The 55,900-nt window shown below is 66.0% G+C and carries 56 protein-coding genes (2 of these 56 only partly in view); 27 read left to right on the top strand and 29 right to left on the bottom strand.

Translation table 11 applies throughout. The features are described 5' to 3' along the window. The 7 genes from V3328_RS03130 to V3328_RS03160 all read right to left on the bottom strand — a co-directional run. Positions 1-695: the 5' portion of a UDP-glucuronic acid decarboxylase family protein gene (locus tag V3328_RS03130; RefSeq protein ID WP_340328177.1), read on the bottom strand. 340 nt of this gene lie to the left of the window's left edge; the window shows 695 of its 1,035 coding nt (coding positions 1-695); it begins with the start codon at positions 693-695; the stop codon falls past the left edge of the window. Then, on the bottom strand, positions 689-1,816 hold the full coding sequence (locus tag V3328_RS03135) for a CgeB family protein (RefSeq protein ID WP_340328178.1): 1,128 nt from the start codon (positions 1,814-1,816) through the stop codon (positions 689-691). The genes V3328_RS03130 and V3328_RS03135 overlap by 7 nt, the downstream gene beginning before the upstream one ends. Further along, positions 1,813-2,907 (bottom strand): CgeB family protein, encoded by a 1,095-nt coding sequence (locus V3328_RS03140; RefSeq protein ID WP_340328179.1) that lies wholly within the window; start codon positions 2,905-2,907, stop codon positions 1,813-1,815. The genes V3328_RS03135 and V3328_RS03140 overlap by 4 nt, the downstream gene beginning before the upstream one ends. Continuing rightward, on the bottom strand, positions 2,904-4,037 hold the full coding sequence (locus V3328_RS03145; RefSeq protein ID WP_340328180.1) for a CgeB family protein: 1,134 nt from the start codon (positions 4,035-4,037) through the stop codon (positions 2,904-2,906). Before V3328_RS03145 ends, V3328_RS03140 begins: the two co-directional genes overlap by 4 nt. After that, the gene (locus V3328_RS03150; RefSeq protein ID WP_378759248.1) at positions 4,037-5,128 is read right to left on the bottom strand and encodes a glycosyltransferase family 4 protein; all 1,092 of its coding nucleotides are present in this window, start codon (positions 5,126-5,128) and stop codon (positions 4,037-4,039) included. The genes V3328_RS03145 and V3328_RS03150 overlap by 1 nt, the downstream gene beginning before the upstream one ends. An 86-nt stretch (positions 5,129-5,214) precedes the next feature. Continuing rightward, entirely contained in the window at positions 5,215-7,233 is a 2,019-nt protein-coding gene (locus V3328_RS03155) for an NAD-dependent epimerase/dehydratase family protein (RefSeq protein WP_340328182.1), read from the bottom strand. Then, positions 7,230-8,336: an NAD-dependent epimerase/dehydratase family protein gene (locus V3328_RS03160; RefSeq protein WP_340328183.1), complete on the bottom strand. Its 1,107-nt coding sequence runs from the start codon at positions 8,334-8,336 to the stop codon at positions 7,230-7,232. Before V3328_RS03160 ends, V3328_RS03155 begins: the two co-directional genes overlap by 4 nt. 248 nt (positions 8,337-8,584) lie before the next feature. Here V3328_RS03160 and V3328_RS03165 point away from each other — a divergent pair, with 248 nt between their 5' ends. The 3 genes from V3328_RS03165 to V3328_RS03175 all read left to right on the top strand — a co-directional run bounded on the left by V3328_RS03165 (position 8,585) and on the right by V3328_RS03175 (position 12,048). Continuing rightward, entirely contained in the window at positions 8,585-9,961 is a 1,377-nt protein-coding gene (locus V3328_RS03165) for a UDP-glucose dehydrogenase family protein (protein WP_340328184.1), read from the top strand. Between the two features lie 63 nt (positions 9,962-10,024). Beyond that, positions 10,025-11,026, top strand: a complete 1,002-nt coding sequence (locus tag V3328_RS03170) for an MDR/zinc-dependent alcohol dehydrogenase-like family protein (protein WP_340328185.1) — start codon at positions 10,025-10,027, stop codon at positions 11,024-11,026. Then, positions 11,026-12,048, top strand: coding sequence for a Gfo/Idh/MocA family protein (locus V3328_RS03175; RefSeq protein WP_340328186.1), 1,023 nt, complete (start codon positions 11,026-11,028; stop codon positions 12,046-12,048). The genes V3328_RS03170 and V3328_RS03175 overlap by 1 nt, the downstream gene beginning before the upstream one ends. 68 nt (positions 12,049-12,116) lie before the next feature. On the opposite strand, the gene V3328_RS03180 is transcribed toward V3328_RS03175, so the two are convergent. From V3328_RS03180 to V3328_RS03190, 3 genes are all read right to left on the bottom strand, one after another. After that, positions 12,117-12,365, bottom strand: coding sequence for a hypothetical protein (locus V3328_RS03180; RefSeq protein ID WP_340328187.1), 249 nt, complete (start codon positions 12,363-12,365; stop codon positions 12,117-12,119). A 402-nt stretch (positions 12,366-12,767) separates the two neighbouring features. Next, positions 12,768-13,061 (bottom strand): hypothetical protein, encoded by a 294-nt coding sequence (locus tag V3328_RS03185; protein WP_340328188.1) that lies wholly within the window; start codon positions 13,059-13,061, stop codon positions 12,768-12,770. A 25-nt stretch (positions 13,062-13,086) separates the two neighbouring features. Further along, positions 13,087-13,377 carry a DUF2934 domain-containing protein gene (locus V3328_RS03190; protein WP_340328189.1) on the bottom strand — a complete coding sequence of 97 codons (291 nt, stop codon included), beginning with the start codon at positions 13,375-13,377 and terminating at the stop codon, positions 13,087-13,089. A 174-nt stretch (positions 13,378-13,551) separates the two neighbouring features. Here V3328_RS03190 and V3328_RS03195 point away from each other — a divergent pair, with 174 nt between their 5' ends. Continuing rightward, positions 13,552-13,887 (top strand): hypothetical protein, encoded by a 336-nt coding sequence (locus tag V3328_RS03195; protein WP_340328190.1) that lies wholly within the window; start codon positions 13,552-13,554, stop codon positions 13,885-13,887. A gap of 252 nt (positions 13,888-14,139) precedes the next feature. Here the strand turns inward: V3328_RS03195 and V3328_RS03200 are convergent, their stop codons facing one another. Genes V3328_RS03200 through V3328_RS03210 form a run of 3 tightly spaced genes read right to left on the bottom strand, consistent with a single transcriptional unit; the run spans position 14,140 to position 16,666 of the window. Then, a complete protein-coding gene (locus V3328_RS03200) occupies positions 14,140-14,928 on the bottom strand; it encodes an SDR family NAD(P)-dependent oxidoreductase (protein ID WP_340328191.1) in 789 nt (262 codons plus the stop codon). A 14-nt stretch (positions 14,929-14,942) separates the two neighbouring features. Beyond that, positions 14,943-16,118, bottom strand: coding sequence for a zinc-dependent alcohol dehydrogenase (locus V3328_RS03205; protein ID WP_340328192.1), 1,176 nt, complete (start codon positions 16,116-16,118; stop codon positions 14,943-14,945). A 20-nt stretch (positions 16,119-16,138) separates the two neighbouring features. Continuing rightward, positions 16,139-16,666 (bottom strand): SRPBCC family protein, encoded by a 528-nt coding sequence (locus tag V3328_RS03210; RefSeq protein WP_340328193.1) that lies wholly within the window; start codon positions 16,664-16,666, stop codon positions 16,139-16,141. A 233-nt stretch (positions 16,667-16,899) separates the two neighbouring features. Between V3328_RS03210 and V3328_RS03215 the strand changes: the two genes are divergently transcribed. Further along, entirely contained in the window at positions 16,900-17,178 is a 279-nt protein-coding gene (locus tag V3328_RS03215) for a helix-turn-helix domain-containing protein (RefSeq protein ID WP_340328194.1), read from the top strand. Positions 17,179-17,228: 50 nt separating this feature from the next. Here the strand turns inward: V3328_RS03215 and V3328_RS03220 are convergent, their stop codons facing one another. The 6 genes from V3328_RS03220 to V3328_RS03245 are packed head-to-tail and all read right to left on the bottom strand — an operon-like array spanning position 17,229 to position 23,930. Next, positions 17,229-17,603: a hypothetical protein gene (locus V3328_RS03220; protein ID WP_340328195.1), complete on the bottom strand. Its 375-nt coding sequence runs from the start codon at positions 17,601-17,603 to the stop codon at positions 17,229-17,231. Next, positions 17,600-20,182, bottom strand: coding sequence for a cytochrome c oxidase subunit I (ctaD, locus tag V3328_RS03225; RefSeq protein ID WP_340328196.1), 2,583 nt, complete (start codon positions 20,180-20,182; stop codon positions 17,600-17,602). The genes V3328_RS03220 and ctaD overlap by 4 nt, the downstream gene beginning before the upstream one ends. Further along, positions 20,182-21,243, bottom strand: coding sequence for a sodium:calcium antiporter (locus V3328_RS03230; protein WP_340328197.1), 1,062 nt, complete (start codon positions 21,241-21,243; stop codon positions 20,182-20,184). Before V3328_RS03230 ends, ctaD begins: the two co-directional genes overlap by 1 nt. 3 nt (positions 21,244-21,246) lie before the next feature. Next, positions 21,247-22,236: a cytochrome c oxidase subunit II gene (locus tag V3328_RS03235; RefSeq protein ID WP_340328198.1), complete on the bottom strand. Its 990-nt coding sequence runs from the start codon at positions 22,234-22,236 to the stop codon at positions 21,247-21,249. Further along, a complete protein-coding gene (locus V3328_RS03240; RefSeq protein ID WP_340328199.1) occupies positions 22,233-23,354 on the bottom strand; it encodes a c-type cytochrome in 1,122 nt (373 codons plus the stop codon). Before V3328_RS03240 ends, V3328_RS03235 begins: the two co-directional genes overlap by 4 nt. A gap of 3 nt (positions 23,355-23,357) precedes the next feature. Continuing rightward, positions 23,358-23,930, bottom strand: coding sequence for a cytochrome c oxidase assembly protein (locus V3328_RS03245; RefSeq protein WP_340328200.1), 573 nt, complete (start codon positions 23,928-23,930; stop codon positions 23,358-23,360). A gap of 281 nt (positions 23,931-24,211) precedes the next feature. Here V3328_RS03245 and V3328_RS03250 point away from each other — a divergent pair, with 281 nt between their 5' ends. Beyond that, the gene (locus tag V3328_RS03250) at positions 24,212-25,051 is read left to right on the top strand and encodes a fumarylacetoacetate hydrolase family protein (RefSeq protein ID WP_340328201.1); all 840 of its coding nucleotides are present in this window, start codon (positions 24,212-24,214) and stop codon (positions 25,049-25,051) included. A 12-nt stretch (positions 25,052-25,063) separates the two neighbouring features. Here V3328_RS03250 and V3328_RS03255 read toward each other — a convergent pair whose 3' ends face one another. Further along, entirely contained in the window at positions 25,064-25,996 is a 933-nt protein-coding gene (locus V3328_RS03255) for a DUF6807 family protein (protein ID WP_340328202.1), read from the bottom strand. Positions 25,997-26,588: 592 nt separating this feature from the next. Between V3328_RS03255 and V3328_RS03260 the strand changes: the two genes are divergently transcribed. The 6 genes from V3328_RS03260 to V3328_RS03285 all read left to right on the top strand — a co-directional run bounded on the left by V3328_RS03260 (position 26,589) and on the right by V3328_RS03285 (position 32,530). Next, positions 26,589-27,392, top strand: a complete 804-nt coding sequence (locus V3328_RS03260) for a FadR/GntR family transcriptional regulator (RefSeq protein ID WP_340328203.1) — start codon at positions 26,589-26,591, stop codon at positions 27,390-27,392. 95 nt (positions 27,393-27,487) lie between these two features. Next, complete coding sequence (locus V3328_RS03265; RefSeq protein ID WP_340328204.1) at positions 27,488-28,732, top strand: branched-chain amino acid ABC transporter substrate-binding protein; 1,245 nt, start codon at positions 27,488-27,490, stop codon at positions 28,730-28,732. A 172-nt stretch (positions 28,733-28,904) separates the two neighbouring features. After that, positions 28,905-29,792, top strand: coding sequence for a branched-chain amino acid ABC transporter permease (locus V3328_RS03270; RefSeq protein WP_378759246.1), 888 nt, complete (start codon positions 28,905-28,907; stop codon positions 29,790-29,792). 28 nt (positions 29,793-29,820) lie between these two features. After that, positions 29,821-31,083, top strand: coding sequence for a branched-chain amino acid ABC transporter permease (locus V3328_RS03275; protein WP_340328206.1), 1,263 nt, complete (start codon positions 29,821-29,823; stop codon positions 31,081-31,083). Then, the gene (locus V3328_RS03280) at positions 31,080-31,835 is read left to right on the top strand and encodes an ABC transporter ATP-binding protein (RefSeq protein WP_340328207.1); all 756 of its coding nucleotides are present in this window, start codon (positions 31,080-31,082) and stop codon (positions 31,833-31,835) included. Before V3328_RS03275 ends, V3328_RS03280 begins: the two co-directional genes overlap by 4 nt. Beyond that, the gene (locus tag V3328_RS03285; protein ID WP_340328208.1) at positions 31,835-32,530 is read left to right on the top strand and encodes an ABC transporter ATP-binding protein; all 696 of its coding nucleotides are present in this window, start codon (positions 31,835-31,837) and stop codon (positions 32,528-32,530) included. Before V3328_RS03280 ends, V3328_RS03285 begins: the two co-directional genes overlap by 1 nt. Position 32,531: 1 nt before the next feature. Here the strand turns inward: V3328_RS03285 and V3328_RS03290 are convergent, their stop codons facing one another. Further along, positions 32,532-33,125 (bottom strand): glutathione S-transferase family protein, encoded by a 594-nt coding sequence (locus tag V3328_RS03290; protein WP_340328209.1) that lies wholly within the window; start codon positions 33,123-33,125, stop codon positions 32,532-32,534. 296 nt (positions 33,126-33,421) lie between these two features. Here V3328_RS03290 and V3328_RS03295 point away from each other — a divergent pair, with 296 nt between their 5' ends. After that, a complete protein-coding gene (locus V3328_RS03295) occupies positions 33,422-34,633 on the top strand; it encodes an alpha-hydroxy acid oxidase (RefSeq protein WP_340328210.1) in 1,212 nt (403 codons plus the stop codon). Positions 34,634-34,642: 9 nt separating this feature from the next. Here the strand turns inward: V3328_RS03295 and V3328_RS03300 are convergent, their stop codons facing one another. From V3328_RS03300 to V3328_RS03315, 4 genes are all read right to left on the bottom strand, one after another. Then, on the bottom strand, positions 34,643-35,935 hold the full coding sequence (locus V3328_RS03300) for a TRAP transporter large permease (protein ID WP_340328211.1): 1,293 nt from the start codon (positions 35,933-35,935) through the stop codon (positions 34,643-34,645). Next, entirely contained in the window at positions 35,932-36,453 is a 522-nt protein-coding gene (locus tag V3328_RS03305; RefSeq protein WP_340328212.1) for a TRAP transporter small permease, read from the bottom strand. The genes V3328_RS03300 and V3328_RS03305 overlap by 4 nt, the downstream gene beginning before the upstream one ends. Positions 36,454-36,521: 68 nt before the next feature. Further along, entirely contained in the window at positions 36,522-37,586 is a 1,065-nt protein-coding gene (locus tag V3328_RS03310) for a TRAP transporter substrate-binding protein (RefSeq protein WP_340328213.1), read from the bottom strand. A gap of 45 nt (positions 37,587-37,631) precedes the next feature. Further along, positions 37,632-38,162, bottom strand: a complete 531-nt coding sequence (locus tag V3328_RS03315; RefSeq protein ID WP_340328214.1) for a PPC domain-containing DNA-binding protein — start codon at positions 38,160-38,162, stop codon at positions 37,632-37,634. 344 nt (positions 38,163-38,506) lie between these two features. On the opposite strand from V3328_RS03315, the gene V3328_RS03320 reads away from it, so the two are divergent. Both V3328_RS03320 and V3328_RS03325 read left to right on the top strand, forming a co-directional pair. Next, positions 38,507-39,529 carry a LacI family DNA-binding transcriptional regulator gene (locus V3328_RS03320; protein WP_340328215.1) on the top strand — a complete coding sequence of 341 codons (1,023 nt, stop codon included), beginning with the start codon at positions 38,507-38,509 and terminating at the stop codon, positions 39,527-39,529. A gap of 79 nt (positions 39,530-39,608) precedes the next feature. Beyond that, a complete protein-coding gene (locus V3328_RS03325) occupies positions 39,609-40,517 on the top strand; it encodes an MBL fold metallo-hydrolase (protein WP_340328216.1) in 909 nt (302 codons plus the stop codon). 7 nt (positions 40,518-40,524) lie between these two features. Here V3328_RS03325 and V3328_RS03330 read toward each other — a convergent pair whose 3' ends face one another. Then, complete coding sequence (locus V3328_RS03330) at positions 40,525-41,835, bottom strand: MFS transporter (protein WP_340328217.1); 1,311 nt, start codon at positions 41,833-41,835, stop codon at positions 40,525-40,527. 61 nt (positions 41,836-41,896) lie between these two features. After that, entirely contained in the window at positions 41,897-42,370 is a 474-nt protein-coding gene (locus V3328_RS03335) for an Lrp/AsnC family transcriptional regulator (RefSeq protein WP_340328218.1), read from the bottom strand. A gap of 108 nt (positions 42,371-42,478) precedes the next feature. On the opposite strand from V3328_RS03335, the gene V3328_RS03340 reads away from it, so the two are divergent. Beyond that, positions 42,479-43,948, top strand: coding sequence for an aminotransferase class V-fold PLP-dependent enzyme (locus tag V3328_RS03340; protein ID WP_378759169.1), 1,470 nt, complete (start codon positions 42,479-42,481; stop codon positions 43,946-43,948). Between the two features lie 15 nt (positions 43,949-43,963). Here V3328_RS03340 and V3328_RS03345 read toward each other — a convergent pair whose 3' ends face one another. Next, positions 43,964-44,611: a VOC family protein gene (locus V3328_RS03345; protein WP_340328219.1), complete on the bottom strand. Its 648-nt coding sequence runs from the start codon at positions 44,609-44,611 to the stop codon at positions 43,964-43,966. 49 nt (positions 44,612-44,660) lie between these two features. Beyond that, entirely contained in the window at positions 44,661-45,746 is a 1,086-nt protein-coding gene (locus tag V3328_RS03350; RefSeq protein WP_340328220.1) for a M14 family metallopeptidase, read from the bottom strand. 165 nt (positions 45,747-45,911) lie between these two features. Between V3328_RS03350 and V3328_RS03355 the strand changes: the two genes are divergently transcribed. From V3328_RS03355 to pyc, 11 genes are all read left to right on the top strand, one after another. Then, the gene (locus V3328_RS03355; protein ID WP_340328221.1) at positions 45,912-46,649 is read left to right on the top strand and encodes a GntR family transcriptional regulator; all 738 of its coding nucleotides are present in this window, start codon (positions 45,912-45,914) and stop codon (positions 46,647-46,649) included. A gap of 57 nt (positions 46,650-46,706) precedes the next feature. Then, complete coding sequence (locus V3328_RS03360; protein ID WP_340328222.1) at positions 46,707-47,129, top strand: PaaI family thioesterase; 423 nt, start codon at positions 46,707-46,709, stop codon at positions 47,127-47,129. Positions 47,130-47,133: 4 nt separating this feature from the next. Then, positions 47,134-48,654 carry a class I adenylate-forming enzyme family protein gene (locus V3328_RS03365; RefSeq protein ID WP_340328223.1) on the top strand — a complete coding sequence of 507 codons (1,521 nt, stop codon included), beginning with the start codon at positions 47,134-47,136 and terminating at the stop codon, positions 48,652-48,654. 19 nt (positions 48,655-48,673) lie between these two features. Then, positions 48,674-49,681, top strand: coding sequence for a zinc-binding dehydrogenase (locus tag V3328_RS03370; RefSeq protein ID WP_340328224.1), 1,008 nt, complete (start codon positions 48,674-48,676; stop codon positions 49,679-49,681). A 61-nt stretch (positions 49,682-49,742) separates the two neighbouring features. Then, positions 49,743-50,858, top strand: a complete 1,116-nt coding sequence (locus V3328_RS03375; RefSeq protein WP_340328225.1) for an ABC transporter substrate-binding protein — start codon at positions 49,743-49,745, stop codon at positions 50,856-50,858. 47 nt (positions 50,859-50,905) lie between these two features. After that, the gene (locus V3328_RS03380) at positions 50,906-51,814 is read left to right on the top strand and encodes a branched-chain amino acid ABC transporter permease (protein WP_340328226.1); all 909 of its coding nucleotides are present in this window, start codon (positions 50,906-50,908) and stop codon (positions 51,812-51,814) included. After that, positions 51,811-52,806: a branched-chain amino acid ABC transporter permease gene (locus tag V3328_RS03385; protein ID WP_340328227.1), complete on the top strand. Its 996-nt coding sequence runs from the start codon at positions 51,811-51,813 to the stop codon at positions 52,804-52,806. The genes V3328_RS03380 and V3328_RS03385 overlap by 4 nt, the downstream gene beginning before the upstream one ends. Beyond that, positions 52,803-53,591, top strand: coding sequence for an ABC transporter ATP-binding protein (locus V3328_RS03390; protein WP_340328228.1), 789 nt, complete (start codon positions 52,803-52,805; stop codon positions 53,589-53,591). Before V3328_RS03385 ends, V3328_RS03390 begins: the two co-directional genes overlap by 4 nt. Beyond that, complete coding sequence (locus tag V3328_RS03395; RefSeq protein WP_340328229.1) at positions 53,588-54,307, top strand: ABC transporter ATP-binding protein; 720 nt, start codon at positions 53,588-53,590, stop codon at positions 54,305-54,307. Before V3328_RS03390 ends, V3328_RS03395 begins: the two co-directional genes overlap by 4 nt. 31 nt (positions 54,308-54,338) lie before the next feature. Continuing rightward, entirely contained in the window at positions 54,339-55,103 is a 765-nt protein-coding gene (locus V3328_RS03400; RefSeq protein ID WP_340328230.1) for an SDR family oxidoreductase, read from the top strand. A 167-nt stretch (positions 55,104-55,270) separates the two neighbouring features. Then, positions 55,271-55,900 carry the 5' portion of a pyruvate carboxylase gene (pyc, locus tag V3328_RS03405; protein ID WP_340328231.1) on the top strand. The gene runs 2,832 nt beyond the window's last position, so 630 of the gene's 3,462 nt are visible here — the first part of the coding sequence; its start codon is at positions 55,271-55,273; its stop codon lies off the right edge, out of view.

Raw genomic sequence — 55,900 nt, forward strand, 5'->3', positions numbered from 1 at the left:
CCGACGAGGTCGCTGACGTAGCAGAAGCTTCGCGTCTGCTCGCCGCTGCCATAGATGGTCAGCGGCCTGTTCTGAAGCGCCTGGACGATGAAGTTGGAGATGATCCGGCCATCGTCGGGGCGCATTCGCGGCCCGTAGGTGTTGAAGATGCGCACGACGCGCGCGTCGACCCTGCCGCTGCGGAGCATGTCGAAGCACATGGCTTCCGCCGCTCTCTTGCCTTCGTCGTAGCAGGCGCGCGGCCCGGTGCAGTTGACGTTGCCGAGATAGTCTTCCCGCTGGGGATGCTGCAGGGGATCGCCGTAGATCTCGCTGGTGGACGCCTGGAGAAAGCGCGCCTCGTGCTTACGGGCAAGCTCGAGCATCCGCCGGGTACCCTCCACGCTGGTCATCATCGTGTGCATGGGGTCCGCCTGATAGTGCGGCGGCGAGGCAGGGCAGGCGAGATTGTAGATCTGGTCCAGCGGCTCGTCGATTTCGACCGTATCGCAAATATCCTGGGTGATGAGCGAGAATTCCGGATGATTCTGCAGCGGCGCGATGTTCTTGAGCCGACCTGTCAGGAAGCTGTCCAGGCAAATGACACGGTGTCCGAGTGCAAGCAGCTCGTCGCAAAGATGGGAACCGACGAAGCCTGCTCCGCCGGCGACGAGGATCGTCTGACGCGGCAACCTCTGCCGGGATGTATTCACCATGCCAACTCCCTCGTGTTGCCCCTCGTCGGGCTCCTTTCGGGAAATTTCCGGCGATTGAGAAGGTTCCGGAGTGCGGCGATCATCTCTGCGGCCCGCGCCCTGCCCGTGTGAGCGGCCAGGACTATTTCGGAGGCAGTGTCCGCGATGCGGCGCCGACGGTCCTCGTCCATTGCCAGGGCGGAGGTCACGTCGTCGCTTGAGTCGGCGATCACCACGGCCTCCTGCTCCGGCAGAAGCTCGCCCAGGCCTTCCCAGCGGTCGCTGATGATCGGCGTGCGGCACGCTGCGGCTTCGAACAACCGCACGCTGGGAGACCAGCCGGCAGCGATCATGTCTGCGCGGGTCACGTTCAGCGTGAAACGCTGGCGGCTGTAGAAGGAAGGATGTTCAGGCGGCGGAAGATGGTCGATCCGCTCGACGTTCGCCGGCCACTCGATGTCGTCGGGATATTGCGGTCCGGCCACCACGAATCGCTTCTCGGGCAGGCGGCGGGCCGGTTCGATCAGCAACCTCTCGAGCGTCGGCTGCCGGTCCGGACTGTAGGTGCCGAGATAGCCTAGGTCCCATTTGGCAGGCTCGCCCGTGCAGCGGTAGTACGCCTCGTCGACGGAGCAGTGCAGCGCGACAGCGTTGCGGGCCGCGAAGTCGCGTTCCAGCCGGTCGAGAACCCTTCCGCCCGAGAACGAAAAGTAGATGTCGAACAAGGGAAACTGCCGGGCCGCCAGGAACTCTTCCTTGCCGCCTGTGACGTTGGCCAGGGTAACCGGAGTATCGATATCGTAGAAGCAGAGGAGTCGCGGCCGCAGTTCGGCCACACGGTCGATCACGCCGACTCCCTCGGGAACGTAGGATCCTATGATCACCGCATCGGCCTCGACGACAGCCCGGCCGAAACGGGCGACGAGATCGTCGATGCCGGTGTAGTAGGCGAGTTCGCAGAAGTCGGGCGCCGGCATGTCGCGGTGCGCCGCGTACCATGGAACGTCGCGCTCCAGGAAAAGTGTCGAATGGCCCGCATCGGCCACGCCGCGAAGGAGGCTTCGGAACGTCGTGGCGTGCCCGTTCCCCCAGGACGATGACAAGGACAGGCCGATCACGACTATTTTCAGGGGATCGCTCATTCCGCAGCCTCCACGGCGCCGAAGCTCCTGAACTCGCGAAACAGCCGATCGGCCTCCTTGGCCCGATGCGTATAGGTGTGCGCGGAGAGAACGCGCCTCAGTGCGTTGCGGCCGATGCGGCTGGCATCGTCTCGCGACAGGCTGCGCAGAATCTCGCTCACGTCGCGCCCGTCGCGCGCGACCAGCACTTCCTCGTCGGGCTGGAGAAACAGTTCGATCCCCTCCCAGTAGTCGGTGATCAGGCAGGCCCCGGCGCCGGCGGCTTCGAACACCCGGGTGGCAGGAGAGAACCCGGTTTCGGCCATGCTGGTGCGTGAAATGTTCAGGACGGCCTTCGGCGTGGCGTTGAAGGCGTTGTGCTGTCCGGTCGGCACGTGCCCGAGGTATCGCACATTGGCCGGCACCGCCTTGTCGTGCCAGCCCGATCCGCCGAGCAGAAACCGTTGTTCCGTGCACTGGGCTGCAGGCTCGAGAAAGAACGCTTCCACCCGGGATTCGCGGTCCGGCAACCGATTGCCGAGGAACGCCAGATCGCACGCGAAGGCGGGGTCGGGCGCCACTGGAAAATGGGTGGTCGGATCGAGCGCGTTGTAGATCGGGATGCAGCGTCGGGCGCCGAAGTCGCGATAGGCTGCGACGACCGGATCTCCGCCGCCGTAGGTCAGCACCAGGTCGAGGGCGCCGAGGGCCTGGCGCAACGGGTGGTCCGGTTCCTCTTTCAGTTGCGCCAGTGTCGCCGGCGCATCGACGTCCCAGAACACCTTGATTGCGTCGGGTCCTGCCGCAGCCATGACTTCCTTTAGAAGCCGGTCGTCCTCGAAGCCGACGCCGCTTGCCTTCACGACGATGTCGGCCCGAGCCGCTTCGGCCGCGATCTCCTTCAACGCTTCGACCGTTGCCTCGTACACGACAACCCGGCACCACGGGGGCGGGGCCATGTCCGGATGCTTCTGGCGGTCGTAGACATCCGGTTCGTAGAAGGTGATCTCGTAGTCCAGTGCGGCGAGCGCGCGCAGAAGACCACGGTAGTATGTGGCGGCTCCGTTCCAGTAGGACGAAAGAAGACTGGATCCGTAAAAGGCGATCTTCATTGCGCAGCCTCTATCTGGAGCCGGTGGTCGGCGGGACGGTCGGGGAGGCGAAGGGCGCGGACTATGCTCAGCAGCTCCTCGACGCGGTGGCTGCAGGTGTGCCGGGTGCGGATGGTTTCGAGGCCGGCGGTGATCATCGACGACCGAAGCGCCTCGTCGTGCAGCACGTCGTGCAGGAGGTGCACCATTTCGTCGCCGTTGTGGGCGAGCAGGAAATCGCGACCTGGACGGAACAGGCCTTCACAGTCGTTCCAGGGAGCGGAGATGAGAGGAATCCCGCAGGCGAGCGCCTCGAAAACCCGGATTGTGGGAATCCCCGGCAGTGCTTCGACATAGGGTCGTCTCGGCACGTGAATGGTCGCCCGGTGACGGCTGAAGGCCCGCGGAACCTCGGCATTGGCGATCCAGCCTCCATAGTGGAACCCGGCGCCATTCAAGGCTTCGAGGGCCTTGCCCGGATAGCGGACGCCCCGCACCGTGCCCCTGAGATTCAGGTGCCGCACCGGGTCGATCAGGTACTCCCTTAGCTCCTCGGCCCGTTCTCCATCACCCCAGTTGCCGATCCAGATGACATCGCCGTCCAGCCTGTCGTTCGGGAGAGGACGGAACAGTTCGACGTCGGCCGCTTCGTGCCAGACATGGGCCGGGGGAGTGGAGCCGGCCCTTTGGTAGCGTTCCCGCAGTGCATCCCCGAACACCAGGATCGCGTCGTAGTCGTCGAGGAACAGCGACGCGATCTCGCCCTCGGCCGACACGGCACGATGGTGGGTGTCGTGAAAGAGCAGCTTGAACCGACCGCCGTCACGTCTGATCCGGCCGATGTCCGCCACGAGCTGAGGGTCGGTCCATTCGTGCACGATCACCACGTCGGCCCCGTCCAGGACTGCCGCATGATCGAAGTTTTCGCCGTAGACCTCGGAATGCAGGTCCGGAAACGCCGCCTCGAAATTCTCCAGACCGTCGTGTCCCTGATCGATGAGCAGATTGGTTCGGCTCCAGCCGCCGCTCGGTTCGAGCGCCGTCGCCGAGTGCCCGCGCCGGATCAGGTCCCGCATGACGCCGCGCAAGAAATGCGCGTTGCCATGGTTCCAGTCGGAGACCAGGGAATGGGTGTAGAATACGAAGCGCATCAGGAAGCCATTGCCTTGTTTGACGAGCGCTGACGTGCAACTGCTGACGCCGCCGCTGCCGCGAACACCTGCCGCATTGCCTTCAGTTGCCTGGACAATGTGAACGCTCTCGATCGCGCGAGCGCCTGTCGGCCGAGATCGGCTCGCAAGACCGGGTCGCTTGCAACGCTATTTATTGCGGCGGCAAATTCCTCCGGACTTGCTGGATCGCAGAAGAGGCCGCAGCCATCCCACAGCTCTCGGTAGGTGGGATTGTCGGCAAGAACCAGGGCAGCACCGGCGCTGGCTGCTTCCAGGACCGTCAAGCCGAACGGCTCGTAGATCGAGGGCGAAGCGAAGATCGCCGCCCGGGCCAGATGCCGCCTGGCGTCAATGTTGGAGATCTCTCCGAGCGCGCGCGCGTGCCGTATGTCGATGTACTGACCGTCGGGCCCCCGCGTTGCCCCTGCCATCACTACCGGTGGGCCGGCCAACGCCGCGGCGGCGTCGAGCACCGCTCCGTTCTTGCCCTCGTCCCACCACCGACCCGCAGCGAAGACGTAACTTTCTTTGGGGTGGTCGACCGACAGCGGATGCACCGCATTGTGCACGACGTGAAGACCGTCCAAGGCTCCGTATGCGGCTGCAACCATATCGGCGTGACTGCTGCTCGGGGCCACCACCGCGTCTGCGCAGCGAAGACCCACGCGGGTGCGGTTCTCGTGCCATTGCATCGGCGGGGGAGGCGGCAAGCCGCGAACCGCGCGAAACCATGTCACGACACAGGAATGGGCCATTGCGACGACCGGGACCGGGAGCTCCAGTCCAAAGGCCTGCGAGGGAACGTTGAGCTGGACCAGGTCGACGCGCCGTTCCTCCACCACGCGACGGAGGAGGGATGGAATGACGGCAAGATCACTCTCGTCGAGAGTAGTCCAGTCGAGAGGCGCGTCTGCCCACAACAGGTCGCCGATGCGGCGCGCCTCGCGCCGCTTCTCCTCGTCCGGTGGCGGGCCGAAACCCTGGAACGTGACCTGCATTCCGGCGTCGCGCAGCGAGGAGCCGAGGTCCATTGCGTACCGCCATACGCCGCCGACGGCGTCTACCGTCATGAGGATGCTGCGCGGATCGCCGGGTTGGCGGTCCCGCGTATTGTTCAAACGGGTGCCGGCGTGATGATCGTGGGACTGCCGCAACATCACGCGATCACCTTGCGAGGGTCGGGCTGCTGCAACCGATGTCGGGCGAGCCAGTCGCAGAGACTGGCGAGGCCTTCGCGCCAGGAGACGCGCGGGCGCCATCCTGTCAACGCAGAGAGCTTGCGCGTGTCGGCAACGAAGTAGAGCTGGTCGCCCTGTCGCCAATCACCATAGGAATACGCAGTGCGGTGGCCGACCAGACGATCGATCTGGCGCAGGACCGTATTGATGCTGACCGCGTTGTGCGGGCCGCCGCCGAGGTTGAACGCCTGTCCGCTCGCCTGGTCGATAGAGGCATGGAGCCCGCGATATGCGGCGATTGCGTCTGCGACGTGCAGGACGTCGCGGACCTGCTTGCCGTCACCGTAGACGGATATCTGCTCGCCCTTGAGCGCCTTGAGAAGGAAGTGCGCGACCCATCCCTGATCTTCCGTTCCGAACTGATGGGGCCCGTAGATGCAACTCATCCGAAGGACGCAGCTGCGGAGACCGAAGTGCTTGGCGTAGTCCAGCACATACTGGTCTGCGACGCCCTTGGAGCATCCGTAGGGCGTGCACAGGTCGAGGCCCTGACCTTCGCCGATGCCGTGGCTTCGCAATTCCTCGTCGGCGGGAATGTACCTGTCGTCGAGCTCGATCATCTCCAGGTCTTCCAGGCCGCCGTACACCTTGTTGGTGCTTGCGAAGACGACCGGGATGTCCCGACCGGCCTTGCGAACGGCCTCGAGCACGTTGATGCTGCCGCGAGCGTTCACCTCGAAGTCCTGCAGGGGATCTTCCAGGCTGGAGGTTACCGCCGTCTGCGCCGCCAGGTGAAAGACGGCCTTGGCGTCCGCGATGGCGTCCTCGAAACCTGCCGGATCACGAACGTCCGCCAGCACGGCGTGGACCTGCGATCCGTGTTCGTCGCGCAGCCAGTTCAGATTCTGCTCGACCCCTTTGCGGCTCAGGTTGTCGATGACGACGACGTCCTCTCCGTCGCGCAGAAAACTGTCAGCGAGATTGCAGCCGATGAAGCCGCTGCCGCCGGTAATGGCGATCGGCCTAGCCCGGCCCGTGACGGAGGGCGCGGCAAGTTCGGTGATCGTCCGCACGTGCGAAACGCCGCCGTCCATCAGAAGGCGCGCAAGCAGCTTCGGCCGGTTGGCGTGATCGACGGCACCTAGATGATAGTGACGCGGGTCGAACCAGTGACCTTCCTGGACCGCAACGTCGCTCGGTACATCGCGCCAGCTATACCAGTACATCCGCTGTACCGGCGCCTCGAGCGCATCGAGGAAGCGCTGCGCCTGCTCTGCTTCGTCCCGGCGCCAGGTAGAATATCCGGTCTCGGTAATCCATATCTCCGCGTCGCGGTTGTAGCGGTCGGCAATCTGTCGCGTTTCCTCGATGTACCGGTCCCACCCAAGCCAGCTTCCTTCTTCGCTGTCCCAGGTGCCGGGGAAGCCGTGCAGTCCCACGGCGTATACCTGCTCGAGGACGCCCCGCTCACCCATAAGGTCGATCCAGTGGGCGTCAAACGGGCAGGGCCCGCCGAGCACCGGACGCCACCCGCGCCGCTTTGCCCAGTAGGCCGCGCCGCCCACCATCTCGCAGAACAGCGTGTAGTCGATGTCCTCGCGCCAGTCCCAATCGAGCAGGTTGTTCGGCTCGTTCCACAGCTCGATGTAGCGGAAATGCTTTCCGTAGCGGGTCAGGACATGGTCGATGAAGTCGGCATAGTCCTTCAGTACACGGGGCGCGCCGGTGGTCTGTCCGTTCCGAGACAGGGAGGGCGGGGTGTAGTGGATGCAGGGTAGGACGTCGATGTGACGGCCGAGCTTTGGAAGGAGCCAATCGTACCAGTCCTCCCCGCCCGGCGCGAGGTACTCGGCCCACGACAGGTGGGTCCGCACATAGGATGCGCCGGAAGACAACAGGTCCGGCAGGGTTTCCTCGGTTCTCTCGTACTCTCCCGGGCGGAACCATTCGACGAAGCCATACGTGCGCTCCGAACGGGAGGGCGGAGCGGCATTCATGACACCAGACCCCGCTCTTCGAGCTGGCGCTTCATCTCGGCCCCGCGATCGGTCGCGCTCGTGCTCTGAACCCACTCCGCGAACTCGCCGACCGTCTGTTCGAGGCGATGGCGGGGCTCGAATCCGAGCAATTCCCGCGCCTTCGATATGTCGGCGAAGCAGTGGCGGATATCGCCGGTACGCGCGCGATCAAGGATCTCCGGTGCGATCTCCGGGACGCCGAGCGCACCGGCCAGGAGGTTCGCCACCGAGGTGATCGTGTAGGCGCTGCCGCTGCCGATATTGATGACGTGCCCTGGAGCGTGCGGCTTTTCGTAGGCCAGTCGGAAGGCGCGGGCAACGTCGTCCACGTGGATGAAATCGCGGCGCTGTTCACCGTCCTCGAAGATCATCGGCGCCTGGCCGTTCGTAAGGCGGGACGCGAAGTTCGCAAGCACGCCGGTATACGGATTGGACAGGGCCTGCCCCGGCCCGAAGACGTTGAACAGTCGGAGCGCGACCGCTTCCACGCCATAGGCATCGCCGAACAGCAGGACCGCCCGCTCCTGCATGTATTTGGTGAGTGCGTAGATCGAGGCGAGATCTACCGGCTTCTGCTCGTCGGTAGGGACGGGAGTGAGTTCGTGTCCCTGCTCATCCACCGGATTCCAGCCGCCGGTCTTGAGGTGCTCGCGCCGCCGCCGGACGTTCTGGCGGCGGTGCCCGTCGCGGTCGGCATAGAGCCCCTCGCCGTACACGCTCATGGAGGAGGCAACGACGATCCGCTTGATGTTGCTGTCGATCATCTTTTCCAGCAGCACGGCGGTCCCGAGATCGTTGGCGCCGACATAGCGGGCGATCTCGTACATCGACTGCCCGACGCCGACCTCGGCGGCGAGGTGTATTACCCCGTCGGTGTCTCTCAGAGCATCGGCCACGAGGTCCGCATCCCGGACGTCGCCATGAATGACCTCCGCTCCGCCCGGAACGCTTGCCGCGGCGCCGTCGTGCACCTGTTCGACGAGACTGTCGAGAATTCGCACGGCGTAGCCGTGCGCGAGCAGTTCGTGCGTCACCCTCCGGCCAACGAAGCCGCATCCTCCGGTTACCAAGAGTCTCTGCACTGAAACACCCGCTGGCTGGATTGAACTGCTTCACCAATGCAGTGATGAGCCAGAGGTTCCCTCACATGTCTCTGATGAATCCGGGGATATACCTAGGACCTTTGATAGCTTGGCTTCACTTCCGGTGATTTCCGCAAGTGCAATGACATCTTGATCAGCAGGAACCCAGCCGATGCGGGTGCGTTACGGACTCAGCCGCTGGGGGCGGATCAACGCGTATCCAGGTACGCAATACGGGACAAATCGATATGAAGTTGGCGGTAGTCGGTGCCGGTTATGTTGGTTTGACCACCAGCGCATGTCTTGCGGAGCTGGGCCACTCGGTGACCTGCGTCGATTCCGATGCAAGCAGGATTGCGATCCTGCAGGGTGGGGGCGTGCCCATCTACGAAGAGGGTCTGCACGAGCTCATGCAAAAGAACCGGGCGGCGGGACGTTTGACGTTCTCCGCCGACCTCCGCCCGGCTGCCGGTCACGCGGATGCGATCTTCCTTGCCGTCGGCACCCCTTCGCGACCCGACGGTGATATCGATCTCAGCCATATCGAGACGGCCGCCAGACAGCTAGCCCGCGACATCAGGCACGATGCGGTGCTGATCATCAAATCGACCGTCGTGGCCGGAACCGCCCGCAACCTCGGCCGCCTCGTCGCGCGCGAGCGGGGAGGGGACGCGGTCTCCGTCGCCTCCAATCCGGAATTTCTTCGGGAGGGGACCGCGATTGCCGACTTCATGACCGCCGATCGGATAGTTGCGGGTGCCGACGACGATCTCGGGGCGGACCGGCTCAGGCGGATCTACGCGCCGCTGCGCGCTCGCGACATCCCCTACCTGGAAATGTCCACCGCCGATGCCGAGATGGTGAAATACGCCGCCAACGCCTTCCTCGCACTGAAATTGGGTTTCATCAACAACGTCGCCGATCTGTGCGAGTCGACCGGTGGCGACATCCGAAACGTTGTAAGCGGAATTGGCCTCGATCGCCGCATCGGGCCATCGTTCCTGTCTCCCGGGCCGGGCTACGGCGGCTCCTGCTTTCCCAAGGATACGCGCGCCTTTGCTGCGTTGGGAAAGCGAGCCGGCGCAAGGCAGTGGCTGGTGGAGCGCCTGATCGAAGACAACGAAGCCCGGAAGAGGAAACTGGCTCAGCGGATCATCGACGATATGGGCAAGGGGGGGCGGCCCCGCCGCGTCGCGGTTCTCGGCCTCGCCTTCAAGTCAGGTACCGACGACGTACGCGAATCCGCGGCGCTGACGATCATCCCGCTGTTGCAGGCCTCAGGTGCCATTGTTCATGCACACGATCCGAGAGCATCGCGCGCCGCGGCAGAATTCCTGCCCGGTGTGCGCTTCTCTGACGATTGCTATCACGCCTGCGGCGACGTGGATGCCGCTGTTGTGCTCACCGAATGGGACGAGTACCGCCATTTGGATCTGAGGCGCCTGGCTTCGGTCATGCGCGGCCGATTGCTGTTCGACTTCCGCAACATTCTCGATCCCGCAGAAGTGTCTCGCCACGGTTTCCGGTATCGCCCGATCGGCCACTCCACCGGCCCGTTCGGGAAGACGGCCGAAGGCCAGGGCGTGGCGGATATCTACGGCCGCGCCGCCGCTTATCCAGTGTGAACCATGCAGCGACGATCCGCACGGGTCGCAGCATCAGGTCGAGCTGAAAGGCAGAGCAGATAAATGAACATTTCGACGCAAGTGTCGGCGCCTCCCGGCCGGATTCGGACGATGCGCGCGGCGGTCCTCACCGGCCCTGGTCAGCTCGAGGTTGTCGACGTTCCGCTCCCGGAGCCGGGACCAGGGCAGGTGCGCGTGCGACTTGAAGGATGCGGCGTGTGTGCCTCCAACCTCACGCCGTGGGCCGGACCGGACTGGATGGAATTTCCCACCGCGCCTGGAGACCTCGGCCACGAGGGATGGGGCTGTGTGGACGCCGTCGGGCCGGATGTGACGGACGTCGTTCCAGGCGACCGCGTTGCGGCACTGTCCTACCGGGCCTATGCCGGTTTCGATGTTTGCAACGCGGATTGTGTGGTGCCGCTGCCGGAGAACCTCGCCGGCCAGCCGTTCCCGGGAGAGCCGTTGGGATGCGCCATGAACATATTCGACCGCAGTGCGATCGAAACGGGCCAGACCGTTGCCATCATTGGAGTCGGATTTCTCGGCGCTCTTTTGACCTCCCTTGCTTCCGCCGCCGGCGCGCGCGTCATCGCCATTTCCCGGCGCCCGTTCTCCCTTGATGCAGCGCGGCGGATGGGTGCCGACGAACTGATTGCGCTCGATGACCACTGGCGCATCATCGAGGAGGTCCGCGACCTCACCGGCGGAACGATGTGCGACCGTGTGATCGAGGCGACCGGCAAGCAGTGGCCGCTTGATCTCGGCGGCGAACTCACGCGCGAGCGCGGTCGGTTGATCATCGCTGGTTACCATCAGGACGGTCCCCGTGCGGTGAACATGCAGCTCTGGAACTGGCGCGGGATCGACGTCGTGAACGCGCACGAGCGGGATCCCCGGGCATATATCCGTGGAATGCGAGCCGCCGTGGAGGCCGTCGCTTCGGGCAGGCTGGACCCGTTCCCTCTGATCACCCACAGCTATCCTCTGGAGCGGCTCGATGAGGCGCTCGACGCGACGCGTGACCGCCCCGACGGTTTTCTCAAGGCATGGGTGCGGATGTGATGCTGGATCGCACCGAACAAGGTCGCTCGACCGGCACGCTCAAGCCTAGGATTGCGTTTCTGGGAACCGGGTGGATCGGCTTGAACCGCATGGAGGCCATGGTCGCCGCGGGAAGTGCGGAGGTCGTGGCCGTCTGCGATCCTTCAGAAGAGATGCGCTCGAAAGCCTGTGAACTTGCATCCGAAGCCGAGGCGGTGGGTTCGCTGGAGGAAGTGCTCGACATCGCACCGGACGGCATCGTGATTGCGACTCCGAGTGCGCTCCATGCCGGGCAAGCCATCGCCGCGCTCGAGCGAGGCATCGCCGTCTTTTGCCAGAAGCCGCTCGGACGAACCGCCGCGGAGGTGGAAGAGGTCGTCGCGGCCGCCGCGAAGGCCGACCGTCTGCTGGGTGTGGATCTTTCCTATCGCTGTACCGAAGGGATGACGCGCATCCGGGATCTCGTCCGCGCGCAGGAGTTCGGGCACATCTTTGCGGTGGAGCTTGAATTCCACAACGCCTACGGACCCGACAAGGACTGGTTCTACAACAGGACGCTGTCGGGCGGCGGGTGCCTGATCGACCTGGGCGTTCATCTGGCAGACCTCGCACTGTGGACGTTGGACTTCCCGCAGGTGGAGACCGTGCAGGGTGGACTGTTCAGAGGAGGGCGTCGATTGGGCGGCGGTTCGGAAGAGGTCGAGGACTACGCTGCCGCCTCGATAAGGCTGCAGACCGGCACGTCTGTCAGGTTGAGTTGCTCGTGGAACCTCCATGCCGGGCAGGATGCCGTCATTTCGGCCAGGTTCTTCGGCACCGAAGGATCCGCCCAGTGGCGCAACGTCGGAGGCTCGTTTTTCGACTTCACGGCCGAGCGCTACCGCGGGACGGCTGCCGAGGTGCTGGCCTGCCCGCCCGATGACTGGGGGCCGCGGGCCGCATGCGCCTGGCTTCGCCAACTCTCTCTCGATCCCGGCTTCGATCCAGGCGCTTGCTCATATCTTCATTCGGCGCAAATCATAGATCGGATCTACGGCCGCTAGCACTTGCCCACCTGCGCCCGGCGGCAAGTGCTGGGAGGCTTGCCGGGCCCGCTCCGGCGGCAGGCACATTACTTGCGGCTGTTCCCCACCGGGACGTTTTGGCGCGGACCTCCCGGTATGGTCGTATGCACCCCTTTGCGACCTTCTTTACTGGCGCCGCCCAGATCTGCTCCTGGACGGTCGACCTCGTCCTTGCCTTCCGGCTTTTGTCCCGCAACCTTCCTGCGTTCGGCCAGGGGCTTGATGCCATACCGCTCTTCTTTGCCTTCAGGCTCTGTCGGATGATTGGTACCGCTGGATTTTCTGCTGGTTGTCATCGGGCGATCCTTTCTGTTTGTGTGGCCATCGACCACCTGCAGCCGCCTGTCAAAAAGCGGAAGGGGAAACCCAGATCACATAGGCGCTGAGCGCCGCGAGGCTGAGCACGGCAATGGCTATGGCAAGCGCCGGTACCCTCCGCTTTGGGGTCTCCGGTTGTCTGTCTCCGAGTCCACCCTCACCCAGTGCTCTCTCGCGCTTCCGTGTCTGGGCAACCCACGCGGGATCCGGCGGCGTGCCCGCGGCCTCATCGTCGGCGCCAAGCGGCGCGGCTGCTGGGTCGGATCCAGGTACCTTGTCACCGGTGCGACCGCTGTCGATGTCCGCTCGCAACTGTTCGGTGGTTGCGCTGTTGTCGGCTCTCACGTTGCTGTCCGCCTGCTGTTTCGCAGCCGCCGCCGTCAAGCGGAAGCCTTGTCAACGAACTTGAAAAAGCGGCTGGTCGATCCGTCGCTGGTCTTGTCCTGATAGAGGAAGGCGAGGTTGCTTTGCTCGAACTTTTCGAAGAACTCGGCCCATTCGATCTGCTCCAGATCTTCCTCCGGCTCGCCGAAATCGATGCGCAGTATGCCGGGATCCTCCTCGGTGCGGGTCGCCGACACTGCCGCCGGCTTGCCGCCCCGTTCCTCGACCCAGCGCCTGATCACGTGATGATCGGTGGTCGTCTTTGACGACCCGTTGCTCTGCGAATTCATGGTCTTGCTCCTGTGCCGTGTGAACCTAGCTGCTGCTTTTCCTGCTCGGCCCGGCTTGCCCCTCTCCCTGATCGGTAAGGGTCGGGAACTCGCCCTGGTTCTCCACTGCTTCTATGGGCTCAACGTCTCGCTGCCGCGCCTCCGCACCGGAACGGGGAAGCGGCTTCTTCGCCGCGTGGGGATTGTCTTCTATGGCTATAAGCTCCCGCGCCATGTCCCGGAATTCGTCCTGCCGTCCAGCCGGCGCGCCCTCCTGCTCCCATAGGTGCCTGGCGCGGGCATCAATCCGCTTCTCGAGGTCACTGTCTTCCGCCATGTCACGTCTCGCGCCGCTGTTTCGTTGAATGTCCCGTGACCGATCAACCCGTCCGGCGGGTGGGCGGTTCCGTGACCGCAGTCAAAAAAGGCTTGAGCCGTGGCCGCCGTGGCCGGCTCCGGAACTGGTCTCAGTGCTCACGGGTTCACCTGTCAGCAACTGTTGGAGCACGACATGACGCAGAAAATCCATCCGACCCGACGCACGCCCGAGTCCGAACAGGCGCTTCACACAGAGGTCATCGCCGCCGACCGTCCCGTCACGACGACGACAGGACGCCAGGATGAGCCCGCCGATGTTCGCTCCCCCGATGAAATGCCGGAGCCCGACGAGATGCCTGACGAAACCGAGCCCGGGGAGTACGAGCCGGACGATCTGTGGAAAGCCACACGGTCCCGGCCGGTAAGCGAGACAACGGCCCGCCGCGGTGAGACTGTCGACGGGCTGGATGATACGGAAGAGGCGGTGCGCCGCGAGGCAGAAGACCGGAAATTGCCGGACAGTGACTGATCCCGGATACCGGCGTCGCTCCGCCTCGTTTCCGTTCGTTCCTTCTCGAGCGGTTCGGATATTCTCCCGCGCGGTTTCGGCCGAGATGCTGTGAAGGAATAGGGCCGAGGGCCCGTTTCGTTTGAAGGGATTTGCGATGCCAGGACGTCTGGCGCGGGACCATTGGCTGATGCCGGCACGGCCCCGTCCAGAACTCGCCGCCACATTCCCGCCGATCGTCCACGGAGGATGCCGGCAAGGCTCTGGTCCGCGCTAGGAGCTGCCGGTTCCCGGCTCGGCCATCTTGCGATGCTGCTCGGCTAGCTGGTCTGCGGGCATGACGTGCGCCATTGCCGCCTGCATCTTATTCTTCCATCCGGCAACGACATCGCCTTCGCCCTTGAGCATGGCGTCATACCCGACTTTCGCCACATGGGCGGGATCGTCCTTGTCCTGGGTGCCCACCTTCGTGTCGAGCATGTCGGCCCGCCGGAAGAAGTCAGTGTCTGTGGGTCCCGGCATCAGGCACGTCACGGTCACTGCGCTGTCCTTCAGCTCGTTGCGCAGGGCGAACGAGAACGAATCCAGGAATGCCTTCGTGCCATTGTAGACGGCCTGAAAGCTTCCCGGCATGAAGCCCGCAATCGAGCCCACGATGAGGATGCGGCCTTGATCGCGATCGCGCATCTGCCGTCCAATGACGTGGATGAGGTCCAGGGTGCCTGTGACGTTGGTGTCGACGACCCGATGGATGTCGTTCAGATCCTGGTCCAGGAAGGCATGCCCGAGACCGACGCCCGCGTTGGCGAGCAGTGCATCGACGGGCCTGCCCTTCAGGGCGGCAACGAGCTGATCCACGCCCTCTTTTCCGGACAGATCGGCGACAAGGTGTTCGACGCGGGCACCGCTGCTTTGCAGGTCCCGCGCAGCCTTTTCGATCTGCGGTTCGTCGGCGACGATGAGAAGGTCGAAACCATCCTCCGCGCAGCAGCGCGCGAGTTCGTAGCCGATGCCGGTGGATGCCCCCGTGACCACGGCAAGCTTGCCGCGTGCATCATTCATGGCGGTTCTCCTGGCTAGTGTGGCTTGAGCACGACTTTGGTGCATTCGTTCTGCTGTTCCTTGAACAGCCTGTAGCCTTCGGCGGCCTCCTCGAGCGGCATCCTGTGACTGATCATCGAGGTCGTATCGACCTTGTCCTCGAGGACGAGTTCGAGAAGCTTCGGCAGGTATTTCTGTACGTGCGTCTGCCCCGATCTGATGGTAAGTCCCTTTTCCATCAGTGCGCCGATCGGAAACTTGTCGGCAAACCCGCCGTAGACTCCGGGTATCGAGACCCGGCCGCCCTTCCGGCAGGCGAGGATGACCTGTCGGAGCGCGTGAATGCGATCCGTGGCCAGCATGGTCGTCGTCTTGACGTGGTCGTAGACGTTGTCGATGGCCATGCCGTGCGATTCCAGTCCGACGGCATCGATGCACGCGTCTGGCCCGATGCCCCCCGTCATGTCCTTGACCGCGTCGTGTACGTCGCACTCTTCGTAATTCAGCACCTCCGCCCCGAAATCGGCCGCCAGATCCAGCCGACGCGGATGGTGATCGACGGCTATGACCCGTTCGGCGCCAAGCAGGAAGGCGCTCTGCACAGCGAACAGTCCGACGGGGCCGCAACCCCATACCGCTACCGTGTCTCCCGTCTCGATCTCGCAGTTCTCCGCGGCCATCCAGCCGGTCGGCAGGATGTCGGAGAGGAACAGCACCTTGTCGTCGTCGACGCCATCGGGAACCCGGATCGGGCCGACATCCGAGTACGGAACACGGACATATTCGGCCTGGCCGCCGGCATAGCCACCCGTCAGGTGCGAATAGCCGAACAATCCGGACATGGGGTAGCCGTACAGCTTCTCCGACATGTCGGCCTTGTCGGCCGGATTGGAGTTGTCGCAGGCTGAGAATTGCTGGCGATCGCAGAAGAAGCACTTGCCGCAGGCTATGACGAACGGCACCACGACCCTGTCGCCGACCTTCAGCGATTCGTTGGCGGGTCCGACTTCCACAACCTCGCCCATGAATTCGTGGCCCAGGACGTCCCCAGCCTGGAGCGTCGGAATGACCTTGTCGTAGAGATGGAGATCGGAGCCGCAGATGGCGGTCGAGGTGACCTTGAGGATGGCGTCCCGCGGATTGACGATCCGGGGATCCGGGACGGTCTCGACCCGCACGTCGTGTTTTCCTTGCCAGGTAAGGGCGCGCATGTTCGATCCTTCTGATCTGGTCAGTCGCGGGGCGCCGCGTCAGGCGGCTCCGCGGTGCTGATCTCGCCGGTTTCCATGAGTTGCTTGAAGCGCCGCAATTCGCGGCGCGTCTGGATGGCCGGTTCCCTCTGGAACAGCTTCGCCACCAGCTTTCCGATTGCCCCGGAGGGCGGGTCGTAGGAGATCTCGGCCCGTATCTGCGTGCCCCGACCGCCCGGGGCCGCGAGAAACTCGATCCGGCCGGCGTTGTCGATATCGGCGCCTTCTTCCGAGCGCCACGCGATCAGGCGATCGGGCTCGTCCTCCACGATCACCGACGTCCAGGTGACCTCCGTGCCGCCCGGTGCGGCGACCGTCCAGCGCGACCGCCGCTCGTCCAGCACCTCTATCGACTGTATGTTCTCCATGAATTTCGGCAGGTTCCCCACATCCCTCCAGAAGGCATACAGTTCCTCCAGGGGGCGGTTGACGGTGATCGCCCGTGTGGTGGTCGTGGTGCCTTCAGAGTCGCTGTCGCTTGCCGGGGTGGAATGCTCCGCAGTTGCCATGCTCGGCCTCGCACTTCCTTGCTGTGATGATTTCGCCCGGTGCCCTTCGTCGCGTAGCGGCTCACCGTCGGCCATGCCTATTCAACCAACGGGAGGCTGCGGAGTTCCCTGGTGCGACCGAAGTTCAGGCGGGCGTCGGCTTGCATTCGGCTAGCCTCCTGAAACGCTTGAACCCTGTCGGCGTTGACCCGGAGACGCGGAATGCGGAGCCCCATGGCCGAAAGGAAATGACGATGAACAAGCCCACCGACACGAAGACCAAAGCGGTCGATAACCCGGACGACGAACCGGTCCCCCAGTCGGTTCTCGAGGAGATCGAGGCCGGCGGACACCCGATCAAGGTATGCCGCGAATACCGGGGACTGTCGCGAGAGCAGCTCGCGCGGGCGGTGGATATTTCGGAGGAGTATCTGGCACGGCTCGAGGCGGGCGAGGTGCGAGGGGCGTTCGACGCCATCAGCAAGATCGCCCACAGGCTGAGGATGCCTACGGATATTCTGATCGAACAATAGGGTTGGCCGCCATGCGGGCGGTGGCGCAGCGACAGAGTGCGCCGTCCGTGCTAGCGGCCCTGCGTACACGCAGCGACGAACACGATGCTGCTTCCGGTCCACAACACGGCAACCATCGCAATCAGGGTGGCGAGGCGGGCTGTCCGGACCAAACCTGTCTTTACTGCAGTTTCAGTCGGCACGCCGAGCAGCGGCGCGATCCGCGCCGCCAGCAGCAAATGGACCGCCAGCATGGCCGCTGCCGCGGTCGTCGCGGCGGCGACGGCGAAATCCGCCCACCACGGCGCCAGCAGAACCGCACAGGCAAACGTCGTGACCGCGTACGCGACAGCGAACTGCGCGACCCAGATCAGCGGGCCGGCCGAGATCAACACCAGCGCGCCGACGCCCGACGCGGTGAGACGTTCGGGACGTCCGGTGTTCATTGGGCCACCCTCGGAAACCCGTGAATCAGGACGAGACCGAAGAGAACCTGGCCCACGGCATAGTGATAGAGTATGGCGCAGTTGTCGAAGCTGACACGCCGCACCGCATCCAGCCTGCCGGCCGCGAGCCGCGCAACGACGAAGCCCGCCATGACGGCGACGGCCGCGGCCACCTGTCCGTTGATGACGGTCTGCATGTAGACCATGGCCGAGTAGGAATTCTGCGTCGGCTCCAACCCGCTCCGATAGTGGCCGAACAACTCGGTGCCGACGGCGCCGAGCAGCAGCAGAGCGCCCGATCCCGCGAGAACCGGCCCGGCGATATTGCGGGATCCGGCCGGCGGCAGGTTCCGCGCTGCCAACCACATGACCGCCGATCCGCAGACAGCCATCGAGGCGGAGACGAGCGGGTAGGGCAGGGCGGGCAGTTCCGGCGATCCGGTCGGCGCCCACACGTCGGGCGAAACCACCCACAGATAGAGGTAGGAGAAGACATAGGACAGGTAGAGCGAGCCGGCGACGAGCAGCAGAACGATCATCGCCCACCAGGAATGTGAGGTCGGCCCGGTCATGTAGGTGGGCAGGGATATGCCGCCGCCGATGTCGACCTTGTCTCCCCGGGGTCCGTTGCCCGGGCCGTGGTCGAGTCCCCAGACCCAATGGAGCATGGCGGCGATGGCGATGGCTCCGCCGATGAGCGCGGGGATGACCAGCTTGATCGTCAGCAGCAGGAACAGCGACGCAGTTCCGACCGCGGCGATCACCGGCGCCCATCCGGCGCCTGGCATGCGGATGATGTATTCCGGCCTTGCTTCAACGGGTGAAGTCACGAGGGTCTCACGCCCACCGGTCGGGGCATTCGGGAGATAGTAGTGACCGTTTCGCACGTCCTCGGGCATATCCGGTGTGTCCCAGAGCGGCTCGCGGCTCGTCACGTGCGGGATGCTGCGCGTGGAATAGACGTCGTTCGGCAGCCATTCGAGGGTTCCGGCGTTCCAGGGATTTGCCACGTCGCCTTCGCCGGGGCGAAACGATCGAACCAGATCGATGACGAAGATCAGGACGCCGGCCGCCAGAATATAGGCCCCGGCGGTGGAGACCATGTTGAGCCAATCCCAGCCAATCTCGCCCGGATAGGTCCAGATGCGCCGCGGCATGCCGCGCAGGCCGGCGATGTGCAGGGGGAAGAAGGCGACGTTGAAGCCGACGAACATCAGCCCGAATACCCACTTGCCGAGGCGCTCGGAGAGCTGTTTGCGGCTCACCATCGGGAACCAGTAGTAGAACGTGGCGAACAGCGGGAAGACCATGCCGCCGATCAGCACGTAGTGCATGTGGGCGACGACGAAGTAGCTGTCGTGGACCTGAAAATCCACCGGCACGAGCGCGACCATGATGCCGGTCAGGCCGCCGAGCGTGAATATGAAGAGGAAGCCGAGGATAAACAGTGACGGCGTATTGATCCGGAATCGGCCCTTGCTCGAGGCGATCGTGGCAATCCACGAAAACACCTGGATGCCGGAGGGGACGGCTACCGCCATGCTCGCCGCCGAAAAGAAGGCAAGGCTCAGTGACGGAATGCCCGTCGTGAACATGTGGTGGACCCAGAGGCCGAACGAGAAGAAGCCGGTCCCGATCAGGGCGATGACGATCAGCCGGTAGCCGATCAGGGGCCGTTGCGCGAAGGTTGGCACCATCATCGAGACGAGGCCGGCCGCCGGTAGGAAGATGATGTAGACCTCCGGATGTCCGAAGAACCAGAACAGGTGCTGCCACAACAGCGGGTCCCCGCCGGATGCCGCCGTGAAGAACGGCCAGCCGAAGGCCCGTTCGATCTCCAGCAACATGGTGGCGAGGATCACCGCCGGGAACGCGAACATGATCATTGCCGCGAATATCAGCATCGCCCAGGCGAAGAGCGGCATCTTCATGAGCGACATGCCGGGGGGACGGGTCTTCAGGACTCCGACGACGATTTCCACGGCGCCTGCGATCGCGGAAATCTCGATGAAGCCTATGCCGAGCAGCCAGAAGTCGGCATTGTCCCCGGGCGAGAACTGCATCAGCGTCAGCGGCGTGTACATGAACCACCCGCCGTCGGGGGCGAGGTCGTAGAGGATGGTCGAAAAGAAGACGAGGCCGCCCACGACGTACGCCCAGATCGCGAAGGCGCTGAGCCGGGGGAAGGGCAGGTCGCGTGCGGCGAGCATCTGCGGCAACAGCATGACGCCCAGCGCCTCGACCGCCGGCACGGCGAAGAGGAACATCATCGTGGTGCCGTGCATGGTGAAGAGCTGGTTGTAGAAGCCCTGGCTGACGAGGTCGTTCTGCGGCACTGCGAGCTGCGTGCGCATGATCAGCGCCAACACGCCGGCCATCAGAAAGAACAGGAAAGCCACGCCCAGGTAGAGCACGCCGATGACGGTGTTGTTCACCGCAGTGACGATCCGGAAGCCGCGAGGCGTTGCCCAGATGCGCTTCAGCTCGGCCTCTTCACCTGCCGGACGACGGCCGGGATTCGGCAGGTCGCGCGCATCGACATCGGTGGATTTCCGGGGGCTTGCAGGCAAGCTGGTCATCAAACGGGCCTCATCGTATAGAGCAGCGCGATGCCCGCCACATAGAGCACGGCGACGATGATCGAATCGTAGCCCATGCGCATCCATGCCTTGTCGCGACGCTCGCTCAGCCCTGCCATGAAGACACCCGTCAGCATGACGCACAGCAGCGCGCCGGCGGCGGCGAAGCGGTCGACGCGGTTGAAGATCGGCTCCCCGGAATCGAGAATGTCGGCGAGGAAGACCAGCCCGACATTGATCAGGTTGGTGCCGAGAATATCCGAGATCGCCATGGCGTAGAGGCGCTGCCGCGCCGCGCCGATGGCCGCGCTCAGCTCCGGCAGCGACGTGGCAAGAGCGACGAGCACGAACCCGACCAGGCTCTGGCCGAGGCCGCTCTTCTCGGCGATGGCGCCGCCGGTGCGCGCGAGTACGAAGCCGGCAACCAGGATGGCGGCGGCGACACCCGCCGTCTTGACGGCCAGCATGAGGTTGCTTGCTGGATCGGCGGCGCTGTCCTCCCGCTCCATCTGCTGCCGGATAAGCCGGCTGTCTACTTTGCCGTCATAGGCGGCGAGCCACGACCGGTGGCCGTCGGACCGGGAGAGGATCCAGACGCATCCGAGATAGCCCGCAAGACAACTCCACGACCACAATCCGGCGCCCAGGAACGCGATGTCTCCGACCGTCATCGCCATCGCCGCGAAGGTGATGAGGATCATGTTGAGGTTGCCCTCCAGCATCACGATCGGGTCGGGCACGACCGAGGTCAGCGCATCGCGGCCGACAACGGCATCGACGATCGCCAGCAGCGCCACCTGCATCGCAATCGAGCCGAAGATGTTGTTGACCGCCAGGACTGAGTCGCCGGCAAGGGATGCGGTCGCGGTGACTGCGATCTCGGGAAGCGAAGTCACGCCGGCCAGCACGACAATGCCGACGATGGCCTGTCCGAGGCCGGTGACCTTGCTGATCTGGTGGGCATATTCCGCGAGCCTAGTGCCGGCGAACCAGACGACGACAGCGGCAACGGCAAACAGGCCGAGATTCGAGAAGAGGCCGAGACCGGCAAAGTCGACCATGGCCTACTCCAGGCTCGCGAGATAGGAGGAGATCGAAGCCAACTCGTCCGCGCCCAGATAGTCGTATTCCGGCATCAGATTCGCGGGCTTGATGTGCTGGTTGTCCGCAATCCAGTTGGCGATCGCCTCGGCATTGTTCGGCAACGTGGCCGCGGCAAGCGAATGCCGGCTGCCGAGGTGGGTGAGGTCGGGACCCACGACGCCTGCCGCCGGCGTTCCGCGTATCGTGTGGCAGGCCCCGCATCCGTTGGAGAGGAAGAGATCGAGTCCGGCGGCAAGCGACTCATCCCGCGGCTCGCGCGCTGGCTGCGCCTCGGCCTCGAGCCAGGCGTCGTACTCCTCCGCCGGCATGGCGATCACGAAGAACGACATCAGCGCATGCGCGCCGCCGCAGTATTCGGCACACTGGCCGCGGGAGATGCCGGCCTCAGTCGGTTCTACGGTGAGCACGTTGGTGCGGCCGGGAATCATGTCGAGCTTGCCCGCGAGCCTCGGCGCCCAGAAGCTGTGTATGACGTCGGTCGTTATCAGCCGCAACGGCGTGGCGCGACCGACCGGGATGCGCAGTTCGTTGGCGCTGACGATTTCGCGGCCATCGGGTGTCTCGTAGACGACTTTCCACCACCAGCGCTTGCCGACGATGGTCGTGCCCGGGCCTTCCGCGAGTGCCGCGCGCGTTGCGCCCGCCTGCATGACGACGAAGCCGTAGACGAGCAGTAGGGTCAGTACGACGACGGGGAACACGATGCCGCCGCCGACGATGATCCAGTCGCCGCTGAGCCTCTCGCGCCAGCTCCTCGGCCCATAGATGGCAAGTCCGACGAGGACGGTGACCAGCAATGTGACCGCCGCGGCGATGGCGGTCACCGTCCAGAACAGCGGATCGATATCGAGCGCCTCGCGACCCGAGGGCGACAGCGCCGACTGGACGCCGCTGCAGCCCGGGAGCGCCACGGCAAGTGCGAAGACCTGTCCAACGCGCCTCGGAGTCATTGCGCCCTCGCCGATGCAGCCGCCAGGTCCTCCTGGCGATTAAGTCTGCCGATATACTCGGCAACCGCCTCCATATCGTCGTCCGACAGGCGCCCGGCGACATGCGCCATGACCCGCCCCTGTGCCGAGAGGCCACGGACACCGTTGCGGAACAGCTCCAGCTGGTTTGCCACGTAGCGCCCTGAAAGACCTTGCAGGCGCGGGAAGTCCGGTCCGGCGCGCTCGCCGTGGCAGCCGAAGCAGGACGGCAAGTCGCGGGCCGGATCGCCGCGCCAGGCAAGCTCGGCGCCAGGCGAAAGCCGACCCGCGGGGATAGGCGGTGGCTTCACCGCGCCAGGCGGGCCGCCGAGACGCATGGCGAGCGCGCGCATCTGGTCGTCCGACAGTTCCGCCGCGATGGGCTCCATCATGCCGCTCTGGCGCAGGCCGGCCCGATACTCCTCGAGCGAGCGGTAGAGGTATTCGGGCGATTGGTTCGTCAGCGGCGGCGCAAGCGCGCTCGCGGGCGGGGACTCCGCGCTGCCGTGACAGGCCTCGCAGAACTCCGCCATGGTTTCCGGGTCTCGTATCGGCAGTGATTTCCCGTGCGCGACGGGGCCTGTGAGCGTGTCATATTCCGCCGCATCGATTTCCGGGATCGCCATGATGAAGGCGACCACCGGCCAGACTTCGTCTTCGCGACCCTTTCCCGGCCAGGCCGGCATCCCGGTCATCTTCAATCCGTTGTGGACGATCCAGCCCAGTTCCGGAACGCTCCACTCCCGGGCCGCACCATCGAGCGGTGGCGGAGAGGGATACATCCCCTGCACGATGGGCGATGCCGGCCTGCCGGGCCGGCCGTGACAGGCGGCGCAGCCGTTCTCGAAGTGCAAAGCGCCAAGCCGCACCAGGCCAGGGTCATCGAGATCTGGAACCGAGCGCCGCTCGCCCCGCACGGAGACGGACCGGTCGAGGGCGAAGGTGATGAGAGATTCCGTTATGTTGAAGTGTCGCTCGTTCGCGGCAACGTTGTAGGCCCCGCTTGCAATGAAAACGACCCCGGCGAGGACGCCGAACGAGACGAAGATCGCAAGCCAGACCGCGCCACGCGCCAAACGGAGCTGTCGCAAATGCGGCATCGCTCAGGCCGCCCCGGTGCCGGTGCGCGGCGCCAGGTCAGGGCGGTCCATGCGCAGCAGCCATCGGGACGCTACAATCGTCGCGCCGAAAACGTAAGTCAGGGGGCAGCCGATCAGCATGAGCAGCCCGGCGAGCTGCTGGTCGGCGAGACCGGAGAGCTCCGGACCCTGAGCATGGGGCAGGGCGTAGAGCGGCCGTCCGGCGAACAACAGCAGCACCCCGAGCAGGCAGACGATCTTGCCGGTGATCAGCAGCGCTCCGATCGGCCGCCACGGAGAGGTCGGAGCCAGGCGGATCACTTCTCGCCAGAAGACGAAGGCGCTCGCCAGCAGGGCGACATGCGTGGTGGCGGAGATCGCCGGTGAACGGGAAATCTGTTCAAACACTGCGGGAACATGCATGAGCCACAGCAGCGCCAACTGGAAGACTGCGGCAGGGGCGAGCCAGCCGGCGAGCATGTCCAAAGGTCTGATCTGGATATTGCGAAGGAAAAGCGCGGCAAGCGGCGCGGCGACATTCATCGTCACGATGTGCAAAGCCATGTGCTGGGTCACGTGGCCAAACGCGTCCGACATTGGATCTCAACGGGAAACGACGGAAGAAGTTCCCCCGCTCTCCTGCTGGTCACTCAGCGTCCGTCTCCTCCAGCCACGCCGACACCGGTTGACTTCCGGATACAGGAGACAACGGAGACGCAGATCGCGCGGCCGCGATCGCGCTCGGCGCGTGAGCAGCACGGTCGACGCCGAGACACTGCCATATGCGGGTGAACCGGGTCGCGCGCCGGTCTTGTCGCACCGGGCGTTCCTGCCGTAAGGCTGTGCCGGCATACAACACAAGGGGAGACGCAGGGGCCATGAAACTGATCAGTTATTCGCGCGGGACGGCGAACGGATGGGGCGTGCTCGGCGACGACGGCGTCGTCGACATGACGGGGACGTTTCCAAGCCTGCGGGCCGCGCTGGAAGCCGGCGGCCTTGCGGACATCGCCGCCGCCGCCGGAGACCGAGGCGCGGATTTCCCGCTCGACGACGTTCGATTGCTGCCGCCGGTTCCGGACCCCGGCAAGATCATCTGCATCGGCCTCAACTACGGCAAGCACCTGGCCGAGAGCGGGGCGCCGATGCCGGAGTATCCCACGCTGTTCGTCCGGGTCACCGACACGCTCGTCGCGCACGACGAGCCGATGGTCGTCCCGAGCGTATCATCGGAGCTGGACTACGAGTGCGAGCTCGCCCTCGTCATCGGGAAGGGCGGGCGTCACATCGCCCGCGAGGATGCGTTGGCCCACGTTGCCGGCTACGCCTGCTTCAACGACGGCTCGGTGCGGGACTACCAGATGAAGCACTCGCTCGCCGCCGGAAAGAACTTCCACGCGACCGGCGGTTTCGGCCCCTGGCTGGTGACCGCCGACGCCATCCCCGATCCCGGCAGGCTGCAGCTGCGCACCCTCATCAACGGGCAGGAGCTTCAGAACGGCAACACCTCCGATCTCATCTTCGACATCCCGGAGATCATTTCCTACATTTCCGCTTTCACGCCGCTGTCGCCCGGTGATGTCATCTCGACGGGGACCCCGGAAGGCGTCGGGTTCGTCCGCAAGCCTCCGATCTTCCTGAAGCCCGGAGACACCGTCGAGATCGAGGTCGAGGGTATCGGCAAGTTGCGCAATCCGGTGATCGCGGAACCGTCGTGAGTATCTGACGGATCACCTGCCGCCCTTCGCCAGGTAGCCGGACAGGCGGTCCGCGACCCGGGCCGTGTCCGCATCCCCGTCATGGACGAGTACGCGGTAGCGGAGCGTCGTCGTTTCGCCGCGCCGGATTTCACGGCGCTCGTTGCGGAACGGCCCGACGGTCACCACGCCCCAGTCGGTGACGAACCAGGCCAGGTCGGCATGGTCGGCCGGATGCGGGCAGACGCTGACCCCGGCGACATGGCCGCCGCCCACGGGCCCCGAATAGTCGACCCAGGCAGCGTTGCTGCCGGTGATCGCGCCGCCGCCGTCGCGCCCGCGATCGTCGCTCAGGCGGCCACCGGACGTGACGGCGATCGATTCGGCGACGCGCAGATTGAAATATGAATGCCGGGTCGGACCCAACCGGACGTCCCAGTCGGCGGCTGCGAGGCGGGAGGTGACGTCGACCACCATTGTGTCGGTTTCGACCGAGACGTCGAGGAGTCGGGTCTCGGTCGCCGCGACGCGTCCCTCCGGTGCCGCCCACTCCGGGGGGCCGCGCCACTCCAGCGACTGCGTCAGCCGGTAGCCGGAGCGTCCGGTGGGTTCGCCTCGGGCGGCGGTCATGAGGATGCGCCCGGGCGCGCGACCCTGGAACGTCTCGTTGACGTAGAAGCCGTAGGTGTATTCCTCGAGCAGGCCGTCGGCGGCCGGCATCATGCAGGTGACGTGATCCGAGGCGATCCAGAGCGAGTTGTGATGCGGATGGTCGGCCGGCGCTTCCGAAGTGACGGGGAAGCCGAGCGGCGTGTAGAGGGGATACACGTAAGCGCGCTGCCGTCCCTGGCTCAGGGCCAGCACGGGCCGGCCCCGATGCCGCAGGACCTGACGCTCCCCGCTTGCCCATGCGCCGCGGGGCAGGGCGAGCCGGTCGGCTGAAAACGTGAACGGGCCGGCCGTCACGGCCCGACCTTCGCCGCGCCACGCGAATGTTGAGGTCGGAAGGCGTTTGTCGCTGGCGCCGCGCGGAGCAGACGGGATGCGTCGATCGTCAAGGGCGTGCTCCTCCTGATCCTGCCGTCGCCTTGTTGTCTTGGGACCGGGCCCTGTGCCGGCGATGTCGCGTCATGATCCCCGCTCGGATGGCGGCTTGCAAGGCGGCCGTCGACGTGGCCGCCCGGATCCCTCGATCCGCATTCCGCTGTGCCGAGGGAGGGCTTCGCGCGCCCGCAGGGGCACGGACGTGTCGAATGCTTCGTCCCGCTCGAGTTCAAGGGCGCGCAGTAGATGGAAGATGCGTTTGTCGGACAAACGGGCAAGACGGAAGAAGTGTGGAAATCCCTCCCGAAGAACTCGGTAACCTGTTGAATTGAAACGCCGGGATTTAGAAATTGACTCTACCGGGCGACGTAATATGGTTTGTCGGGAAAACCAATAAGACCTGCCTTGCGGATGCGCGTGCTGGTGATCGCATGTCTTCGCAGGAAAGAAGGGGTTTGGGAGGGATGTGGCGATGGACGCCGCGAATTGACCGCGACCGACGGGCCTGTGCCGGTTGCGGCGGGCGCTGCCGATGATGCTCCAGACGGACCGTCATCCCGCGAAGCGCATTTTCGACAAGCTCGATATCCTGCCGGCCTACCGGGTGGTTTCCAACGCCATCGAACAGCGCATCATGGACGGCCAGTTGCAGTTCGGCGACAAGCTGCCGACAGAAACCCAGATGGCCGAGGACTTCGGGGTCAATCGCTCGACGGTGCGGGAGGGCATCCGCCTGCTCGAGCAGCGCGGGCTGGTCAAGCGCAAGGCGGGACGGCGGCTCTTCGTCGCGCTGCCTCGCTACGATGAACTGGGCTCACGCGAGCAGCGGGCCCTGATCCTGCGCCGCGTCTCCTTCCGCGAGCTATGGGAAATCTCGATGACCCTCGAACCCGCCATCGCCCGCATGGCGGCCGAACGCATCGGCGAGGAAGACCTGGCCGGCGTCGACCGGAATGTCAGGCAGACCCGGCAGGCGATCGACAGCGGCAGGAGCCTGGTCGACGAGGATATCGAGTTTCACATCCTCGTGGCGCGAGCGACCGGGAACGAAGCGATGCTGCTGACGCAGGAGCCGACCATCCTGCTGTGCCGCTCCGCCATGAGCGCCATTGTCGACGCCTTGCCGCAGGCGCCCGGCCGGTTGCTGGAGGCGCATGCGGGGGTGTTCGACGCCCTCTGCGCCCGCGACGGTGATGCCGCCGAACGCTGGATGCGCAAGCACTTCACCGATTTCAAACGCGGATTTGACCTAGCGGGCCTGGATGACGAGCAGCCGATCGACGCGGTTGTCGCGTCGGTAAAGCCCGGCGGCCGCTAGGCCCGAGCAGGCAGGAGAAGCCTGGAGCCAGCCAACAAGAAGCACAAGAACGCAAGAACACCCGCCAACAGACGTAACAAACGGAGGAAATCAGAATGAGACGAACCTTGCGCAATGCGATATTCGGAACTGCTCTGGCGGCCGTCGCGTCGGCGCTCGTGCCGGGAATGGCTTCCGCGGAACCGGTCAAGATCGCCTATATCGACCCGCTGAGCGGCGGCTTCGCCAATATCGGCAATGCGGGCCTTGCCCACTTCCGGTTCATGGCCGAGCAACTGAATGCCGAAAACGCCCTGCCGGACGGGCTCACCTACGAGATCGTCCCTTTCGACAACAAGATCAACGCCGCGGAAAGCCTCACCGTCCTGCAGAGCGCAATCGATCAGGGGATCCGCTACGTGGTCCAGGGCAACGGGTCGTCGGTGGCCCATGCGCTGGTCGACGCGATCAACAAGTACAACCAGCGCAATCCGGGAGAGGAGCTTCTGTTCCTCAACTATGCGGCCATCGATCCGGCGCTGACCAACGAGAAATGCAGCTTCTGGCATTTCCGCTTCGACGCCCATGTCGACATGAAGATCGCGGCGATGACCGACTACCTGGTCGACCGTCCGGAGATCAAGAAGATCTACCTGATCAACCAGGACTACTCCTTCGGGCACGCGGTCGCCGCGGCGGCGGAGAAGATGATCGCCGAGAAGCGGCCCGACATCGAGATCGTGGGCAACGACCTCCACCCGCTGGTCAAGGTCAAGGATTTCTCGCCCTATGTCGCGAAGATCCAGCAGTCCGGCGCCGATGCGGTGATCACCGGCAACTGGGGCAACGACCTGTCGCTTCTGGTCAACGCGGGCAAGGACTCCGGCCTCGACGTCGAATGGCTGACGTTCTACGCGGGCCTGCTGGGTGGCGTCTCGGCGCTCGGCGATGCCGGCGTGGATCATGTCCGGCAGATCTCCGAATGGCATTCCAACGTGCCGAACGAGGAGACGGACGCGATCGTCACCGAATTCAAGGCACAGTATCCGGAGTTCGACTGGGCCTACTACCGCGTCGGAGTGCTGATGGACATGCTGACCAAGGCCATCAACGAGGCGGGAAGCGCCGATCCGAAGGCGGTGGCGTTCGCGCTGGAGGACATGCGCATCGACACGCCGGTCGGCGAGGTCTGGATGCGCAAGGACGACCACCAGTCGCAGCAGAAGCTGTATCTGGCGACGCTTGCAAAAGGCCAGAAGTTCGACCTCGAAAACAGCGGCATCGGCTTCAAGACCGACCAGGAGTTCGCGCTTGAGGACACCGTGCTTCCGACGACCTGCGAGATGCAGCGTCCCGAATAGCCCCTGAGCCCAACAGGTCCGGTCCGAACCGGCCCGGTCCGAACTGGCGGCCGGCCCGTGCGAACTTTCCCGCGCACGGCCGGTCCGCCGCTTCACTGACACTTGCGAGGCGGTCGTGGAAGGTTGGATATTCTTCCTGTTCAACGGAATCGTCTACGGATTGCTGTTGTTCATGATGTCGAGCGGCTTGACGCTCATCTTCAGCATGATGGGCGTGCTCAACTTCGCCCATGCCTCGTTCTATATGCTGGGCGCCTACTTCGCCTATCAGATCAGCACGATCGTCGGGTTCTGGCCCGGGCTCGTGGTCGCGCCGATCCTGGTCGGCTGCATCGGCGCATTGGTAGAGCGCTACTTTCTCAGGACCGTGCACCGTCACGGCCACGTGGCAGAACTGTTGTTCACCTTCGGTCTGGCACTGCTGATCGAGGAAACGGTGGTCCTGATCTGGGGACGGAACCCGGTCCCGTATTCCGTGCCGCTCGATCTCGACTTCGCCCTCTTCCAGATCGGCGGCACGTCCTACTCCGCCTACAAGATCTTCATGATGGCGGTCTCCATCGCCATGTTCGTGTTCCTCTACGGCATCATTGCCAGGACGCGGACGGGCCAGATCATCCAGGCCGCGCTGACCCATCCGGAAACCGTCGGTACGCTCGGCCACAACGTGCCGCGCATCTTCATGCTGGTGTTCGGAGCCGGCACCGGCCTTGCCGGCCTTGCCGGGGTCATCGGCGGCAACGCCTTCGTTACGGAACCCGGCATGGCGCGGGCACTGGGGACGATCGTGTTCGTCGTCATCATCGTCGGCGGGCTCGGATCGCTGACCGGCGCCTTCATCGCCTCGCTCCTCATCGGCGTCATCCAGACGACCGCGGTCGCGATCGACGTGTCGCTGACGGACGTCTTTGCGACGGTCGGCGTGAACCTTCAGGAGGTTCCGCTGCACGAGCTGTGGTCGAAACGGATCTCGGACGTCGCCCCGATCCTTCCCTACCTTCTCATGGTCCTGATCCTGGTGCTGCGACCGCGCGGGCTCTTGGGGACACGTGATTCATGATCGTCGCGTTCAAGGAGGTCCGACGGCGATGACCCTCGGTAGCCGCTTCGCGCCGCTGGCGCTCGTCCTCGGGACGGTCGTCCTGCTGGCATTGCTTCCTCACATGTTCGACAGCCGCTACGCGCTGACCCTCCTCAACCAGCTGGGCATCGGCATCGTCTTCGCGCTGTCCTACAACATGCTGCTCGGCCAGAGCGGCCTGCTGTCGTTCGGGCATGCGGTGTATTTCGGCCTCGGCGGCTTCACCGCCCTTCACGCCCTCAACGCCATCACCGACGGCGACCTGCCGTTGCCGGTTCCGCTCCTGCCGATCGTCGGCGGCCTGATGGGGCTTGCCGTCGGAATCATTCTCGGCTGGGTCTCGACGCGTCGCTCCGGCACGATCTTCGCGATGATCTCGCTGGGCTTCGCGGAACTGGTGGCGGCCTGTTCCAACATCATCCGCGGCTATTTCGGCGGCGAGGAGGGCATCTCGGGGGACAGGATGAGCGGGCCTGTCCTGTTCGACCTGACGATGGGGCCGCAACGCGACGTCTACTATGTCATCGCCGCCTGGATGCTGGTCTCGGCCCTGCTGATGTATCTGATCACCCAGACCCCGCTCGGACGCATGGCCAACGCCGTGCGCGACAATCCGCAGCGCGTCGCCTTCGTCGGCTACAATCCGCAGACGGTCCGGTTCCTGATGTTTGCGCTGTCCGGGTTCTTCGCGGGGATCGCCGGCAGCCTGTTTGCGATCAACTTCGAGATCATCACCGCGCAGGCCGTCGGAATCGAGTATTCGGCAAGCGTCCTGATGATGGCCTATATCGGCGGGACCGGGTACTTCCTCGGCCCGGTGCTCGGCGCCATCATCTACACGGCCCTGTCGATCGTCCTGAGCGCCTACACCGAAGCCTGGATGTTCTACCTGGGCGTCTTCTTCATCATCGTCGTCGTGTACGCTCCCAATGGGGTGTCGGGCATCCTGGCGGTCCACGAACCGGTGCTGCGGGCCCGGCTCATGCACCGACTGCTGCCCGCCTACGCCCTGGCGTTCGTGACCGGGGCGATCCTGCTTATCGGGGCCGTCGTGGTGATCGAGTCCAGCTACCACCTGTCGCAGCCGGGCGCGCTGACGACGACCATGAGCCTGGGCGGCATCGAGTACGACGCCGACGCCTGGCGGGCCTGGGCGTTCGGGCTCGGCGCCCTGGCTGTCGGCGCGTTCCTTCTGCGGGAAACGATCCGCAGCGTCGGCGGCGCCTGGGCCGACGTGCGGACCCGCATGGGCGGGGAGGCGGCAGCATGAGCGCCACCCCCGCAATCAGCCTGCAGGACGTGGAGAAATCCTTCGGCTCGACCCGGATCATACAGGGCGCCACGCTGGACGTCCTGGACGGAGAGCGGCACGCCATCATCGGCCCCAACGGCGCCGGCAAGTCGACGCTGTTTCACCTGATCAGCGGACATCTCGTGCCGACCTCCGGCCGTATCGAACTGCGCGGCCGCGACATCACCGGGATGGCGCCCTACAGGATCAACCGCCTCGGCCTCAGCCGCAGTTTCCAGATCACCACCCTGTTCCACCGCATGAGCGTGGTCGAGAACATCCGCTGCGCCCTCTACTATCCGCTCGGGTATCGATACTCGTTCTGGCGGCTGTGTCCGCGGCTGAAGGACGTCCACGAACGCGCCGACGAGATACTGGAGCGCCTCGGCCTCACCGGCCGGCGCGACGTCATGGCCGGGATGCTGTCCTACGCGGAACAACGCGCGCTCGAGATCGGCCTGACTGTCGCCGGCGGGGCCGACGTCATTCTCCTCGACGAACCGACCGCGGGCATGAGCCGCAGCGAGACGGCCCGGGCGGTCGATCTGATCCGGGCGCTGACCGAGAACAAGACGCTGGTCATGGTGGAGCACGACATGAGCGTGGTCTTCGAACTGGCCGACCGCGTCTCGGTCCTGCTCTACGGCGAGGTCATCGCCACCGGCACGCCCAACGAGATCAAGTCGAGCCGCCAGGTCCAGGAAGCCTATCTCGGCGTGGAGGTGGCGTGATGCTCCAGGTTCGCAACCTGAACGCCTACTACGGCAAGAGCCACGTGATCGACGGCATCGACCTCGACGTCGAAGCAGGACAGATCGTCAGCCTGATGGGTCGCAACGGCGCCGGCCGGTCGACGACGATCAAGGCGATCATGGGCCTCGTCCAGGCCGACGGCAGCATCCGCTTCGGCGACATGGAACTGCTCGGCCTGGAGCCGCACCAGATCGCCCATTGCGGCGTCGGCTACGTACCGGAGAACCGCGACATCTTTCCCAGCCTCAGCGTCCGCAACAACCTGCTGCTCGGCGTCAAGTCGGGACGCGGCAAGGGGCGCTGGAGCCCGGAGGACGCCTACGACCTGTTTCCCGTGCTGCGCGAGCGCGCCGACACCGCCGCGGGGTTCCTGTCCGGCGGCGAGCAGCAGATGCTCGCCATGTGCCGGACGCTGATGGGCGACCCGGATCTGGTCATGGTCGACGAGCCGACCGAGGGACTGGCGCCGCTGATGGTCGCGAAGGTCAAGGAACTGCTGCTGGAGATTGCCCGGCGCGGCGCCTCGATCCTGCTGGTCGAACAGAAGCTGACGATCGCCCCGGAGATATCCGAGCGGCTGTACGTCATGGGGCACGGCCGCATCGTCTTCTCGGGAACGCCGGCCGAACTCGAGGCCGACCACGCGCTGCGCAGGGAGTGGATGGAAGTCTAGTTCAGCTTGGACGGGTGGAGGCCATCGAGTCCCTGGCGTCCATTTCGGAAAACCATCTCGACAGGCCCGGCCGGCCCGCCCGCACGTCGACCTCCGGGTGACGGAAATCCAGCCACGCCACCGTGCAGGCGACTGCGATATCGGCGATGTCCGGCGTATCGACCGCCGCGGGCGCAATCGACTCCAGGGCATCCGCAGCGCGCCGGATCGCGGCGAAATGCGTCTCCACGAACGCCGCCTGGTCCGGCCCGCCCGGGCGCATCCTTTCGGTGCGGGCCGCGACGCCGCGATCCAGCATTCCCTGCGCGATGCCGAGAATTGCCAGCCGCGAGGCATTGTCGCGCAGCGGCGCGTAGAGCGCTCCTCCGGCCATGTCGTCGAGATGTCGGCATATCAGGTCGGACTCCGCGATCACCGTCCCGTCGTCCAGTTCCAGTGTCGGGATGCGGGCGATCGGGTTCACCGACCAGAAGCCCGTCGCAGGATCCCGCGGGTCGATTTCCAGCTCCGTCACATCGGCGACCTTCGGGTTTTCCCGCAGAACCACGCGCACGATGCGCACGTAGGGTGAGTTCTTCGACATGTAGAGTTTCATGGGCGCCTCCTTGCAGCCGCTGCCTGTCCGTCCGGCCGTTGTCCGCCTGACCCATCCGGAAATCCGATGCCGATGGCCCCTGCGGAGACACCGCCTGCCGCCCCAGCCGGCCATCGGGGCGTCGCCGCCGAGGGCATTCGGCCAGCCTGCGCCAAACCATTGGCGCGGGAGCGCTTTTTGATTTCCAGCAGCCTGTGTTGGGCCTTGAGGTCGAACGCCGGTGAGCCTAATGTTCACGTTAACACCGACGGAGCATAGCGTAGCGCCGCTGCCGCGAACAGAGGTAGTCGATCGAAATGACTGATACCGTGGCGAAGCCCGACTCCAGCGGCAATACGGCCCCGCCGTCCGCATTCCCCTGGCACCGCTCGAGGGCCAGCAAGGCGCGCAATATCGCGAACCTGCGCGAGGCGGCGAGAAAGCGGCTGCCGCGAGGCATATTCGATTTCATCGACGGCGGCGCCGAGGACGAGGTGACGTTGCAGGCCAACTCGGCCGCCTTCGGCCGGCATCGGCTGATGCCGCGCGTCCTGGTCGACGTCTCCAAGCCGGATCTGAGGTCCACGATATTGGGCTCCGGGCGCGGCCTGCCGTTTGCGATCGGGCCGACCGGCGGCATGGGCTTCGTCTGGCCCAGGGGAGATCTTGCGCTTGCCAGGGCGGCGGCGGACGCCGACATCCCCTTCGCGCTTTCGACGACGTCCAGCGTGTCGATCGAGGACCTGCGGGAACGCATCGACGGGCCGCTGTGGTTCCAGTCCTACATCTTCAGGCAGTGCGACTTCACGGAGAAGCTGATCCGCCGCGCCGACGCGGCCGACTACGAGGCGCTGATCATCACGGTCGACCTGCCGGTCGGCGGCAACCGGGAGCGCGACTACAGGAACGACTTCGCGGTCCCGTTCAGGCTGACCGGCCGGAACGTTCTCGACTTCGCGCTGCACCCCGAGTGGGTCTACACGACGCTTCGGCGCGGGTACCCCCGCTTCGGGAATATGGAGGATTTCGTGCCCTCGCACGACTCCTCCACGGTCGCCTCGACGGTCGGCAGGAACTACGATCCTTCGTTCAGCTGGGACGGACTCAAGCGCATCCGGGACCTGTGGCCGCGCAAGCTGGTGGTGAAGGGCGTCGTGCATCCCGGGGATGCGGCGGCGCTGGCCGACCTGGGGGCCGATGCGATCGTCGTCTCCAATCACGGCGGCCGCCAGCTTGACGGCGCACCCGCCACGCTGGATGCGTTGGCCGCGGTCAAGGCGGCCGTGTCGGGGCGCGCCGATGTCCTGCTCGACGGCGGCGTGCGTCGCGGCAGCGACGTGTTCAAGGCGCTTGCGCTCGGTGCGGATGCGGTGATGATCGGCCGCGCCACGCTCTACGGGCTTGCGGCCGCCGGCCAGTTCGGTGCGGAGCGCGCCGTCTCGATCCTGCGTCAGGAACTGACCCGGACCATGCAGCTGTGCGGCGCGACGAGCATAGACTCAATCGACGCGCAATACCTCATGCCGTGAACGGGCGCGCTATCGCATGTACTGAACGAGGAAGGTGGCGATATCCGGCACCGCGATCAGAAGCAGCAACAGCAGCACCAGCGCGGCGTTGAACGGCCAGGTGCCGCGGAACGCGTCCCGTATCGACAGACCGTCCATCATCGACTTCACCACGAAGATGTTGATTCCGATCGGCGGGGTGGTCAGGCCGATCTGGCAGACGATCACCACCGCCACGCCGAACCAGATGCCGGAATAGCCGACTTCCGTCACGATCGGATAGAACAGAGGAACGGTGAGGGCGATCATCGACAGCTCCTCCATCGCCGTTCCGAGCAGGATGTAGATCGCGCAGATCATCAGCACCACGACGCCGGCTGGCATGTTCGCGGCCTGGATGAAGCTCACGAGATCGCGGGGCATGGTGGTGAGATTGACGAAATTGGCGAAGATCAGCGCCCCGATCAGGATCATGAAGAGCACCGCCGTGGCGGTGGCCGTCTGGACGAGCACGTCGACCAGTTCCCTAAATGTCAGATTGCCGAGGAATATCGCGAACAGCAACGCGCCGAAGGCGCCGATGCCGGCACCTTCGGTCGCCGTGAAGACACCGGCATAGATGCCGCCGAGAATGACCACGAACAGCACGATGACGGCCCAGATCCGCCGCAGCGAACGCAGTCGGGTGTCCCAGTTCTCGCGGTTGCCCTTCGGTCCGGCAGCAGGGTTGCGCGTGACGATGAACAACACGGCCCCGCAAAGGAAGAGCACCGCCAGTATGCCCGGCACGATGCCGGCGACGAAGAGGCGGCCGATGTTCTCGTCCGTCATGATCCCGTAGAGGACGAGAATGAGGGACGGCGGGATGAGGATGCCGAGCGTTCCGCCGGTCGCGATGGTTCCCGCGATCAGATGCGGCTGGTAGTTGAACTTCGTCATCGACGGCGCCGCGATCTTGCAGAAGGTCGCGGTGGTGGCGAGCGCGGATCCGCAGATCGAACCGAAACCGCCGCAGGCCACGATGGTCGACATGGCGAGGCCGCCCGGTCTGTGGCCAATGAAGGCATAGGCCGCGCGGTAGATTTCCTCCGCCAGTTTCGACTGGACGATCAGGTTGCCCATCAGGATGAACAGCGGAATGACCGAGAGGGTATAGGCAAGTCCGGTTTCATAGACCACCTGACCAACCATCGCCAGGGAGGCGTTCAGGTTGACCTGGATGGCGAAGCCGATGAAACCGACGAGGCCCATGGCGATCGACAGCGGCACGCGCAGGAACGCGAGTGCGAGGAAGGCGGCAAACCCCAGGATGCTCTCGATCATGTGTCCGGCTCGCCCCGAGTGATCTCGCCTCTGTCGTTCGGGGAGGTCTCCGGACAGAAAGCCCGTATGAGAAACGCGATCGCCGTCAGTGCCAGGAGGCCGCTGATCGTGTAGGCGACGATGTCTATCGGGATCTTGATCTGGATAGTCGTCTCGCCCGCCCGCTCGAGCCGCTCGGCGCGCAGCCACAATTGGCGCGACAGCACCGCGACGACGAGGGCGCCCATCAGGTTGGTGACCACGTGCTGCGCCCTGCGCAGCGCGGGGGCTCTCGGCTCGAACAGGTCGACGACGATGTGCTCGCCCTTGTAGGTGACGAGCGGTAGCGCGGAAAAGATCATTCCCGCCAGGATGATCTCGGTCAGCTCCAGGCCGCCGTAGACGGGACGGTTGAAGAAATACCGCCCGAGAACGTCGGTGAGGGTCAGCAACATCAGCGCAAACAGCATGAATGCCGTCACGTAGCGAAAGAAACCCGTGCTCCAGGTTTCCAGCTTGTGGGTGATGCTACTGGTCATCGGGCCGCCGGAGTGCGGGGCGCGAGATTGCCTCGCGCCCCGGCTGCATCAATCCGCTGGGTGTGCGGTCAATCGGTCTTGACCGCCGCGGCCTCGTCCTGAAGCGCCTGGAGAACCGCTGCACCATCGACACCCATTTCCTTGGCTTGCGCAATCCAGGCCTCGCGCAGGGGCTTGGTCGTTTCGGCCAGTTCGGCAACGAATTCTTCGTTTGCCTCGTTCATCGGAATTCCGGCGTCCGAGAGCGCCTTGACGGCAACCTCGTCTGCCTGGTCGAAGGCCTTGCCCATCCGGCGTGCCAGACCTTCGCCGATCAGCGGCTCGATGAGGGCCCGGTCCGCCTCGGGGATCGATTCCCATTTGTCGGGGTTGGCGAGCCAGCCGAAGGAGATGTTGTACATGCCGCCGGGGACGAAGGTAGCATACTTGACCACGTCCGGCAGGTTGTAGGGCACGACGCCATCCTTGGCGAAGAAGACGCCGTCGACGACGCCGGTGGAGAGCAGTTCGTAGACCTCCGTCGCCGGCTTCAGGATCGGCACCACCCCGATGGCTTCCGACACGTCGTTGATGACGCCGCCGCCGACGCGCATTTTCAGGCCTTCGAGATCGGCGAGCGTATTGACCTCGTGGCGGATGTTGAACACCTGTCCCGGTCCGTGGGTATGAACCGCCAGGACCTTGACCCCGTCATGCTCGTTTGCCGATGCGAGCATATCGTCGTAGACGCGCTGGTAGGCGACCGACATCGCCTCCGCGGTGTCTCCGAAGAGCGGGAACTCGGGCGCCTTCGTCAGCACGAAACGGCCGGCGGTGTAGCCGTGCACGATGTAGCCGATATCGACGATGCCGCTTGCGACCGCATCGAACGTCTGGGTGGGACTTGCCACCGCCTTCGGCAGGATGTTGCAGACGACGCGGCCCTCCGTGACTTTCTCAATGTCGTCGCACAGCGCCACCGCCTGCGAGGCGAGCGGATAGCTCGGGCCGGCCCACGAATTGACGTTCAGCGTGACCTGCGCGGCTGCCGGTGCGACGGCGGATGCGATGCCGAGCATCGACAGCGCCGCGATCGCTCCGGTCCTCGCGCCGAAGAAGACGGCTCCTGCTTGCTGTAGCTTTGTTCTGCGCATTGTTTCCTCCCTGGAACAGTTGATGCGGATCGATGATCGTCCCCGTCACTCTTCGACGAGGTCGTGGATTGGAATGCCGTTCGGGTAGGTTTCGGTCTTTTCTTCCGACACCCGGAAATTCAGGACGGCGCCGGGGGTCTTGGCCAGGACGATGGTGAAGTGCGACCGGGGGTGCAGAGAGCGCACCAGGCATCCCTGCAGCAGGTGGCCCATGTAGCTCTTGCCTTCATGGGTCACGGTCATGTGGATGTGCAGGTTCGGCTCGCCGGCGTGGTAGACGATTCCGCTCTTCTTGGAAGAGTCGTAGGTATCGACGGTGTAGCCGATCGTTCCGATGCCCTGCGCCTCCATCATGCCTTCGAGCTCGAGAATTCCCGGCTGCGCCTCGAAGCTGGTCGAGACGATCGGCAGGCTGAGACGGGCCTTGTAGAGGCCGCCCACGATGTTGAGCACGACGCCCGAGCGAATCTCCTCCCGCCTGCAGATCTCGATAATCTCGTCGTAGAGATCGGCGTCGCGATCGAGCTGTGCCCAGACGACTTCGCCCATCTGAGCTTTCGCGATTACGTCGACCATTTCATTCTCCCTTTCCGGCGCCCGATGATTCCTGTCGACCTGGCGGCTCTTCCGACAGCTTGCGGGCTTGTCAAGTTAACGTTAACATGGCGCGGCGTAGAGGCGTCCAGTTCCGGGAGGACGGTGCAGCCAAACTTCGGGGCTGTCAATATGTGAACGATAACATTTGCCGTGCGGCGGGTCTGTAGCAGGGAAATTCGCGAGTAATCACTTTAGGTTAGGGTAGTGTTGGTGGCCCGCCGGCGCACGGGAGATGCCGCGGCCGCGTAGTCTCGGTTGTATCGCCGATGTCGAACGGCAAGCGGAATGCGGTAGGGGATATGTCGAAGCAGTCGAAGCCGGACATGCCGGAGACAGACCAGGCAACCCGCCGGATTGCCAGGATGTCCGATGTCGCCCGTCTGGCGGGCGTGACGACGATGACGGTGTCGCGCGCGTTGCGCACGCCCGAAGCGGTCTCGCCGCAGACCCTCGAGAAGATCGAGGAGGCGGTGCGCAGCACCGGCTTCATCCCGAACTATGCCGCCCGCAGCCTCGTCTCCCAGCGCAGCCAGATCATCGTCGCGCTGTTTCCCACGATGATGAATTCGGTGTTCTCCGGCACGATCGAGGAACTGTCGCGGCAGTTCCTCGCCAACGGCTACCACCTGCTTCTGGGCGAAACGAGCTTCGACGTGGAGGTGGAGGAGAAGCTGCTGTCCGGATTCATCGGCTGGCGCCCGGCCGGACTGGTGCTCACCGGTTCCGAGCACACGGACTACAGCCGCAAGATGCTCGAGAACAGCGCGGCGCCGGTGGTGGAGCTCTGGAACCTGCCGGACAACCCCTTCGACGTCGCCGTCGGCTTCTCCAACCGTGAGGCCGCCTACCGGATGACCATGTCACTGTACGAGTGGGGCTATCGCCGCATCGCGTTCATGAACCTGCACTATCCCCTCAACGACCGCTCCGTCGACCGCAGCGCCGGATACCGTCAGGCGATGGCCGAACTCGGGGTGCCGGTGACGGAGGACATGGAGATCTGGGTTCCGTTCGGCGTGGAGTCCGGCCGTGCCGCGATCGACAGGCTGACGACGGCATCCCCCAGGATCGACGCCCTTTTCTGCTCGTCGGATACCCTGGCGCTCGGCGCCCTGATGGGCGCCACGCGGGCCGGGCTGCGGGTGCCGGAAGATCTTGCCATCGCCGGCTTCGGCGATGTCGAGCTGGCCTCCTCCGTGGTCCCCGCGCTGACCACGGTCGGGGTCCCGCGGGCGGCAATCGGCCGCGAAAGCGCCCGCATCATCATGGAGCGCCTCAATGGCAGCTACGACGGCCCCCCGGTGGTCGACTGCGGCTTCACGATCGTGCGCCGGGAGAGCGCATGAGGCGGCCCATGCACCTCGGCGTCACCCGCCCGTCGGGCAAGGGCACCGTCATCATCCAACCCACAACGAGACCAGATTCATGAACGTGATCCCAGACGCGCAGGTGCCCGGCATCTATCACCGCCGCATCGGCGACATCCTCGTCACCGCCCTGACCGACGGCTACTACGACACGCCGCTCGCCTCCTTCAACGCGGTGACGGAGGAGGAGGCGGCAGCCATCCTTGCGGAAAACTTCCAGCCGGCGCCGCCACGGGTCTCCATCAACTGCTTCCTCATCAGGTCGGGCGGGCGCACGGCCATCGTCGATACCGGCGCCGGGGGGTCGATGGGGCCGACCCTCGGCGTCCTTCCCCGGAGCCTGGCGGCACTCGGTGTCTCGGAGGGCGAGATTGACACGGTGCTTCTCACCCACCTGCATCCCGACCATTCCAACGGGCTCACCGATCCCGACGGCAATGCGCTGTTCGCCTCGGCGGAGGTCGTGGTCTCGTCGGCCGACCTGCTCTACAGGAGCGACGACGCCGAACGGTCCCGCTTCAACGCGGTGCAGCAGCGGCGCTATTTCGACGACGCCCGCTTCCAGATGGCCCCGTACATGGACAGGGTCCGCGACGCGAGCGGCGAGGTGCTTCCGGGGGTCACGGCAACGCCGCTCGCCGGTCACACGCCGGGCCACACCGGCTACGTCGTCTCGTCGGGCAACGATGCGCTTCTGATCTGGGGCGACACCTGCCACGTGCCGGAACTGCAACTGCCCAACCCGGACGTGACGGTCGCCTTCGACGTCGACAGCGCGGCGGCCGCGCGCACCCGCCGCCGGGTGCTCGATTGGGCCGCCAGCGACCGCCTGCTGGTCGCCGGCATGCATCTGCATTTCCCGGGTTTCATCCATGTCGTCCGCCGCAACGGCGGCTACCAGGCCCTGCCGGAGAGCTGGCGCTACGAACTGGCGCCGACGCCCGGCGGCGCCGAGCGAACGGTCTGAGCGGTGCTCAGGTTGCCGCCAGCCGGTTGAGACGCGGCACCAGGGCCTTCAGGAGCAGCGCCGCGAAGAGCGTATAGGCGACCATCGCCAGGTACTGGCTCTCCAGGCGGACGCCGAGGTCGAGGAGGATGCCGACCAGGCCGGGGGCGAGCGCCGAAGCGAAGACCTGCGCGGCGAACGCCACCGATCGGATCGCGCCGAGGTGGCGCGTGCCGAACAGTTCGGCCCACAGCGCCCCGAGCAGCGTCTGGGCGCTGCCGTTGGTCATCGCCCCGAGCACCATGAAGACGGGCACCGCGTAGGCCGATCGCGACACTGCCAGGACGGTGACGCCGACGGCCATCGGCACCAGGAACAACGGCAGCAGCCGGCGGGCGCCGAGGCGGTCCACCAGCCAGCCGGTCGCCAGCGCCGTCAGCACGCTGACGCCGGCGAAGACGGGAAACCAGGCGGCGAGCCATGCCAGCGTCCAGCCCTTGGTCTCCACCAGGTACGCCTGATGGAAGAATATCGCCGTCATGACGAAGGCCGGCGTCACGGTGGCCGCCAGCACGCCGAAGAATGCCGGGGTGCGCAGCACTTCCGCCCGCGTCCATTCGCGTCGCGGCGCGACCGGCTCCTCGGAGGTCTCGGCCGACTGGTCGTGCGCCGGCTCGTTGCGCAGGAAGAGCAGCACTAGCGGCACGGAGACGAGGCAGAGCCCCGCTGCGGCGGCCAGCCACGTCTCGCGCCAGCCGACGGCCGCAATCAGCGTTACCGCCGCCATCGGCATGACCGCCTCGCTGGCGGGAAAGCCGAGCACGGCAATCGACATCATCCGGCCGCGGCGGCGCAGGTACCAGCGGCCGACGCCGGTGATCGCGAGCTGGGCCGGGAAGCCCTGCCCGAACAGGCGCAGCCCGAACAGGATGGGCAGCAGCAGCCAGGCCGACGCGACGCTCGCCATCGCCGCGCAGGAGAGGGCGAGCGACACCAGCACGGCGACGGCGAGCCAGCGGATCCTGAAGCTGTCGACGATCCTGCCGGCCCAGAGCAGGACCGCGGCGCTGGCGATGTTGGCGACCGTGTAGAAGCTGCCGAAGCTGCCGTCGGTAAGGCCGAGCTCGGCCTTCAGCCAGGGTGCGAAGATGGCGATGAAGTAGGTCTGGCCGAAGGCGGAGGAGAACATCAGCACGAAGGCGGCGACCACCGGACCGGTGGGCGCGCGCCGGTGGGTCGCGACCGTGGCGGTCGGCGCCGGATCCGATTCGCGTCTCGCCGATCCCGGGGCGTTCCACCACCGGGCCTGGCGCGCGCGCCTGTTGGGATATCCGGGCAATTCGTTCAGCCTGTCTGCGTCGATGTCGGCTGCGGAAACATGCCTGCGGACGCGTCCCGCATCAACCGACCCTGATCAGGTCGATCGGCCGGTTCTGGAAGATCGTTTCCATCGGGAAATAGCCGCTCACCGTCTCGAGGTCCTGGTCGGAGATCAGTTTCTGGTAGAACCGGTCGTAGCCGGCCATACCGTCCGTGACCACCCTGAGCAGGTAGTCCCAGTCTCCACCCATCCGGTAGAAATCGGTGACTTCCGGCAGGCTCTCGACATGCCGGCAGAACTGCCGCGCCCATTCCATCGAGTGGTGCCGCGTCCTGATCATCACGAAGACGGTGAGGTCGAGCCCCAGCCGGGCAAGGTCGATGCGGGCCTGCGGCGGGTCGACCAGGCCCGACTTGTGAAGGCGCTGCAGGCGGCGCCAGCAGGCGTTCTGCGACAGCCCGACCCGCTCGGCCAGCTCGCGCTGGGCGATGCCGCCGTCGCGCTGCAGCTCGGTCAGGATTCTTCGATCAAAATCGTCAATCTTCTCGGCCATTCAGATCAGATACACCTGAATCGGCGGAAATGCAGGTGAAAACTGTGAAGAAATCACCGCGTCCGGAAGGGTAGCTTCGTAGGACACTAACCGAAGGCCTGCAAACCCGTGCCATGTCCCGATTCCCTTCTCGACCGGTTCCGCGCCAGCCTCGGCGGTGACGACGTCATCGCCCGTCTGTCCGCGGGTCTGATCGGCGCCGATGCGGAGTTCGACGGGCCGTTCGGGCGCAGGAAGATCGTCTATGCCGACTATGTCGCCTCGGGGCGATCGCTCATGCAGGTCGAGCAGTTCGTTCTGGGAGAGGTGCTGCCCTTCTACGCCAACAGCCACACCGAGGCGTCCTATTGCGGCGGCTTCATCACCCGCCTGCGGCGCCAGGCCCGCGCGGTCGTCGCCTCGGCGTGCGGCGCCGACCACAGGCATGCGGTGATCTTCACGGGATCGGGCGCCACGGCCGGGCTCAACCGTCTGGTGCACCTGCTTGGCGTCTCGCCGGGGGCCGGCCGGGGTGCGAGGCCGTGCGTGATCGTCGGCCCCTACGAGCATCACTCCAACATCCTCGCCTGGCGGGAAAGCGGCGCCGAGGTGATCGAGATCGGCGAGGCGCCGTCGGGCGGGCCGGATCTCGATGCCCTCGATGCCGCCCTTGAGGCGCACAGGGAACGCCGCCCGCTCGTCGGGGCGTTCTCCGCGGCTTCCAACGTCACCGGCATTCTCACCGACGTCGCCGGGGTGACGCGGCGGCTGAAGGCGGCCGGCGCCTTGGCCGTCTGGGACTATGCCGGCGCCGGCCCCTATCTGCCGGTCTCGATGACGCCGGGAGACGGCGCCGACATCGATGCGATCGTGCTGTCGCCGCACAAGTTCATCGGCGGGCCGGGCGCGTCCGGCGTTCTCGTGGTCCGCCGCGATGCCGTCCGGACCGGGCGTCCGACCTGGCCGGGCGGGGGAACGGTCCGTTTCGTCTCGCCCGGCTCGCATGTCTACAGCGAATCGCTGGAGGTGCGGGAGGAGGCCGGCACGCCCAACGTCATCGGCGACATCCGCGCCGCGCTCGCGTTCATCGTCAAGGCGGCGATCGGCGAGGCCCGCATGGCCGGGCGCAACCGCGAGCTCGTGCGGCGGGCGTTTGCGGCATGGTCGGGCGCGCCCGATCTGGAATTGCTGGGCAACAGCCGGGCCGAGCGCCTGCCGATCTTCTCGTTTCGCATCGGGACCCGGGGCGACCATGTCCACCACCAGCTCGTCACCCGGCTGCTGAGCGACCGGTTCGGCATCCAGGCGCGCGGTGGCTGCGCCTGCGCGGGCCCGTACGTGCACCGGCTGCTGGATATCGACGAGGCGGAATCGGAGCGGCTGAGCCGCGCCATCCTGGCCGGCGACGAGGTCGCCAAGCCGGGCTTCGTGCGCCTCAACTTCAGCGTCCTGATGTCCGACCAGACGGTGGACTTCATCCTGGAGTCCGTACGGACCCTCGCGCGGGACGCGGCATCCTGCGTCGGCGGCTACGCGCCGGACAGGCGAACCGCCATCTTCTCGCCGAGGGGAATGCCGGTCGACGCCGGGGCGCCGTAGCCGGCCGGTGCCGCCTTACAGCGTCACGTCGATCCTGGCGCCCGAGAGGACGGTCCGACCCGCGGGCCCGTCGAGCGTTGCCCTGCTGTAGGGCTTGTCGGATGCAACGACCTCGATCTCCGCATCGATTTGCGTGCACAGCGACTTCAGCCCGGCGCCGTCGGGATGCCCGACCTCGTACCCGACCAGGCTGCAGCCTCCGGGCGCGGCGGTCGCCGGGTTCGGCGTCTGGCCCCAGTCGATCAGCATCGGCGAGAGGTTGCCCCAGGGCGGATCGATCGGCAGCAGCAGCCGCCAGTGCAGCGTGTCCCCGTCCGACGTCTTCCGTTCGGCCTCAAAGGGGCCGGTGCAGTCGACACCGTGAGCGGCATAGGCGGCCTTGGCCCCCTCCAGGTCGGCCGATGCCAGCATGACGCCGACGATCTCCGGCTCGTCGAGATCGAGCAGACGGGCGCCGACCGTGCCGGACAGCGTTTGCCCCGGGTCGGGCGCGAGTATTTCCAGATAGCACGCCGGGCCGAGCGCGATGATGGCATTGCGGGTGCCGCGGCCGGGATGAACGCCACCCCGCTTCGCCTCGATGCCGGTCAGTGCGTGCAGTCTTGCGATTGCCTCGTCAAGGTCCCAGTGGGCCCAGACGATGTGGTCGACCGGACGGCTCATCGCGCGCACTCTGTCGCGGGCCCGTCGAAGTCCGCCGGGCGGCGGAGGGCTACCACGCCGCCACTCCGGCCAGAGCCTGCGCCTGGATCGTTTCGGCATGGGTCAGCACGCTGCGTCGCCACTCGGGATCGGTCGGGAACAGCGCGTCCCTGACCCCCTTCCGGAACCGGGTCCGCATCTCCGCGTCGTCCGGTCCGGTGCCGAACCGCAGCCAGCGGTCGCGGCGGTGCCAGTCGAAGATTTCGAGGATGGGCCCCGTGCCGAATTCGATGACGGCGCCGGTCATCTCCGCCGGGGCCACGAATTTCTGGACGCCCTGGAACACCAGCCCGGAATATTGCGGACGGGGCGCGCCATCGAAGCCGCTCTGCGTGTCGACCCGTTCGCGGCCCCACCACTGGCAGGCGCGCTCCCAGTCGGGACCGCCCTGTTCATTGAAGCACAGGAAGAAGGGCTCGCCGTAGCCGCCGAGCCCCGTATGCCAGTCGATGAAGCCCAGTTTTCGGATTCCCGACAGTTCTGCCGCGAGAATCGCCTCCAGGGTCTCGTTGGACCATTCGCGTTGGGTGCCGCCGAAGCCGAAGCCGGTTGGCTCCTGGTATTGTCCGGCATTGATCGCGTTCATCCATTCGGTGAAGCGGTCGCCGTTTATCCGGTCGCGAAATATCGTCTCGGACCGGCACTCCTCCGTCCATTCGTCCGGACAGATGAGGGAGTGGATCTCCGCGTAGCCCTCGTTGCGGGGCAGCGCGGCGGAAAAGTCGACGAAGTTGCGATTGAGGTCGACGTTGTTTTCGTTGACGCGGGTGTCGTAGGCGAAGCCATAGGGATTAAGGGCATGGATCAGCAGGATCCGGATCGACGGGTCGCGGTCGGCGAATGCCTGCGAGCCCATGAATGCCAGTTGTCCTGCCGATCCGGTATAGCCTTCCTGGCCGTGGGTGCCGCTCAGGATCAGAAGCGCCTTTTCGGCGTCCGGCGGGCCGAATACCGCCGTTTCCATGCACAGGCTGCCGCCGCGCGGCCCGTGCGCTTTGGGATTCACGTAGCTTTTCACCGATCCTCCGGCGCGGGATGCGGCAGCGATGAAACGCCCGCGCGCTTCACCATAGGAGTCGGAGAATGGGTCAGTCATATTCCGGTTGTCTGCGGCGGACGTCAGGTTTCGAGTTTTGAAGATGACCGATCCGAACTATAAACATGTTTATAGCGGCTGCAAACCTTTTTGACTCCGTTGACGTGGGCCCATAAACATGTTTCATGAAGAATGGTACATTTTTCAACGGGAGCCCGTTCGCGAATGTCGCTTGAAGGGGTCGGCCAGGAACTCCCCGGCGAGACGGCGCCGAATGCGCCGGGCCGGCAGAGCGACCAGGCCTTTTCCCAGATCCACCATGCGATCGTCCGCTGCGAGCTTGCCCCGGGCGAGACCATCACAGAGGCAAGCCTTGCCGAGCGCTTCGGTCTGAAGCGTGCCGCCGCCCGGGCGGCCGTCGACCGTCTCTCGGTGATGGGACTGCTGGCGCCGGTTCGCCGCCGCGGCTACCTCGTCAAGCCGATCACGCTGCGCGACGTCAATGACCTCTACCAGCTCCGTGAGGTCATTGAGTCGGCCGCTGTGCGGCTGGCGGCCGGGCATGTCAACGAGGACCACCTGCGGCGGCTGGCCCGCGTCTGCACGGCCGGCTACGAGCCGGGCGACCCGGAAAGCATTGCCCGTTTCCTGCAGGCCAACACCGAGTTCCACCTCGTGATCGCTTCGGCGGCCGGCAACGAGCGGATGGTGAACGTGCTGGCCCAGATCCTCAACGAAATGGAGCGGCTGTTCCATTTCGGCCTGCCCAGGCGCGACCGCACCGCCGAGCTTCGCGAGCGCCACCAGGCGATGATCGACGCACTCGCAGCCGGCGATGCCGACACCGCCGAGCGCATCAATCGCGAAGGTCTCGCCAGGTCCAAGGCGATGGTCGTGGACGCGCTGATGTCGACCGACGCGATGCTTGACGTCAGCATCGGCGGCGAGGCGGTACGGCGGTGAGGCGGCGATGACGACCTTCACTCCCGTCGCGGGACCAGAAGCCCTTTGGAGCATTGCATGACGCAGACGTTTACCGTCGAGGAGGTCCAGAAGCTGCTGGACAGCTCGCCCTACAACCGGTTTCTCGGCCTGGAGGTGGAATCGCTCGACGTCTCGACCGGCGCGATCGCCATGCGCATGCCGATCCGTCCGGAGCTGGAGCGCGGCGGCCCGGTCTCGGGCCAGTTCCATGGCGGCCCGGTCGCGTCCCTCATCGATACGGTCGGCGACTTTGCCGTCGCCATCATGGTCGGCGGCGGGGTGCCGACTATCAATTTCCGGGTCGACTATCTGCGGCCGTCGACCGGCGCTTCGCTCTTGGGGACGGCGACCGTCCGGCGGGTCGGCCGCAGCGTCGGGGTCGTCGACATCGACGTCACCGACGAGCAGGGCCGCCTGACCGCGGTCGGCCGCGGCTGCTACGGCACGCAGGTCGGGTGACGGGATGAGCGCACCTCACAATTTCGGCGAGCTGATCCCGCGCGACGCACCGGCGGACCGCATCTGGCAGGTCGAGGTCGCCGGGGACGATTCGCACCGGGAGATCACGCTCGGCGCGTTCCATCCGGCGGCCGACGCGGTCGCCCGCGGCCTGGTCGCGCAGGGACTGACGCGCGGCGAGCGGGTCGGGATCCTGGCCGCCAACAGCGCCGAGTACCTGATCGCCTTCTTCGGCATCGTCCGCGCCGGACTGGTCGCCGTGCCGATCAACTACAAGCTGCCCGCCGCGACCGTCGCCGAAATCCTGGACGACGCCGACGTCCGGTTCGTCTTTGCCGATGCCGAGCGCGCCGGGCAGGCTGCCGGCTGGCCTGTCGTCCGCCTCGACGACGAGGCGTCGTGGTCGGCGTTCGCCGATCCCGGATCGTTCGACAGCCCCGAGATGGGCGACGACGAGACGGCGCTGATCCTCTACACCTCCGGGTCGTCCGGCCGGCCGAAGGGCGTGCCGCTCACCCATGGCGGCTACGTCTGGGCGGCGCACGTGCTCAGCGGCTCGATGCCGCCGATGGAGGGCAAGCGGATGCTGGTCGCAGCCCCGCTCTACCACATGAACGGCCTGCTCCAGAGCACGCTGATGAGCATGTCCGGCGGGACCGTGGTGCTGATGCGCCGCTTCGACCCGCGCGGCTACCTGGAGGCGGCCGCCCGTCACCGCTGCGACATCGTCACCGCCGTGCCCACCATGCTGGCGCTGGCGGTCCGCGAGAAGGAGGCGCTGGCGACGCTCGACCTATCGCCGGTGAAGCTGGTGATCATGGGATCGGCGCCGGTCAGCGAGGCGCTGTTTGCCGAAGCAGGCCGGGTATTTCCCGCCGCGATGATCTCCAACACCTGGGGCACCACGGAGGGCAGCCCCGTCGTCTTCGGCCCGCATCCCGAGGGCAAGCCGAAGCCGCGCCTGGCGGTCGGCTATCCGCTGCCCGAGGCCGAGATAAGGCTGGTCGGCGGCAACTCCGAGGACGAGGGCGTCATCTGGGTGCGCAGCCGGGCGGTGATGCCGGGCTATCTCAATCTGCCGGAAGAAAGCGCCAGACGCCTGCACGACGGCTGGTACGACACCGGCGACATCATGCGGCGCGACGCCGACGGCTTCTACTATTTCGTCGGCCGCGCCGACGACATGTTCGTGTGCGGCGGCGAGAACGTCTATCCGACCGAGGTGGAACGGCTGCTGGAATCGCACCCCGGCATCGCCCAGGCATCTGTGGTGCCGCTGGAGGACGAGATCAAGGGCATGGTGCCCGTCGCCTACGTGGTACCGGCATCCGGCGCCGGCCTGACCGAAGACGAGGTCAAGGCATTCGCGCTGAAGGAGGGGCCCGCCTACCGCCATCCGCGCCACGTGGCCTTCGTCGACGCGCTGCCGCTGGCCGGCACCAACAAGGTCGACCGCCAGAGCCTGACCATCCGCGCGGCAGAGGAATTCGGCGCGGCCCAAAGGGCCCGCCGCGCATCAACGTGAACGATCGGGGACGGAATTCATGAGAGCAATGGTGATCCGCGCGCATGGCGAGATCGACGACATCGTCTTCGAACCGGACTGGCGCGATCCCGAGGCCGGTGCCGGCGAGGTCGTCCTCAAGGTCGGCGCCTGCACCCTGAACTACCACGACCTGTTCACCCTGAAGGGCATGCCCGGCATCAAGGTGCCGATGCCGATCATCATGGGCATCGATGTCGCCGGCGAGATTGCCGAGATCGGCGAGGGCGTCGAGGGCTGGTCGGTCGGCGACCGGGTGCTGGTCGACCCGGTCAACCGCGAGGAAGGCAAGCTGCTGGGCGAGGTCGTCGACGGCGGCCTCGCCGAATACGTGAAGGTCGCCGCGCACCAGCTCCTGCGGCTGCCCGACACCGTCAGCTTCGAGGCCGCCGCCGCGCTGCCGGTCGCCTACGGTACCGCCTACCGGATGATGGTGACGCGCGGCCGGGTGCGGTCGGGTGAGACGGTGTTCATCCTCGGCGCCTCGGGCGGCGTCGGCACCGGTTGCGTGCAACTGGCCAAGCTCGCCGGCGCCCACGTCGCGGTCGCCGCCTCCAGCCAGGAGAAGCTCGACCTGCTCGCCGGGCTCGGGGCCGACTTCGGCGTCAACTACGCCGACCAGGATTTCATGCGCGCGATCGTCGCCGAATACGGCAAGCCGCGCTTCTGGGGCGAGAGCGGCGGCGTCGACGTCGTCGTCAACTTCACCGGCGGGGACACCTGGGTGCCGTCGCTGCGCTGCGTCAAGCGCGGCGGTCGCGTGCTGACCTGCGGCGCCACGGCGGGATACGATCCCAAGGAGGATCTCCGATTCATCTGGACGTTCGAAATCGATATCGTCGGGTCGAACGGGTGGAACCGGGAGGAACTGCAGGAATTGCTCCACCTCGTGGAAGCTGGCCGGCTGACGCCTGTCGTCGGGGAGACGGTTCCGCTGGAGGAGACACGGGAGGCTTTCCGCATGCTCGCCGAGCGGCGGATCTTCGGCAAGGTTGCGATCAAGCCTTGACGCAAGCGTGTGTGACAGGGCGGCGCCCCGCGCAGCCGTCCAGAACAGAGGGATACTGGGCATGAATCGACATCTCACGGCAATCTCGGCGGCGCTGGCTCTGGGCCTGTGCGCATCGGCCGGCCACGCGCAGACCGAGACGGTCAGGTTCGCGTGCTACATTCCGATTACCGGGCCGCTGGCGCAGTTCGGCGCCAACATGCAGCACGGCTTCGAGATGGCGCTCGAGGACTTCGAGAAGAGCGGCAAGCTCAAGGACGCCACCGTCACGATCGACTGCGAGGACGACCAGAACCGCGCCGACGACGCCATCAACCTGGCGCGGAAGTTCATCGAGGACGACAGCTACGTCGCCTCGATCGGCAGCTGGGGCAGCACCGTCACGCTTGCCGCCGGACCGCTCTACGACAAGGCGAAGATGGTCAACATCACGCCGATCTCCTCGCACCCGGACGTGACCAAGGTCGGACCCTACGTGTTCCGCCAGAGCATCATCCAGTCGAAGGAGGGGCCGGCCAACGCCGAATACCTCAACAAGCTCGGCGTCAAGAAGCTGGCGATGATCGGCCTGCCCAACGACTACGGCAAGGCCAACATGGCGCTGACCAGGATGGCCTTCGAGAAGTCCGGCGGCGAGGTGGTGTTCGAGGAGTTCATTCGCCCCGACGCGCAGGATTTCCGCCAGGTGATCCAGAAGGCCGCGCGCACCGAGCCGGACATGATCTATCTCGGCCTGTTCGCGCCACAGGCCGCCCTGATCGCCAAGCAGACGCGGCAGCTCGGCATCGAGATTCCCTTCTACGGCTCGGCGGCGCTGGGCACTTACGACTTCCCCCGCCTGGCCGGTGAGGCCGCCAACGGCACCCGGCTGCTGCTGGTGTTCAATCCGGCGACCGGCGATGAGATGGCGGACTTCTTCAAGCGCTACGAGGAAAAGTACGGTTCCAAGCCCGACGCGTTCGCCGCCAACTCCTACATCACGGCGACGACGCTGCTGGACATCGTTGCCGAGCAGTATCCGGACGTGACGCGCGAATCGATCCGCGAGGGCCTCGACTCGCAGACGACGATCGACACCATCGCGGGCCCGACCACCTACGATCCCCAGACGCGCGAGTGGACGTTCCGCTTCCGCGACGGCGTCATCGAGGACGGCGAGTTCAAGATCGTCGAATGATCGCTGTCCTGGCGCGGCACCCTTCTGCCCGGGCGGCGGGCTGAGCGATGATCGACCACTTCATCCTCGGCCAGCTCGCCATCGGCGTCAGCGTGGGGATGACCTATGCGGTCATCGCCATCGGCCTGACGCTGATCTTCCGCGTGCTGTCGGCGGTGAACTTCGCGCATGGCGACGTGTATACGATCGGCGCCTTCGCGACGCTGATCGGCGCGACCACCCTGGCGCTGCCGCTCTGGGCGATCGTGCCGCTGGTGTTGGCCGTCGGCGGGCTCTCCGGCTGGACGGTCGAACGCCTCGCCTTCCGTCCGGTCCGGCGGTTCACCGACGAGGCCTCGCTGCGCTCGCGCGCCGTGCGTGAAGCCACGCTCCTGTCGTCGCTGGCGCTCGGCATCGTCGTGCGCGAGGCCCTCGACCAGGTCTACAAGGGGGAATGGCTGGTGATCCCGGCGAGCCACCAGCTGACCCAGCCGGTCAACCTGGGCGGGGTCATCGTGTCGACCGGCGAGATCGCCATCGCCGGCTCGTCGATCCTGCTGCTCATCGGCCTGCAGTACCTGCTGCACCGCACCCGCATCGGCATCGCCATCCGCGCGGTCTCCTCGAACCTCCTCGGCGCGCAGTTCTCCGGCATCGACATCAACCGCGTCATCGTCGCGGTGTTCATCGTCGCCTCGATCCTCGGTGCGGCAGCCGGCATGGTCGTGTCGCTGACCTACGGCTCGGTGCAGTCCTTCATGGGGCTGACGATGATCGTGAAGGGCTTCGTGGTCATGGTCGTCGGCGGCCTGACGAGCATTCCCGGCGCCGTGGTCGCCGGCCTGCTGGTCGGCGTCGCCGAAGCCGCCGCCGGCATCTTCGTGCCCAGCGCCTGGACCGAAATGGTCGGCTACGGCCTTCTGCTGATGACGCTGCTGTTCATGCCGCGCGGTCTGTTCGGGCGCCGACAGGCATGAAGGGCTCGGCAGGGGGAATCCTGTTCGTTGTGGCTGCGCTGCTCGTCGTCGGCGTCGCGCTTCCGCTGGTCTTCTGGGTCACCGGAAGCCCGTTCATCGCGCGTCTCGGCCAGCTCGTGCTGCTGACCGTTGTGCTGACCATCGCGCTCAACCTGCTGACCGGCACCGCCGGCCTGCTGGCGCTCGACTCGGTCGTGTTCCTCGGCTTCGGCGCCTACACCGGCGCCATCCTGTCGACCCGCTTCGGCACGTCGTTTCCGGTCGAGCTTCTGGTCGCCGTCGCCGGCACGGCCGTCATCGCCTTCCTGCTCGGGCTGCTGCTGGTGCGGCTGCACAGCGTGTTCTTCGCCGTCGCCACGGTCGGCCTTGCCGTCAGCTTCTACACGACCGTGCTGAACTGGGGCGACCTGACCCGCGGTGCGATGGGGATTCCCGCGATTCCGCCGGTGCGGATCGCCGGATACGAGCTCGACGGCTGGCTCGCCACCTACATGCTGGCCGCGCTGATGGCGCTGGTCGCCGTCTTCGTCGGCCACCGCATGACCCACTCCTTCTATGGCAATGCCGCCCGCGCCATTCGCGAGGATGAGGATGCGGCCCGGTCGATGGGCCTGACGCCGCGCTTCATCAAGGCGCAGATCTACGCCGTCCACGGTGCCCTGATGGCGATGGCCGGCGTCCTCTACGCCCACGTCAACAGCTTTGTCGGCCCCGACAACTTCCTGCTTCTCGAAAGTGCGCTGATCCTCACCGCCATTGTCATCGGCGGCCTCGGAAGCCTGCCGGGCGCGGTGCTCGGGGCCGTTCTCGTCGTTCTCGCCCCGGAGATGCTGCGACAGTTCGGCGACCTGCGCGCGATCATATTCGGCGTCATCCTGTTCCTCGCCATCCTGTTCCTGCCGCGCGGCCTGCTCAGCGAGGTCAGGAGTCTTGCCTGGGTCCGCCGGCTCGATCCGGCAAGCCCCTGGGCGCGCCGGAAGCGCCGGTCATGACTGTGCGGGGGGAGGGCACGGGCCCGGCACCCGTCCTGGAGGTCGAGGGTCTGACCCGAGACTTCGACGCCCTGCGGGCCGTCGACGACGTCTCGTTTGCGGTCATGCCATCCGAGCTTCTCGGCCTGATCGGTCCGAACGGTGCGGGCAAGACGACCCTGTTCAACATGCTGGCGGGCGCACTGCCGCCGACGGCCGGGCGGATCCGCCTGCAGGGCCGCGACATCACCGGCCTCGCCCCGAACCGCATCGCCACGCTCGGCATCGCCAGGACCTACCAGAACCTTCGCGTCTTTCCCGACATGACGGTGTTCGACAACGTTTCGGTCGGCGCGATCGGTCGGTTCGGGGTGTCGCTGTGGGGCACGCTGGTTCCGGGTCTGGAGCGGCGGCGCTCCGACCGGATCGCCGATGCGACGATCGCCGCGCTGGAGCGTCTGGGCCTGATCGATCATGCCGACGCGCCCGCCGGCAATCTCTCCTACGGCCAGAAGAAGCTCCTCGAGGTGGCGCGCGCGCTGACGCTGGCGCCGACGCTGCTGCTGCTCGACGAGCCGGCCGCCGGCCTCAACCCCAACGAGACCGAGGCGCTGTCGCTGCTGGTGCGGACGCTTGCCGACGAGGGACTGACGATCCTCCTGGTCGAGCACGACATGCCGATGGTGATGCGTGTCTGCGACCGCATCGTCGTGCTCGATTCCGGCCGGAAGATCGCCGACGGCGCGCCGCGCGCCGTCCGGTCCGATCCCGCCGTGCGGGCCGCCTATCTCGGGGATCCGGAATGACCATCCTCACCACCGAGAACCTGGAGGTGCGGCTCGGCGGCCGGCCGGTGCTCGAGGAGATATCCATCCAGGTGCCGAAGGGCGGGCTGGTCACGGTGCTCGGCCGCAACGGCGTCGGCAAGACCACGCTGCTGCGCTGCATCACCGGATTCTACCGCCCGAGCGGCGGTGACATCCGCTTCGACGGCGAGTCGATCGCGCGGCTCAAGTCGCACCAGGTGATCCGGCGCGGCATCAGCCACGCGCCGGAGGGCCGGCAGCTGTTCGCCGACATGCCGGTCCATGAGAACCTTCGCGCCGGGGCCCTGCACCTTTCGGACGCGGAGTTCGCCGCCAGGCTCGGCGAGGTCATCGAGCTGTTTCCGATCCTCGGCGAGCGCCGCACGCAGCTCGCCGGGTCGCTGTCGGGCGGCGAGCAGCAGATGCTGTGCATCGGCCGCGCCCTGATGTCGTCGCCGAGGCTGCTGCTGCTCGACGAGCCTTCGCTCGGTCTGGCGCCGAAGATCATCGCGCGGATCTTCGAACTGATAATGTCGGTGCGCTCGACCGGCGTCGCCGTCCTGCTGGTCGAGCAGAACGCCCGCCTGGCGCTGAAGGTGGCGGATTACGCCTACGTCATCGATCAGGGGCGCGTCGCCGTCGAGGGCACGAGCGCCGAACTGGCGCATGACGACGGAATCATCTCGGCCTATCTGGGAACCGAGCCGGACGAGTGACCGGCGAGCCGGCAATTCACGGGAGCAAGGCATGACGAACGAACTCGAAGGCAAGGTCGCGCTGGTCACCGGCGCGAGCCGCGGAATAGGGCGCGCCATCGCCCTGCGGCTAGGCGGGATGGGGGCAACCGTCGCCGTCCACTACAACAGCGCCGAGGTGAAGGCCCGCGAGGTGGTCGAGGCCATAGAAGCGGGAGGTGCGAAGGCCTTCGCCGTGCGCGCCGACCTGGGCGACAGGGGGGGCGCCGACGAACTCGTCGCGCAGCTCGACAAGGAGCTCGAGGCGGCCACCGGCTCGAACGGGCTGGACATTCTCGTCAACAATGCCGGCACCGGCACCCGCAACACGATCGAGCAGGTCACGGAAGAGGAGTTCGACCACGTCATCCAGGTCGACCTGCGCTCGCCGTTCTTCCTGATCCAGAAGTGCCTGGCGCGCATGCGCGACGGCGGCCGGATCGTCAACGTGTCGTCGATGGGAACCCGCGCCGCCTACCCGGCGATGGCGGCCTATGCCCCCGCCAAGGCCGGTCTCGAGGCGCTGACGCTGCTGCTCGCCGCCCATCTCGGCCCGCGGAACATCACCGTCAACGCGGTGCTCCCCGGCGCGACGGCCACCGACTTCCATCCCGGCGCCCAGGACCCGGTGATGAGCAAGCAGATCGCCCAGACCATCGCGCTCGGCCGGGTCGGGCAGCCGGAAGACATCGCCGACATCGTCGCCTTCCTGGCCTCCGACAAGGGCCGATGGGTCACCGCCCAGAAGATCGACGCCAGCGGCGGCCAGCGCATCTAGCAGGCGCGCGCAGGCCTCCCCGCTGCGGCTTTGACATTGCCCCCCGGACGCGCTGCAATGGTCATCGACCGACAGGCGAGGGCGTCCGAGCCGGTGTCGGTCCGCATTGCGCCGGCGCCCTGCCGGCGCCGTGCCCTTGCCGCCTCGCACTCATCCTGGATACCGGCTTGACGATACGAACCATTCTCGTTGCCAACCGCTCGGAGATCGCGATCCGGATATTCCGGGCCGCCAACGAGCTCGGGCTGAAGACCGTCGCGATCTGGTCCGAGGAGGACAAGTACGCGCTGCACCGGTTCAAGGCCGACCAGAGCTACCAGATCGGCCGCGGACCGCATCTCGACCGCGATCTCGGACCGATCGAGGCGTATCTGTCGATCGAGGAGGTGATCCGCGTCGCCAGGCTTTCCGGCGCCGACGCTATCCACCCGGGCTACGGGCTGCTCTCCGAGAGCCCGGAATTCGCCGAGGCCTGCGCCGACGCCGGCATCGCCTTCATCGGGCCGCGGCCGGACACCATGCGACGCCTCGGCAACAAGGTCGCCGCCCGCGACCTGGCGACCGAGATCGGCGTGCCCGTCGTGCCGGCGACGCCGCCGTTGCCGGACGATCTGGACGAGGTCGCCAGGCTCGCCGGGGAGATCGGCTTCCCGGTCATGCTGAAGGCCTCGTGGGGCGGCGGCGGTCGCGGCATGCGGGCGATCGGCGGCAGGGAGGACCTGGCCCACGACGTCGTCGAGGCGCGCCGCGAGGCGAAGGCGGCGTTCGGCAAGGACGAGGTCTATCTCGAGAAGCTG

The organism is Microbaculum marinum (assembly GCF_037855135.1).
GTDB lineage: Bacteria > Pseudomonadota > Alphaproteobacteria > Rhizobiales > Tepidamorphaceae > Microbaculum > Microbaculum marinum.

Coding starts and splice junctions, on each gene's coding strand:
- V3328_RS03250 (WP_340328201.1), top strand. CDS start 24,212: ATGAAACTGATCAGTTATTCGCGCGGGACGGCGAACGGATGGGGCGTG.
- V3328_RS03195 (WP_340328190.1), top strand. CDS start 13,552: ATGACGCAGAAAATCCATCCGACCCGACGCACGCCCGAGTCCGAACAG.
- V3328_RS03380 (WP_340328226.1), top strand. CDS start 50,906: ATGATCGACCACTTCATCCTCGGCCAGCTCGCCATCGGCGTCAGCGTG.
- V3328_RS03305 (WP_340328212.1), bottom strand. CDS start 36,453: ATGACCAGTAGCATCACCCACAAGCTGGAAACCTGGAGCACGGGTTTC.
- V3328_RS03320 (WP_340328215.1), top strand. CDS start 38,507: ATGCCGGAGACAGACCAGGCAACCCGCCGGATTGCCAGGATGTCCGAT.
- V3328_RS03390 (WP_340328228.1), top strand. CDS start 52,803: ATGACTGTGCGGGGGGAGGGCACGGGCCCGGCACCCGTCCTGGAGGTC.
- V3328_RS03270 (WP_378759246.1), top strand. CDS start 28,905: ATGATGTCGAGCGGCTTGACGCTCATCTTCAGCATGATGGGCGTGCTC.
- V3328_RS03350 (WP_340328220.1), bottom strand. CDS start 45,746: ATGACTGACCCATTCTCCGACTCCTATGGTGAAGCGCGCGGGCGTTTC.
- V3328_RS03165 (WP_340328184.1), top strand. CDS start 8,585: ATGAAGTTGGCGGTAGTCGGTGCCGGTTATGTTGGTTTGACCACCAGC.
- V3328_RS03175 (WP_340328186.1), top strand. CDS start 11,026: ATGCTGGATCGCACCGAACAAGGTCGCTCGACCGGCACGCTCAAGCCT.
- V3328_RS03210 (WP_340328193.1), bottom strand. CDS start 16,666: ATGGCAACTGCGGAGCATTCCACCCCGGCAAGCGACAGCGACTCTGAA.
- V3328_RS03265 (WP_340328204.1), top strand. CDS start 27,488: ATGAGACGAACCTTGCGCAATGCGATATTCGGAACTGCTCTGGCGGCC.
- V3328_RS03365 (WP_340328223.1), top strand. CDS start 47,134: ATGAGCGCACCTCACAATTTCGGCGAGCTGATCCCGCGCGACGCACCG.
- V3328_RS03290 (WP_340328209.1), bottom strand. CDS start 33,125: ATGAAACTCTACATGTCGAAGAACTCACCCTACGTGCGCATCGTGCGC.
- V3328_RS03370 (WP_340328224.1), top strand. CDS start 48,674: ATGAGAGCAATGGTGATCCGCGCGCATGGCGAGATCGACGACATCGTC.
- V3328_RS03315 (WP_340328214.1), bottom strand. CDS start 38,162: ATGGTCGACGTAATCGCGAAAGCTCAGATGGGCGAAGTCGTCTGGGCA.
- V3328_RS03360 (WP_340328222.1), top strand. CDS start 46,707: ATGACGCAGACGTTTACCGTCGAGGAGGTCCAGAAGCTGCTGGACAGC.
- V3328_RS03155 (WP_340328182.1), bottom strand. CDS start 7,233: ATGAATGCCGCTCCGCCCTCCCGTTCGGAGCGCACGTATGGCTTCGTC.
- V3328_RS03295 (WP_340328210.1), top strand. CDS start 33,422: ATGACTGATACCGTGGCGAAGCCCGACTCCAGCGGCAATACGGCCCCG.
- V3328_RS03385 (WP_340328227.1), top strand. CDS start 51,811: ATGAAGGGCTCGGCAGGGGGAATCCTGTTCGTTGTGGCTGCGCTGCTC.
- V3328_RS03300 (WP_340328211.1), bottom strand. CDS start 35,935: ATGATCGAGAGCATCCTGGGGTTTGCCGCCTTCCTCGCACTCGCGTTC.
- V3328_RS03205 (WP_340328192.1), bottom strand. CDS start 16,118: ATGCGCGCCCTTACCTGGCAAGGAAAACACGACGTGCGGGTCGAGACC.
- V3328_RS03280 (WP_340328207.1), top strand. CDS start 31,080: ATGAGCGCCACCCCCGCAATCAGCCTGCAGGACGTGGAGAAATCCTTC.
- V3328_RS03220 (WP_340328195.1), bottom strand. CDS start 17,603: ATGAACACCGGACGTCCCGAACGTCTCACCGCGTCGGGCGTCGGCGCG.
- V3328_RS03150 (WP_378759248.1), bottom strand. CDS start 5,128: ATGACGGTAGACGCCGTCGGCGGCGTATGGCGGTACGCAATGGACCTC.
- V3328_RS03140 (WP_340328179.1), bottom strand. CDS start 2,907: ATGAAGATCGCCTTTTACGGATCCAGTCTTCTTTCGTCCTACTGGAAC.
- V3328_RS03355 (WP_340328221.1), top strand. CDS start 45,912: ATGTCGCTTGAAGGGGTCGGCCAGGAACTCCCCGGCGAGACGGCGCCG.
- V3328_RS03310 (WP_340328213.1), bottom strand. CDS start 37,586: ATGCGCAGAACAAAGCTACAGCAAGCAGGAGCCGTCTTCTTCGGCGCG.
- V3328_RS03170 (WP_340328185.1), top strand. CDS start 10,025: ATGAACATTTCGACGCAAGTGTCGGCGCCTCCCGGCCGGATTCGGACG.
- V3328_RS03230 (WP_340328197.1), bottom strand. CDS start 21,243: ATGGTCGACTTTGCCGGTCTCGGCCTCTTCTCGAATCTCGGCCTGTTT.
- V3328_RS03190 (WP_340328189.1), bottom strand. CDS start 13,377: ATGGCGGAAGACAGTGACCTCGAGAAGCGGATTGATGCCCGCGCCAGG.
- V3328_RS03240 (WP_340328199.1), bottom strand. CDS start 23,354: ATGCCGCATTTGCGACAGCTCCGTTTGGCGCGTGGCGCGGTCTGGCTT.
- V3328_RS03245 (WP_340328200.1), bottom strand. CDS start 23,930: ATGTCGGACGCGTTTGGCCACGTGACCCAGCACATGGCTTTGCACATC.
- V3328_RS03135 (WP_340328178.1), bottom strand. CDS start 1,816: ATGAGCGATCCCCTGAAAATAGTCGTGATCGGCCTGTCCTTGTCATCG.
- V3328_RS03400 (WP_340328230.1), top strand. CDS start 54,339: ATGACGAACGAACTCGAAGGCAAGGTCGCGCTGGTCACCGGCGCGAGC.
- V3328_RS03325 (WP_340328216.1), top strand. CDS start 39,609: ATGAACGTGATCCCAGACGCGCAGGTGCCCGGCATCTATCACCGCCGC.
- V3328_RS03200 (WP_340328191.1), bottom strand. CDS start 14,928: ATGAATGATGCACGCGGCAAGCTTGCCGTGGTCACGGGGGCATCCACC.
- V3328_RS03285 (WP_340328208.1), top strand. CDS start 31,835: ATGCTCCAGGTTCGCAACCTGAACGCCTACTACGGCAAGAGCCACGTG.
- V3328_RS03145 (WP_340328180.1), bottom strand. CDS start 4,037: ATGCGCTTCGTATTCTACACCCATTCCCTGGTCTCCGACTGGAACCAT.
- V3328_RS03215 (WP_340328194.1), top strand. CDS start 16,900: ATGAACAAGCCCACCGACACGAAGACCAAAGCGGTCGATAACCCGGAC.
- V3328_RS03395 (WP_340328229.1), top strand. CDS start 53,588: ATGACCATCCTCACCACCGAGAACCTGGAGGTGCGGCTCGGCGGCCGG.
- V3328_RS03345 (WP_340328219.1), bottom strand. CDS start 44,611: ATGAGCCGTCCGGTCGACCACATCGTCTGGGCCCACTGGGACCTTGAC.
- V3328_RS03335 (WP_340328218.1), bottom strand. CDS start 42,370: ATGGCCGAGAAGATTGACGATTTTGATCGAAGAATCCTGACCGAGCTG.
- V3328_RS03375 (WP_340328225.1), top strand. CDS start 49,743: ATGAATCGACATCTCACGGCAATCTCGGCGGCGCTGGCTCTGGGCCTG.
- ctaD (WP_340328196.1), bottom strand. CDS start 20,182: ATGACCAGCTTGCCTGCAAGCCCCCGGAAATCCACCGATGTCGATGCG.
- V3328_RS03275 (WP_340328206.1), top strand. CDS start 29,821: ATGACCCTCGGTAGCCGCTTCGCGCCGCTGGCGCTCGTCCTCGGGACG.
- V3328_RS03235 (WP_340328198.1), bottom strand. CDS start 22,236: ATGACTCCGAGGCGCGTTGGACAGGTCTTCGCACTTGCCGTGGCGCTC.
- V3328_RS03185 (WP_340328188.1), bottom strand. CDS start 13,061: ATGAATTCGCAGAGCAACGGGTCGTCAAAGACGACCACCGATCATCAC.
- V3328_RS03180 (WP_340328187.1), bottom strand. CDS start 12,365: ATGACAACCAGCAGAAAATCCAGCGGTACCAATCATCCGACAGAGCCT.